55 protein-coding genes and 1 tRNA gene (2 of these 56 only partly in view) are annotated in these 56,916 nt (G+C 67.5%); 21 read left to right on the top strand and 35 right to left on the bottom strand.

The genetic code is table 11. From position 1 onward, the window contains the following. Together RQG82_RS14680 and RQG82_RS14675 are read left to right on the top strand one after the other, a co-directional pair. A protein-coding gene (locus RQG82_RS14680; protein WP_311259784.1) for an NAD(P)/FAD-dependent oxidoreductase crosses the window boundary here: on the top strand, positions 1-720 show its 3' portion. The gene continues 585 nt to the left of window position 1, outside the view; only the last 720 of its 1,305 coding nucleotides appear in the window; the start codon falls outside the window, past its left edge; the stop codon is at positions 718-720. A gap of 42 nt (positions 721-762) precedes the next feature. Then, positions 763-1,512 (top strand): alpha/beta hydrolase, encoded by a 750-nt coding sequence (locus tag RQG82_RS14675; RefSeq protein WP_311259783.1) that lies wholly within the window; start codon positions 763-765, stop codon positions 1,510-1,512. A 36-nt stretch (positions 1,513-1,548) separates the two neighbouring features. Here the strand turns inward: RQG82_RS14675 and RQG82_RS14670 are convergent, their stop codons facing one another. The 10 genes from RQG82_RS14670 to RQG82_RS14625 form a co-directional block, all read right to left on the bottom strand. Then, a complete protein-coding gene (locus RQG82_RS14670; protein ID WP_311259782.1) occupies positions 1,549-2,406 on the bottom strand; it encodes a carbohydrate kinase family protein in 858 nt (285 codons plus the stop codon). Between the two features lie 30 nt (positions 2,407-2,436). Next, on the bottom strand, positions 2,437-3,540 hold the full coding sequence (locus RQG82_RS14665; protein ID WP_311259781.1) for a polysaccharide deacetylase family protein: 1,104 nt from the start codon (positions 3,538-3,540) through the stop codon (positions 2,437-2,439). 3 nt (positions 3,541-3,543) lie between these two features. Beyond that, positions 3,544-4,659, bottom strand: coding sequence for an adenosine deaminase (locus tag RQG82_RS14660; protein ID WP_311259780.1), 1,116 nt, complete (start codon positions 4,657-4,659; stop codon positions 3,544-3,546). Positions 4,660-4,711: 52 nt separating this feature from the next. Then, a complete protein-coding gene (locus tag RQG82_RS14655; protein WP_311259779.1) occupies positions 4,712-6,004 on the bottom strand; it encodes a thymidine phosphorylase in 1,293 nt (430 codons plus the stop codon). Continuing rightward, positions 6,001-6,399, bottom strand: coding sequence for a cytidine deaminase (locus RQG82_RS14650; protein WP_042536471.1), 399 nt, complete (start codon positions 6,397-6,399; stop codon positions 6,001-6,003). The genes RQG82_RS14655 and RQG82_RS14650 overlap by 4 nt, the downstream gene beginning before the upstream one ends. Positions 6,400-6,406: 7 nt before the next feature. Further along, complete coding sequence (locus tag RQG82_RS14645) at positions 6,407-7,693, bottom strand: ABC transporter permease (protein WP_311259778.1); 1,287 nt, start codon at positions 7,691-7,693, stop codon at positions 6,407-6,409. After that, on the bottom strand, positions 7,690-9,009 hold the full coding sequence (locus RQG82_RS14640) for an ABC transporter permease (protein ID WP_311259777.1): 1,320 nt from the start codon (positions 9,007-9,009) through the stop codon (positions 7,690-7,692). Before RQG82_RS14640 ends, RQG82_RS14645 begins: the two co-directional genes overlap by 4 nt. Beyond that, positions 9,006-10,520: an ABC transporter ATP-binding protein gene (locus RQG82_RS14635; RefSeq protein WP_311259776.1), complete on the bottom strand. Its 1,515-nt coding sequence runs from the start codon at positions 10,518-10,520 to the stop codon at positions 9,006-9,008. Before RQG82_RS14635 ends, RQG82_RS14640 begins: the two co-directional genes overlap by 4 nt. A gap of 161 nt (positions 10,521-10,681) precedes the next feature. Then, the gene (locus RQG82_RS14630; protein WP_311259775.1) at positions 10,682-11,794 is read right to left on the bottom strand and encodes a BMP family ABC transporter substrate-binding protein; all 1,113 of its coding nucleotides are present in this window, start codon (positions 11,792-11,794) and stop codon (positions 10,682-10,684) included. A 147-nt stretch (positions 11,795-11,941) separates the two neighbouring features. Beyond that, positions 11,942-13,057 (bottom strand): mannose-1-phosphate guanylyltransferase, encoded by a 1,116-nt coding sequence (locus RQG82_RS14625; RefSeq protein WP_311259774.1) that lies wholly within the window; start codon positions 13,055-13,057, stop codon positions 11,942-11,944. 179 nt (positions 13,058-13,236) lie between these two features. Here RQG82_RS14625 and sdhC point away from each other — a divergent pair, with 179 nt between their 5' ends. The 6 genes from sdhC to RQG82_RS14595 all read left to right on the top strand — a co-directional run bounded on the left by sdhC (position 13,237) and on the right by RQG82_RS14595 (position 18,860). Continuing rightward, positions 13,237-13,671: a succinate dehydrogenase, cytochrome b556 subunit gene (gene sdhC, locus RQG82_RS14620; RefSeq protein WP_072591539.1), complete on the top strand. Its 435-nt coding sequence runs from the start codon at positions 13,237-13,239 to the stop codon at positions 13,669-13,671. Then, positions 13,671-14,114, top strand: a complete 444-nt coding sequence (locus RQG82_RS14615) for a succinate dehydrogenase hydrophobic membrane anchor subunit (RefSeq protein WP_290160414.1) — start codon at positions 13,671-13,673, stop codon at positions 14,112-14,114. Before sdhC ends, RQG82_RS14615 begins: the two co-directional genes overlap by 1 nt. Before the next feature lie 19 nt (positions 14,115-14,133). Then, positions 14,134-15,960 (top strand): succinate dehydrogenase flavoprotein subunit, encoded by a 1,827-nt coding sequence (gene sdhA / locus RQG82_RS14610; protein ID WP_311259773.1) that lies wholly within the window; start codon positions 14,134-14,136, stop codon positions 15,958-15,960. Between the two features lie 2 nt (positions 15,961-15,962). Further along, positions 15,963-16,730, top strand: a complete 768-nt coding sequence (locus tag RQG82_RS14605) for a succinate dehydrogenase iron-sulfur subunit (RefSeq protein WP_311259772.1) — start codon at positions 15,963-15,965, stop codon at positions 16,728-16,730. Between the two features lie 75 nt (positions 16,731-16,805). Next, positions 16,806-18,008 (top strand): YhjD/YihY/BrkB family envelope integrity protein, encoded by a 1,203-nt coding sequence (locus RQG82_RS14600; RefSeq protein WP_311259771.1) that lies wholly within the window; start codon positions 16,806-16,808, stop codon positions 18,006-18,008. A 9-nt stretch (positions 18,009-18,017) separates the two neighbouring features. After that, entirely contained in the window at positions 18,018-18,860 is an 843-nt protein-coding gene (locus RQG82_RS14595; RefSeq protein ID WP_311259770.1) for an exodeoxyribonuclease III, read from the top strand. A gap of 41 nt (positions 18,861-18,901) precedes the next feature. On the opposite strand, the gene RQG82_RS14590 is transcribed toward RQG82_RS14595, so the two are convergent. Then, positions 18,902-19,162: a hypothetical protein gene (locus tag RQG82_RS14590; protein WP_311259769.1), complete on the bottom strand. Its 261-nt coding sequence runs from the start codon at positions 19,160-19,162 to the stop codon at positions 18,902-18,904. A 121-nt stretch (positions 19,163-19,283) separates the two neighbouring features. Here RQG82_RS14590 and trpS point away from each other — a divergent pair, with 121 nt between their 5' ends. Continuing rightward, positions 19,284-20,288: a tryptophan--tRNA ligase gene (trpS, locus tag RQG82_RS14585; RefSeq protein ID WP_311259768.1), complete on the top strand. Its 1,005-nt coding sequence runs from the start codon at positions 19,284-19,286 to the stop codon at positions 20,286-20,288. A 24-nt stretch (positions 20,289-20,312) separates the two neighbouring features. Beyond that, positions 20,313-21,137 carry a hypothetical protein gene (locus RQG82_RS14580; protein ID WP_311259767.1) on the top strand — a complete coding sequence of 275 codons (825 nt, stop codon included), beginning with the start codon at positions 20,313-20,315 and terminating at the stop codon, positions 21,135-21,137. Positions 21,138-21,169: 32 nt separating this feature from the next. Here RQG82_RS14580 and pth read toward each other — a convergent pair whose 3' ends face one another. Both pth and RQG82_RS14570 read right to left on the bottom strand, forming a co-directional pair. Continuing rightward, positions 21,170-21,751: an aminoacyl-tRNA hydrolase gene (gene pth, locus RQG82_RS14575; protein ID WP_311259766.1), complete on the bottom strand. Its 582-nt coding sequence runs from the start codon at positions 21,749-21,751 to the stop codon at positions 21,170-21,172. Between the two features lie 119 nt (positions 21,752-21,870). Next, positions 21,871-22,479, bottom strand: coding sequence for a 50S ribosomal protein L25/general stress protein Ctc (locus tag RQG82_RS14570; protein WP_311259765.1), 609 nt, complete (start codon positions 22,477-22,479; stop codon positions 21,871-21,873). Between the two features lie 222 nt (positions 22,480-22,701). Here RQG82_RS14570 and RQG82_RS14565 point away from each other — a divergent pair, with 222 nt between their 5' ends. Next, positions 22,702-22,827: a hypothetical protein gene (locus tag RQG82_RS14565; protein ID WP_256381367.1), complete on the top strand. Its 126-nt coding sequence runs from the start codon at positions 22,702-22,704 to the stop codon at positions 22,825-22,827. 97 nt (positions 22,828-22,924) lie between these two features. Then, a complete protein-coding gene (gene gndA, locus RQG82_RS14560) occupies positions 22,925-24,373 on the top strand; it encodes an NADP-dependent phosphogluconate dehydrogenase (protein WP_311259764.1) in 1,449 nt (482 codons plus the stop codon). 58 nt (positions 24,374-24,431) lie between these two features. Here gndA and RQG82_RS14555 read toward each other — a convergent pair whose 3' ends face one another. Next, positions 24,432-25,157, bottom strand: a complete 726-nt coding sequence (locus RQG82_RS14555; RefSeq protein WP_311259763.1) for an ABC transporter ATP-binding protein — start codon at positions 25,155-25,157, stop codon at positions 24,432-24,434. Between the two features lie 35 nt (positions 25,158-25,192). Continuing rightward, positions 25,193-26,668 (bottom strand): ABC transporter permease, encoded by a 1,476-nt coding sequence (locus RQG82_RS14550; RefSeq protein WP_311259762.1) that lies wholly within the window; start codon positions 26,666-26,668, stop codon positions 25,193-25,195. Positions 26,669-26,832: 164 nt separating this feature from the next. Here RQG82_RS14550 and RQG82_RS14545 point away from each other — a divergent pair, with 164 nt between their 5' ends. Next, the gene (locus RQG82_RS14545) at positions 26,833-27,561 is read left to right on the top strand and encodes a response regulator transcription factor (RefSeq protein ID WP_042540306.1); all 729 of its coding nucleotides are present in this window, start codon (positions 26,833-26,835) and stop codon (positions 27,559-27,561) included. Positions 27,562-27,587: 26 nt separating this feature from the next. After that, positions 27,588-29,069, top strand: coding sequence for an ATP-binding protein (locus tag RQG82_RS14540; RefSeq protein ID WP_311259761.1), 1,482 nt, complete (start codon positions 27,588-27,590; stop codon positions 29,067-29,069). A 113-nt stretch (positions 29,070-29,182) separates the two neighbouring features. Here RQG82_RS14540 and RQG82_RS14535 read toward each other — a convergent pair whose 3' ends face one another. From RQG82_RS14535 to RQG82_RS14510, 6 genes are all read right to left on the bottom strand, one after another. Next, on the bottom strand, positions 29,183-30,757 hold the full coding sequence (locus RQG82_RS14535) for a flavodoxin reductase (RefSeq protein WP_311259760.1): 1,575 nt from the start codon (positions 30,755-30,757) through the stop codon (positions 29,183-29,185). Positions 30,758-30,784: 27 nt separating this feature from the next. Then, the gene (locus RQG82_RS14530; protein ID WP_311259759.1) at positions 30,785-31,642 is read right to left on the bottom strand and encodes an FAD:protein FMN transferase; all 858 of its coding nucleotides are present in this window, start codon (positions 31,640-31,642) and stop codon (positions 30,785-30,787) included. 16 nt (positions 31,643-31,658) lie between these two features. Then, a complete protein-coding gene (locus RQG82_RS14525; protein WP_311259758.1) occupies positions 31,659-32,129 on the bottom strand; it encodes a hypothetical protein in 471 nt (156 codons plus the stop codon). 85 nt (positions 32,130-32,214) lie between these two features. Next, a complete protein-coding gene (locus tag RQG82_RS14520) occupies positions 32,215-33,249 on the bottom strand; it encodes a ribose-phosphate diphosphokinase (RefSeq protein ID WP_311259757.1) in 1,035 nt (344 codons plus the stop codon). Between the two features lie 8 nt (positions 33,250-33,257). Then, positions 33,258-34,688 (bottom strand): bifunctional UDP-N-acetylglucosamine diphosphorylase/glucosamine-1-phosphate N-acetyltransferase GlmU, encoded by a 1,431-nt coding sequence (glmU, locus tag RQG82_RS14515; RefSeq protein WP_311259756.1) that lies wholly within the window; start codon positions 34,686-34,688, stop codon positions 33,258-33,260. A 1-nt stretch (position 34,689) separates the two neighbouring features. Continuing rightward, positions 34,690-34,761 (bottom strand) — tRNA-Gln (locus RQG82_RS14510). A gap of 81 nt (positions 34,762-34,842) precedes the next feature. Between RQG82_RS14510 and RQG82_RS14505 the strand changes: the two genes are divergently transcribed. The 3 genes from RQG82_RS14505 to RQG82_RS14495 are packed head-to-tail and all read left to right on the top strand — an operon-like array spanning position 34,843 to position 36,787. Then, complete coding sequence (locus tag RQG82_RS14505) at positions 34,843-35,343, top strand: GNAT family N-acetyltransferase (protein WP_311259755.1); 501 nt, start codon at positions 34,843-34,845, stop codon at positions 35,341-35,343. A gap of 7 nt (positions 35,344-35,350) precedes the next feature. Beyond that, positions 35,351-35,845, top strand: a complete 495-nt coding sequence (locus RQG82_RS14500) for a MarR family transcriptional regulator (RefSeq protein ID WP_311259754.1) — start codon at positions 35,351-35,353, stop codon at positions 35,843-35,845. A gap of 18 nt (positions 35,846-35,863) precedes the next feature. After that, positions 35,864-36,787 (top strand): pseudouridine synthase, encoded by a 924-nt coding sequence (locus RQG82_RS14495; RefSeq protein WP_311259792.1) that lies wholly within the window; start codon positions 35,864-35,866, stop codon positions 36,785-36,787. Here the strand turns inward: RQG82_RS14495 and RQG82_RS14490 are convergent. The 7 genes from RQG82_RS14490 to RQG82_RS14460 all read right to left on the bottom strand — a co-directional run bounded on the left by RQG82_RS14490 (position 36,774) and on the right by RQG82_RS14460 (position 44,904). Beyond that, the gene (locus RQG82_RS14490; RefSeq protein ID WP_311259753.1) at positions 36,774-37,433 is read right to left on the bottom strand and encodes a methionine ABC transporter permease; all 660 of its coding nucleotides are present in this window, start codon (positions 37,431-37,433) and stop codon (positions 36,774-36,776) included. The two genes, RQG82_RS14495 and RQG82_RS14490, sit on opposite strands and share 14 nt — an antisense overlap. Beyond that, positions 37,433-38,476: a methionine ABC transporter ATP-binding protein gene (locus RQG82_RS14485; RefSeq protein ID WP_311259752.1), complete on the bottom strand. Its 1,044-nt coding sequence runs from the start codon at positions 38,474-38,476 to the stop codon at positions 37,433-37,435. The genes RQG82_RS14490 and RQG82_RS14485 overlap by 1 nt, the downstream gene beginning before the upstream one ends. A gap of 100 nt (positions 38,477-38,576) precedes the next feature. Next, positions 38,577-39,491, bottom strand: a complete 915-nt coding sequence (locus RQG82_RS14480; protein WP_311259751.1) for a MetQ/NlpA family ABC transporter substrate-binding protein — start codon at positions 39,489-39,491, stop codon at positions 38,577-38,579. A gap of 91 nt (positions 39,492-39,582) precedes the next feature. Continuing rightward, positions 39,583-41,385 carry a Na+/H+ antiporter gene (locus tag RQG82_RS14475; RefSeq protein WP_311259750.1) on the bottom strand — a complete coding sequence of 601 codons (1,803 nt, stop codon included), beginning with the start codon at positions 41,383-41,385 and terminating at the stop codon, positions 39,583-39,585. A gap of 123 nt (positions 41,386-41,508) precedes the next feature. Then, the gene (locus RQG82_RS14470) at positions 41,509-43,320 is read right to left on the bottom strand and encodes an ABC-F family ATP-binding cassette domain-containing protein (RefSeq protein ID WP_311259749.1); all 1,812 of its coding nucleotides are present in this window, start codon (positions 43,318-43,320) and stop codon (positions 41,509-41,511) included. Positions 43,321-43,359: 39 nt separating this feature from the next. Continuing rightward, positions 43,360-44,157, bottom strand: coding sequence for a hypothetical protein (locus RQG82_RS14465; RefSeq protein ID WP_311259748.1), 798 nt, complete (start codon positions 44,155-44,157; stop codon positions 43,360-43,362). Between the two features lie 9 nt (positions 44,158-44,166). After that, positions 44,167-44,904: an alpha/beta fold hydrolase gene (locus RQG82_RS14460; protein ID WP_311259747.1), complete on the bottom strand. Its 738-nt coding sequence runs from the start codon at positions 44,902-44,904 to the stop codon at positions 44,167-44,169. A 103-nt stretch (positions 44,905-45,007) separates the two neighbouring features. Between RQG82_RS14460 and RQG82_RS14455 the strand changes: the two genes are divergently transcribed. From RQG82_RS14455 to RQG82_RS14440, 4 genes are all read left to right on the top strand, one after another. Then, a complete protein-coding gene (locus RQG82_RS14455; protein WP_311259746.1) occupies positions 45,008-46,345 on the top strand; it encodes a DUF222 domain-containing protein in 1,338 nt (445 codons plus the stop codon). Positions 46,346-46,488: 143 nt separating this feature from the next. Next, positions 46,489-47,016, top strand: a complete 528-nt coding sequence (locus RQG82_RS14450) for a hypothetical protein (protein WP_311259745.1) — start codon at positions 46,489-46,491, stop codon at positions 47,014-47,016. A 62-nt stretch (positions 47,017-47,078) separates the two neighbouring features. Further along, positions 47,079-47,855, top strand: a complete 777-nt coding sequence (locus RQG82_RS14445) for a hypothetical protein (RefSeq protein ID WP_311259744.1) — start codon at positions 47,079-47,081, stop codon at positions 47,853-47,855. Positions 47,856-48,110: 255 nt separating this feature from the next. After that, on the top strand, positions 48,111-49,037 hold the full coding sequence (locus RQG82_RS14440) for a hypothetical protein (RefSeq protein WP_311259743.1): 927 nt from the start codon (positions 48,111-48,113) through the stop codon (positions 49,035-49,037). Between the two features lie 146 nt (positions 49,038-49,183). Here RQG82_RS14440 and RQG82_RS14435 read toward each other — a convergent pair whose 3' ends face one another. The 7 genes from RQG82_RS14435 to rsmA all read right to left on the bottom strand — a co-directional run. Further along, on the bottom strand, positions 49,184-50,305 hold the full coding sequence (locus tag RQG82_RS14435) for a substrate-binding domain-containing protein (RefSeq protein ID WP_311259742.1): 1,122 nt from the start codon (positions 50,303-50,305) through the stop codon (positions 49,184-49,186). 60 nt (positions 50,306-50,365) lie between these two features. Further along, positions 50,366-51,721, bottom strand: coding sequence for a multiple monosaccharide ABC transporter permease (gene mmsB, locus RQG82_RS14430; RefSeq protein ID WP_311259741.1), 1,356 nt, complete (start codon positions 51,719-51,721; stop codon positions 50,366-50,368). After that, the gene (mmsA, locus tag RQG82_RS14425; RefSeq protein ID WP_311259791.1) at positions 51,718-53,238 is read right to left on the bottom strand and encodes a multiple monosaccharide ABC transporter ATP-binding protein; all 1,521 of its coding nucleotides are present in this window, start codon (positions 53,236-53,238) and stop codon (positions 51,718-51,720) included. The genes mmsB and mmsA overlap by 4 nt, the downstream gene beginning before the upstream one ends. 155 nt (positions 53,239-53,393) lie before the next feature. Then, entirely contained in the window at positions 53,394-54,407 is a 1,014-nt protein-coding gene (locus RQG82_RS14420) for a LacI family DNA-binding transcriptional regulator (RefSeq protein ID WP_311259740.1), read from the bottom strand. Between the two features lie 100 nt (positions 54,408-54,507). Beyond that, on the bottom strand, positions 54,508-55,440 hold the full coding sequence (locus RQG82_RS14415) for a 4-(cytidine 5'-diphospho)-2-C-methyl-D-erythritol kinase (RefSeq protein ID WP_311259739.1): 933 nt from the start codon (positions 55,438-55,440) through the stop codon (positions 54,508-54,510). A gap of 13 nt (positions 55,441-55,453) precedes the next feature. Beyond that, positions 55,454-56,521, bottom strand: coding sequence for an aldo/keto reductase (locus RQG82_RS14410; protein ID WP_311259738.1), 1,068 nt, complete (start codon positions 56,519-56,521; stop codon positions 55,454-55,456). A gap of 9 nt (positions 56,522-56,530) precedes the next feature. Continuing rightward, a protein-coding gene (rsmA, locus tag RQG82_RS14405; RefSeq protein ID WP_311259737.1) for a 16S rRNA (adenine(1518)-N(6)/adenine(1519)-N(6))-dimethyltransferase RsmA crosses the window boundary here: on the bottom strand, positions 56,531-56,916 show its 3' portion. The gene runs 484 nt beyond the window's last position; 386 of the gene's 870 nt are visible here — the last part of the coding sequence; its start codon lies beyond the right edge, outside the window — the gene reads right to left on this strand; its stop codon occupies positions 56,531-56,533.

The following is a 56,916-nucleotide window of genomic DNA, read 5'->3' as shown; positions in this document are numbered from 1 at the left end:
GACATGAGCGTGCGTCGCGGCTACTACTTCGTCCCGCGGTATCTCTTCGGTCGACCGAGCGACACCCTCAATCAGGGTCGTCCGCTGCCCGCGCGCATCAAGCAGGCCGTCGACAGTCGCGTGCTGCGGGCGTTCACCGGCGATCCGGTGCGCTTCGGCTTCCCGAAGCCCGACTACCGCATCTACGAGTCGCATCCGATCGTCAACACCATGATCCTCAACCATCTCGGCCAGGGTGACCTGCGCATCCGTCCGGACGTCGACCGGTTCGACGGGTCGACCGTGCGGTTCCGCGACGGCACGGCCGACGAGTACGACCTCGTACTGCTCGCGACCGGCTACACGCTCGACTATCCGTTCGTCGACCGTGCGCACCTGCACTGGCGCGGCGCGGCCCCTCGGCTGTTCCTGAACATCTTCCCCGCCTCGTTCAACGGCCTCTACGTGATGGGCATGATCGAGGCATCCGGCATCGGATGGCAGGGACGCTACGAGCAGGCCGACCTGCTGGCGACCTATCTCGACGCCGTCGAGCACGCTCCGGCCACCGCGGAGCGGTTCCGAGACCGGGTGACCTCGGAGCCGTGGCCCGATCTCACCGGTGGTTATCGCTACCTCGGGCTCGACCGCATGGCCTACTACGTCAACAAGGACGCCTACCGCGGCGCCGTCCGTCGCGAGAAGCACGGGCTGGAAGACCCGACAGGGCTGCGGTCCTGATCCTCGGGGCAGTTCACATGCACAGGCTCTAGCCTTGATCCCGTGCAGAAGAAGCGTGGCCGTCGGGTCCTGAAGGTGATCGTCTGGGGACTCGTCGCCGTCCTCGTGCTCGGAATCGGCGGAATCGTCGCCTGGAGCCAGATCGGGGTGATGCCCGCCGAGAAGGCACCGCTGGCGAGCGTCCGAGAGAACCCGGCGATCGACGTCGAAGACACCGATCAGGGAATCGTCCTCACGCCCGCAGACGGCGAGTCCGAGACGGGTCTCGTGTTCATCCCGGGCGCGAAGGTGGAACCGTGGGCGTACGCCGCGATCCTGCAGAGCCTCGCTGAGGAGGGCGTGACGGTGGTGATCACGCGGCCCTGGCTGAACCTGGCGTTCTTCGACCTGCGCGGCCTGGATTCCTTCACATCGGCGGCTCCCGACATCGACGAGTGGGCGGTCGGAGGCCACTCGCTGGGCGGCGTGCGCGCATGTCAGCTCGCCGCTGATGCCGAGGGGCTCGTGCTGTTCGGGTCGTACTGCTCGAACGATGTCTCCGGCACCGACCTCGCCGTGCTGAGCATCTCGGGCAGCGAAGACGGACTCTCGACGCCCGAGAAGATCGACGCGGCTCGAGACCAGCTCCCGGCCGACGCCGAGATGGTCGAGATCGAGGGCGCATCCCACGCATCGTTCGGCGACTACGGCCCACAGGCCGGCGACGGGACGCCGACGCTCACGGACGCCGAGATGCATGCCGAGGTCGCCGAGATCCTGAATCCGTTCATGGCTGAGCTCCCTCGGGGCTGATCCGCTTCCCGCTCTCAGTCTCAGCCGGACTCCGCCTCAGTCGATGACGGGATCGAGCAGCGGATGCAGGTGCCGGCTGCCGAGCACCCCGGCCGCCGTCCGTGCGCCCGCGCTGAGCGCCGCCGGAACGTCAACTCCGGAGAGTCGGGCGTCGAGCACACCGGCGAGGAAGGCATCGCCGGCGCCGTTCGTATCGACGACGTCGACCGGCACCGCCGCCACGCGGTGCTCCACGCCGTCGGCATCGATCGCCACAGCACCCTCGGCGCCGAGTGTGCACACCGCGAGCGACGCTCCCGCCGAGATGCGCGAACGCAGGAAGGCGATCGGATCGGCGAGGCGGTCGGCGTTGCAGAACACGGCGTCGGCGGCATCGAGGAACGGCCGGTGGAAGTCCGCCTCGCCGTCGTAGTCGTGCACGTCGACCCAGATGGGGCGCCCGGTGGCACTGGCCGCGGGCAGAAGCCGCAGAGGTTCCGCCGCGAGGTCGAGCACGATCGCATCGGCCTCACGCATCGCCGCGACCAGGGCATCGTCGTCGGCGCCGCCCGTCGCCGCGGGCGAGGCGAGGTAGAGCGACACGCGCCCGCCGCGACGGGTCATGAGATTCAGGTGACGCTCAGTGGCGTCGCCCTCGCCCCACAGAGTGCGCACCCCTGCCCTGTCGAGGGCACTTCGCACACGTTCCCCCGGCTCGTCCTCAGCGGTCAGCGCATACAGCAGCGTCTGTCGCCCGAGCGCCGTGAGGCTGAGCGCCTTGCCCGCGCTCGTGCCGCCGATCGTCTCCCAGGAGTCCTCGGCGAACTGCATGTGGGGCACGGGCTCCGGCAGGCGGTCGAGCACGACGATCGAGTTCCAGGAGGCGGGCCCCGCGATGAAGACGGATGCAGTCATGGCTCCATCTTGCCCGGTTGGACCGCCCGATCAGCCGATCCGCTTGATCAGCGAGTCCAGGCCCATTCCGTAGTCGATGCGCACGACAGGCAGCGCGAGCTTGTCCGTCCCGATCTCGACGAACCCCGGTTCGATGGTCCGTGCCATCTCGAAGCCGGCCTGTGCGACGCCCTGCTTGGCGGTGTCGTTGTAGTGTCCGAACGGATACGCGATCACCTCGCGCACTCCGAGCACGTCCCCTGAGGCGTTCAGGTCGGCCGCGATCTCGTCAGCCGTCCAGTTCGTCATCCGGCCCTTGCCGTTCTCTCCGGCCTGGTGCATGTCGTGGGTGTGCGAGCGGCGCAGGACGTAGATAGACGGCGGCGGGTCCTGCCGGTAGGCCGTGATCATGAACGACGTCGAGAGGAGCTTGTTCCTCTCGATCACCGGAACCGCCAGGTCGAACCAGGTCTGGTCGGCGTCATCGTCGGTGATGATCACCGAGCGAGCAGGCAGCGAGAGGCGTCCGTCGATGAACGCGCTGAGCTCGTCCCAGGTCGGAAGATAGAACCCGGTCGTCGCGATGTGCGTCATCTGCGCGTCGAAGTCGCCGATGTACGCGTAGTTGCCGCGCAGCCACCCCGACTCGCCGTCGGGGTTCGCCGTGAACTGGTGGTACATCAGGATCGGCACCTGCACATCGGCAGCGGCGTTCGCCTCAGGGGTCGTCCACCCGGCGAACAGCTCGGTCTGCTGATCGACGCAGGCGACGGGGTCGGCGCCGTTCACCCGCGCGGCGACGGTGTATGCGGCGGCATCCGCCTCGGTCGTGTACCACCCCGCGAACACCCGCCCATCCTGCGTCGGGATCGGAAGGGCCGCATAGAGCGCGTCCTGCCGCTGCAGCATGGGCTCGGGCGGGGCTCCCTCGCCGACGAAGCTCACCGCGCACGCCAGCGGGTCGTCGGCATCCGCGAGGAGCTGCTGAGCGGGTGTCAGCGGACGCTCGATGACGGCGGAGCCGGCGCGCGGGACGCTCTCCTCCGGCGCCCGCGTCGACCAGGCGTATGCCGCTGCCGCGCCTGCCCCGAGCACGACGACGGCGCTGATGATCAGTGCGACGCCGATGCGGCGTCGCTTCCCCCCGGAAGCCATGATCTAAATGTCGAATCCGTCGGCGATCATCTCCACGAGCTCCTCGCGCTCCTCGACGGGCAGGAAGGCTCCGGCCGCGGCGTTGAACTGGAAGGTCTCGAGATCGTCGAGGTCGTACTCGAACGTCTCGACGAGGAGCGACAGCTCACGGGTGAGAGAGGTCGCGCTCATCGTGCGGTTGTCGACGTTCACCGTGACGGCGAAGCCGAGCTGGTAGAGCAGGTCGAAGGGGTGATCGGCGAGGGTGTCGCCCCACGCCGCGATCGCGCCGGTCTGCAGATTCGACGAGGGCGAGAGCTCGAGGGGGATCTCCCGGTCGCGCACCCAGCGGGCGAGGTCGCCGAACTGCACCTGCACCTCGTCGCCCTCCTGGGTGATCACGTGCAGGTCCTCGGCGATGCGCACGCCGTGGCCGAGTCGCAGCGCTCGCCCGTCGATGAGCGCCGATCGGATCGATGCAGGGCCCGCAGCCTCTCCTGCGTGCACCGTGACGGGGAAGAAGTTGTCCGCCAGGTAGTCGAACGCGGCGCGATGGTTCGAGGCGGGGAATCCCTCCTCCGGGCCGGCGATGTCGAAGCCGACTGCCCCGCGCCCGCGGAACCCGACCGCGAGCTCTGCGATCTCGCGAGAGCGGTCGGTGTGACGCATCGCGGTGATCAGCTGGCCGACGCGGATGCTGTGGCCGTCGCGGTCAGCGGCGTCCTCGCCCTCCTCGATGCCCTGCTGCACGGCCTCGACGGCCTGCTCGAGCGAGAGACCGCGGGTGAGGTGCTGTTCGGGTGCCCAGCGGACCTCGCCGTAGATCACTCCGTCATGCGCGAGGTCCTGCACGAACTCGCGCGCGACGCGGGTCAGCCCCTCCGTCGTCTGCATGACGGCCGTCGTCAGATCGAAGGTCTTGAGGTACTCGACCAGAGAACCCGAGTCGCTCTTCTTCGCGATCCACTTGCCGAGAGCGGCCGGGTTCGACTCCGGCACATCGACGCCGATCGCATCCGCCAGCTCGATGATGGTCGACGGGCGCACCGCGCCGTCGAGGTGGTCGTGCAGCGACACCTTGGGCAGGCCTCGCAGAGACGCCCCCTGGATGGTGACATCGCCGTTCGCGTCGATCGACATGGGGATTCCTCTCGGTCGCGGATTCGCTGTGTTCAGGCTAGCGGTCTGCGGATCAGGCTGTGATGCGCTCGCGCACGATCGGACCGGCGGCCGGAGCCTCGTCGCCGATCGCCCATGCGCCCTCGAGCGCCTCGAGGGCACGGGGGAACCGGGCCTCATCGGCGGCGGAGAGAGTGAACAGGGGCTGGCCGGCCACGACGCGGTCGCCGGGCTTGGCGTGCAGATCGATGCCGGCTTCGAAGATCACCGGGTCCTCGGCGCGCGCGCGTCCTGCACCGAGACGCCACGCCGCGATGCCGAACGGCAGCGCGTCCATCTGAGACACCACGCCGTCGGCGGGAGCGGTGATCACGTGCGTCTCGCGTGCCGTCGGCAGCGGTGCGTCCGGGTCGCCGTCCTGCGCACGGATCATGGCCTTCCAGCCGTCCATCGCGCGTCCGTCGTCGAGAGCGGCCTCGACATCGGCATCGGGCTGCCCGGCGAGTGCGAGCATCTCGCGCGCCAGGGCGATCGTCAGTTCACGGACATCGGCGGGGCCCCCGCCTGCCAGCACCTCGACGGACTCGCGGACCTCGTTGGCGTTGCCGATCGCGCGGCCGAGGGGCACGTTCATGTCCGTGAGCAGTGCGGTCGTGGCGACGCCGGAGTCGGTGCCGAGGGCCACCATCGTGCGCGCGAGTTCGCGGGCCCGATCGATGTCCTGCATGAACGCACCCGAGCCGAACTTCACGTCGAGCACCAGCGCGTCCGTGCCTTCGGCGATCTTCTTCGACATGATGCTCGACGCGATCAGCGGGATCGCCTCGACAGTGCCGGTGACGTCACGCAGCGCGTAGAGCTTCTTGTCGGCAGGAGCGAGGCCGGAGCCTGCGGCGCAGATGACCGCGCCCACATCGCCCTGCATCTGCGCGAAGATCTCTTCATTGCTGAGCGCGGCGCGCCAGCCGGGGATCGACTCGAGCTTGTCGAGCGTGCCGCCGGTGTGGCCGAGTCCTCGGCCGGAGAGCTGCGGCACCGCGACGCCGAACGCGGCGACCAGCGGTGCGAGCGGCAGGGTGATCTTGTCGCCCACCCCTCCGGTGGAGTGCTTGTCGACGGTCTTCTTGCCGAGGGTCGCGAAGCTCATCCGCTCCCCCGACGCGATCATCGCGTCGGTGAGCACGCGGATCTCATCGCGCTCCATGCCGCGCTGGAAGACGGCCATCGCGAACGAGGCCATCTGCGCGTCCGACACGTAGCCGCGCGTGTAGGCGTCGACCATCCAGCGCAGCGCCTTCTCGGGCACGGCACCTCCGTCACGCTTGGCACGGATCACATCGACGGCGTCGAAGGGCTCAACGCTCATCGGGCGTCCTCCAGGTCTCGGGGGCCGAACGCATCCGGCAGTACTTCATCGATGGTCCGGATGCCGGAGACGGTCTCCAGCAGCATCCCGGGCATCGCATGTTCATAGAGCAGCTGGCGGCAGCGGCCGCACGGCATGATCGTCTGACCGTCGTTGTTCACGCACACGAAGGCGACGAGCTGGCCGCCACCCGACATGTGCAGGTCGCCCACCAGTGCGCACTCGGCGCACAGGGTCACCCCGTACGACGCGTTCTCGACGTTGCAGCCGGCGACGATGCGACCGTCGCCGACGAGGGCGGCGGCTCCGACCCGGTATCGCGAATACGGCGCGTAGGCCTTGGTCATGGCGTCGGTCGCGACCTGGCGAAGCTCGTCCCAGTCGATGTCAGTCATGTCTCTCCTAGGACTTTATGTACGGCTTGCCGCTGGCCGCCGGCCCGCGGATCTGACCGGCGAAACCGGCGACCGCGAGCAGCGTCACGACATACGGGAGCATCAGCATGAACTCGCCGGGAATCGGTGTCTTGAGGATCGACAGCAGGTTCTGCAGGTTCGTCGCGAAGCCGAAGAGCAGGGCGGCGAGCGTCGCGCGGATCGGATCCCATCGTCCGAAGATCACGGCGGCGAGGGCGATGAAGCCGAGACCCGCCGTCATGTCCTTGCCGAACTGCGGCACCGAGACCAGCGTGAAGTACGCGCCGCCGATGCCGGCGATCGCACCTGCGAGCAGCACGTTCCAGAAGCGCGTCGCGTTGACCTTGATGCCGACCGTGTCTGCGGCCTGCGGGTGCTCGCCGACGGCGCGGACCCGCAGCCCCCACTTCGTGCGGTACAGCCCCCAGGCGACGATGGCCACGGTGATGAACATGAGGTAGACGATGAACGTCTGGTTGAACAGCACCGGTCCGATGATCGGGATGTCGCTGAGCAGCGGGATCTCGATGCGGCTGAAGCGCACCGGAGTGTTGAGCTCGCCCTCGTTCGGTGCGAGCAGCGCGCCGTAGAGGAAGCCGGTGAGACCGCTGACGAGCACGTTGAGCACCACACCGACGATGACCTGCTCGACGAGGTACTTGATCGCGAACGCGGCCAGCACTGCGGCCACGAGCACACCGCCGAGCATGGCACCGAGCAGTCCGATGAAGGGGCTGCCCGTGATGCTCGAGAGCAGCGCGGCCGAGAACGCTCCGAGGAGCAGCTGTCCTTCGATGGCGACGTTGACCACGCCTGCCCGCTCGCCGATGACGCCTCCGAGGGCACCGAACACGAGGGGAACGGAGAGCGAGACGGCGCCGAACAGCAGGCTGCTGACGGGAACGAGGCCCCCGGCGCCCGCCCACACGAGGAACCCGAAGACGGCGATCACGCTGAAAGCGATCACCAGCCAGATCGAGGGCTTGCGATACGACCACGCCCGCAGGAACGCCAGCACCGACAGCAGCGCCAGGATCACGATGACGACCCAACTGGTCGGCCCCGTCGGCAGCGCCACATCCGGCAGAGCGATGGGGGACGTCGGGTCGTTGAGCCGGAAGCTGCTGGTGCCGGTGCGCGGCACGAGCAGGAACAGGAGCGCCAGCAGCACGGTGGCTGCGGCGAGGACGATCGGAGCCTTCAGGTGCCGCTCGCGCACTGTGGCGAGCTGCACGGTTCCGTCGGCGGCTTCGCTCTGGACGAGGGAGGTCATGCGGTCACCGCCTTCTTCGCGGCCTTGGCTCTCGCCTTGGCGGCCTTCTCGAGGTCGGACTTCGGCAGGAAGAACACCGTGCGCAGCAGCGGCGGTGCGGCGATGAAGAGCACGACGAGCGACTGCACGACGAGCACGATGTCGACGGGGATGTCCTGCGCCTGCATCGAGAACGATCCGGCCTTGAGCGCGCCGAACAGGATGCCAGCGGCGAAGGTGCCCCATGCGCGGCTGCGGCCGAGCAGGGCGACGGTGATCGCGTCGAAGCCGATGCCGGCGTCGATCGTCTCGGTGATGCCCGTGGTGACCGCACCCTGCACCTGGTTCATTCCCGCCAGACCGGCGAGAGCGCCGGCGAGGAGCATGGCGTAGACGTAGACGCGCTGCACGCTGATGCCGGCCGCGCGGGCGGCGTGCGGGTTCTCACCCACGGCGCGCATCCGCATTCCGAGCGACGAGCGCTCGATCAGCCACCAGACGAACAGGGTCGCGATGATGACGATCACGAACCCCAGGTCGAGCAGCGGGAACTGCGGCCCGAGGAGCTCGGGGAACTGCGCGCTCTCCGGGGTGGCGTAGCCGAGCGCCTGGTTCGTGCCCGGCTTCTGCAGCAGCCCGGGGGTGCGGATCATCCACAGCAGCAGGTAGTACGCCACGTAGTTGAGCATGATCGTGAGGATGACCTCGTGGGCGCCCGTGCGTGCCTTGAGCAGACCGGCGATCGCACCCCACAGTGCGCCGCCCGCGATGCCGGCGATCAGGGTGACCGGGATGTGCAGCCAGAACGGCAGCTCGAGCTGGAACGTGAGGAGCCCGGCGACGGCGACACCGATGAGCATCTGCCCGCGTGCACCGATGTTGAACAGGCCGACGCGGAAGGCGAGGGCGACGCCGAGACCGGCGGCGATCAGGGGCGCAGCGAACCCCAGCGTGTTGGTCAACGGGCGGATCTGCGCGGCGAAGTCCGCGCCGCGTGCGTTGAAGATCGCTCCGCGGAAGAGCGCCTCGTAGCCGTTGTAGACCGCGTTCCAGATCGCGGCGATGGTGTCGCTCGGACGCTGGAAGAAGTAGCCCGATGCCTCCAGCACGTCCTCGTTCGTGAAGGCGATCAGGATGCCGCCGACGACCAGGGCGAGGAAGATCGCGAGGATCGTCGTGACGGCGCTGCCGCGGAGCATCTCCTTCAGGATCACGTTGCCGCGCGGGGGCGGCGGAACGGCGCCTGAATCGCGCATCGTCGTGGTCGTGTTCACCGAAAGCTGGTCGGCGGATCCCTGCCCGGCCGAGCTGCTCCCCTGTGGCGTCGTACCGCTCATGCGGCCACCTCTCCCTCGGCGGCGCCCGCCATCATCAGTCCCAGCGTCTCGCGCGGGGTGTCGCCGGGAACGATCCCGACGATCGTGCCTCTGTACATGACCGCGATGCGGTCGGCGAGAGCCGCCACCTCGTCGAGCTCGGTCGAGACCACGACGACGGGGATGCCCGCGTCTCTCGTCTCGATGATCCGCTTGTGGATGAACTCGATCGAGCCGACGTCGACTCCACGGGTCGGCTGCGCGGCGACGAGCAGCTTGAGCTCGCGGCTCATCTCGCGGGCGATCACGACCTTCTGCTGGTTTCCTCCTGAGAGGGTTCCTGCCGGCGTGTGCGGTCCCTGTGTGCGGATGTCGTATTCGCTGATCCGTGCGCGGGCGAAGTCCTCGAGCGCGGATCGGCGGATGGTCCCGCCCCGGCTGAATTCGTCATCGCCCGTGCGGTCGAGGATCAGGTTCTCCGCGACGGAGAAGCCTGCGACGAGCCCGTCTTCGGTGCGGTCCTCCGGCACGAAGCCGACACCGGCGTCGAGGATCGCTCGCACGCTCTTGCCGACCAGTTCGGTGCCCCCGAGCGTGATCGATCCTTCGACCCTGGCCGCGAGGCCGACGATGGCCTCGACCAGCTCGGTCTGACCGTTGCCCTGCACCCCGGCCACGGCGAGGACTTCGCCGGGGCGCACGGAGAAGTCGATGCCGTCGACGACGATCGCTCCCGCGGAGGTGAGCACGCGCAGTCCCTTGACCTCGAGGCCGCCCTCACCGAGTCGCGGCGGATCCTTGTGCACTGTGAGCTCGACCGCGCGTCCGACCATCAGCGAGGCCAGCTCGGCGTTGGTCGCCGTGGGCGATGCCTCGCCGACGATGCGGCCGAGGCGGACGATCGTGATGGTGTCCGCGACCTCGCGCACCTCACGCAGCTTGTGAGTGATGAAGACGATCGCGGTGCCCTCGTCTCGGAGCTGACGCATGATGCCCATCAGCTCGTCGGTCTCCTGCGGAGTGAGCACGGCCGTGGGCTCATCGAAGACCAGGACCCTGGCATCGCGCGAGAGCGCCTTGATGATCTCGACCCGCTGCTGCACGCCGACGGGAAGGTCGCCGACGATGGCGTCGGGGTCGATGTCGAAGCCGAAGCGGGCGGCGACGGAGCGGACGTGCTCACGCGCCTTCGTGATGTCGAGGGTGCCCAGTCCCTTGGTCTGCTCGTGGCCGAGCATGACGTTCTCCGCCACCGTGAATACGGGGACGAGCATGAAGTGCTGATGCACCATTCCGATGCCGGCGTTCATCGCGTCGCCGGGGCCGCGGAACCGCTGGACGACGTCGTCCAGGAGGATCTCGCCCTCGTCGGCCTGATACAGCCCGTAGAGGACGTTCATCAGAGTGGACTTGCCTGCACCGTTCTCGCCGAGCAGCGCATGGATCTGCCCCGGCTCGACGACCAGGTCGATGTGGTCGTTGGCCACCAGGGTTCCGAACCGCTTGGTGATACCGCGAAGTTCGAGCTTCATATCTGCACCTTATCCAGAAGTGTCATCCAGAAGAGTCCGAAGAATCTTCGGCGCATCGCACGGGGATCGCCCGGATGCGCCGCGAACAGTCGTCATCGTCCGTCCACGGCGCGGGGCGAGTGGCCGCTTGCACCACTCGCCCCGCCATGGATGTGAACTGCTTACGGGGAGTTCTCCGACTCCACCGTGATGTCACCCGAGATGATCTGCTCCTGCAGAGCCGTGATCTCGTCGAGCAGCCCGTCGGGCAGGTCGCCCTCGAAGGCACCGAAGCCCGAGAGCTTGACGCCCTCGTTCTCGAGCGTGCCGATGTAGGGAGCCGGGTCGAAGTCGCCCTCGGATGCGGCGACGGTCGCGTCCTCGACGGCCACGTCGATGGCCTTCATGATCGAGAAGAGGGTGACGTCGGCCACGCTCTCGTCGGCCACAGCGAGGTCACTGTCGACGCCGACCAGCAGCGTGTCCTTGCCGCTGTCGGCGATGGCCGCCGCAGCGCTCTGGTAGATCGGTCCACCGACCGGGAGAATCACGTCGACGCCCTGGTCGAGCACGCCCTGGGCGGTCTGCTTCGCGGTGTCGTTCGCGTCGAAGCCGCCGGTGAAGGAGCCCTTCTGCGTGGCTGCGTCCCAGCCGAAGACCTCGACGGCGCCCGACTTGTCCTCGTTGTACTTCTCGACGCCGAGCTGGAAGCCGTCCATGAACACGGCGACCGACGGAATCTGCATTCCGCCGAAGGTGCCGACCTTGTTCACGCCCGATGCGGCAGACCAGCCTGCGGCGGCGTAGCCACCGAGGTAGGCGGCCTGAGCCGTGTCGAAGACGAGGGGCTTGATGTTGGGAGCATCGGTGGTGCCGTCGAAGTCGTTGTCGGCGTAGTCGTCGATGATCGCGTAGTCGATCTCGGGGTTGGCGAGAGCGGACTCGACGGTCGCGGCCGAGAGCTTGAAGCCGACTGCGACGATGAGCGAGCAGCCCTCCGAGACAGCGGTCTCGAGGTTCGGCGCGTAATCGTTGTCGTTGGCGGACTCGAACTCGATCGGCTTGACGCCGAGAGTCTCCGCTGCGCGGTCCATGCCCTCCTTGGCCGACTGGTTGAACGACTTGTCGTTCCAGCCGCCCGCGTCCGAGACGAGGCAGGGGATGAAGTCGGAGTCAGCCTCGCCGCCGCCGGTGCCGCCCGATTCGGTAGGAGCCTGGCCGCAGCCGGCGAGTGCGAAGACGACGCCAGCGGCGATGGTCGCGCCGAGCAGCTTCTTGGTGGTGGAGATGGTCAACTCATGCCTCCTGAACGGTGCCGCGGCCCTCGCGGATCGCTCAAAGTTACCCAGTGTTTCGACTTTTGTGCATGCGCGAGGGCGAGGCGCTGGCGAATGGTTACAAAGCTGAAACCAAGACAGCCGATGAGCGGCGGCGCGTGCTCATCAGAGCACGTCGCTCCGCCCGGTCAGCTTCAGGGACTCGACGACGCCCTTCACTCGCTGCGCATGCTCGACGGTGGTGACGAGCAGGGCGTCCGGGGTGTCGACCACCACGATGTCCTTCACGCCGATCAGGCTGATCACGCGGGAGGTCTGACTGACCAGGATGCCGCTGGCGGCATCCGACAGCACGCGTGCTTTCGGCCCGAGCACGGCGAGGTCGTTCTTCCGACCGTTGTTGATGAGCTTGGTGAGCGAGGCGAAGTCCCCCACGTCGTCCCAGTCGAAGTGACCGGGCACGACTGCGAGGCGTCCGCGTCGCGCAGCAGGCTCGGCCACCGCGTAGTCGATCGCGATCTTCTTGAGCCCCGGCCAGATCCGATCCACGGCCGGGCCGCGTCGCTCGCGGTCGTCCCACGCCTCGGCGAGCTCGAGCAGCCCGGCGTGCAGTGCCGGCTCGTTCGCGGCGAGCTCATCGAGCAGCACGCTCGCCTTGGCGATGAACATGCCCGCGTTCCAGAGATAGCCGCGGTCGGCGAAGTAGGCCTTGGCGGTCTCGAGGTCAGGCTTCTCGACGAAGCTCTCGACCAGGGCGGCCTCGCGCGCCCCCTCGACGACGAGCTCCGCTCCCCTCTTGATGTAGCCGAAGCCGATCGCGGGCTCGGTCGGAGAGATGCCGATCGTGCAGATGTATCCCTCCCGCGCGACCTCGACGGCGTCGCGGACGGCGAACTCGAACACACGCGTGCTGCGGATGACGTGGTCGGCGCTGAACGAGCCGATGATCACATCGGGGTCTCTGCGATGGAGGATCGCCGCCGCCAGCCCGATCGCCGCCGCGGACTCGCGCGGCTCCGACTCCAGGAACACATTCAGATCCGGTATTCCGGGCAGCTCCGCCTCCACCGCCGCGCGGTGCGCCCTGCCGGTGACCACGGCGATGCGATCGGCCCCGGCCAACGGCTCCAGCCTGTCCCACGTGTCGCGCAGCAGAGAGTGCCCTGAGCCGGTGAGATCGTGCAGGAACTTCGGCGCGTCCGCGCGGGAGAGAGGCCAGAGTCGGCTGCCGATTCCGCCAGCGGGGATCACGGCGTAGAAGTTCTCGATGGGTTGGCTCACCCTGCAAGGGTAACGCCACGGAAAGTCTCGACATCGAGACACTTAGGCTCCCCTTCGTCGCCCGCGGTCGCCTCACGGGAATAGGATGGTGTCCGATCGGCCGTGCCTGATGACAGCAGGCTCACGCTTGGAAGACGCACTGCACGCGACCGAGTCACTTCGATCCAGGGAGGACGACCGTGTCCACAAGCGCTCGCTTGACACCGTCGATTTCGGAAACCACTTCCAAGACGCCACGCGGCACCCTCTACCGGGGTCGCGAAGGCATGTGGTCGTGGGTGCTTCATCGCATCACCGGAGTCGCCATCTTCTTCTTCCTGTTGGTGCATGTGCTCGACACTGCACTCATCAGGGTCTCCCCCGAGGCGTACAACGCCGTCATCGGCACCTACAAGAACCCGATCATGGCGCTCGGCGAGGTCGTGCTGGTGGCGGGAATCGTGTTCCACGCGATGAACGGCCTCCGCATCATCGCCGTCGACTTCTGGTCGAAGGGCGCGAAGTACCAGCGTCAGCTGTTCTGGGGCGTGCTGCTGGTGTGGGGAATCATCATGGCGGGCTTCGTGCCCCGTCATCTGATGCTCGCGTTCGCCGGCTTCGGAGGAGGACACTGATGACCGCTCAGACCGTCGCAGCCCCTGTCCGCCGTCAGCGCGGATTCAACCTCGAGAAATGGGGCTGGCTCTTCATGCGCGCCTCGGGCGTCGTGCTCGTCGTGCTCATCTTCGGCCACCTGTTCATCAACCTGATGGTCGGCGAGGGCATCCACGCCCTGGACTTCGCGTTCATCGCCGGAAAGTTCGCCACGCCGTTCTGGCAGTGGTGGGACGTCATCATGCTCTGGCTCGCGCTGATCCACGGCGCCAACGGCATGCGCACGATCGTCAACGACTACGTGACGAACAACACCGCTCGCAAGGCGCTGATCTGGGCCCTCGGCCTGGCTGCAGCGCTGCTCATCATCCTCGGCACCCTGGTCGTCTTCACGTTCGACCCGTGCCTCGGCGTGACCGAGTCGAGCACACTGTGGGAACAGTGCCAGACGCTGGTCAAGTAGAAGAGAAGGCATACGAGAAGTGACTACCGAGACCCAGGATTCCGTCGTGCGCGACGGCGTGCACTACCACCAGTTCGACATCGTCATCGTGGGCGCCGGCGGCGCCGGCATGCGAGCGGCCATCGAGGCAGGCTCCGGCGCGAAGACCGCGGTCATCTCCAAGCTCTACCCGACGCGTTCGCACACCGGCGCGGCGCAGGGCGGCATGGCGGCTGCGCTCGCGAACGTCGAGGAAGACAGCTGGGAGTGGCACACCTTCGACACCGTCAAGGGCGGCGACTACCTGGTCGACCAGGATGCTGCGGAGATCCTCGCGAAGGAGGCGATCGACGCGGTCATCGACCTCGAGAACATGGGTCTCCCCTTCAACCGCACGCCCGAGGGCAAGATCGACCAGCGTCGATTCGGCGGCCACACCGCCGAGCACGGCAAGACCCCGGTGCGCCGCGCATGCTACGCCGCCGACCGCACGGGCCACATGATCCTGCAGACGCTCTTCCAGAACTGCGTCAAGCTCGGCATCAACTTCTTCAACGAGTTCTATGTGCTCGACCTGCTCACGGTGAAGGATGCCGACGGTAAGACCCAGGTCTCGGGCGTCGTCGCGTACGACCTCTCGACCGGTGAGCTGCACGTGTTCCAGGCCAAGGCCGTGATCTTCGCGACCGGCGGCTTCGGCAAGATCTTCAAGACGACCTCGAACGCGCACACCCTGACGGGTGACGGTGTCGGCATCGTCTGGCGCAAGGGCCTCCCCCTCGAGGATCTCGAGTTCTTCCAGTTCCACCCGACCGGCCTCGCCGGACTCGGCATCCTCCTCACCGAGGGCGCCCGCGGCGAGGGAGCCATCCTGCGCAACGCCTCGGGTGAGCGCTTCATGGAGCGCTACGCCCCGACCATCAAGGACCTCGCGCCTCGCGACATCGTCGCCCGCTGCATGGTGCAGGAGGTGGCCGAAGGCCGCGGCGCAGGTCCCCACAAGGACTACGTCCTGCTGGACTGCACGCACCTGGGTGCCGAGGTTCTCGAGACCAAGCTGCCCGACATCACCGAGTTCGCCCGCACGTACCTGGGCGTCGACCCGGTCGTCGAGCCCGTGCCTGTGATGCCGACGGCCCATTATGCGATGGGCGGCATCCCCACGAACAACGACGCAGAGGTTCTCGCCGACAACACCACCGTCGTGCCGGGTCTCTACGCCGCCGGTGAGTGCGCCTGCGTCTCGGTGCACGGAGCCAACCGTCTCGGCACCAACTCGTTGCTCGACATCAACGTGTTCGGCAAGCGCGCAGGGCGCAACGCGGTGGAGTACGTCAAGACCGCCGAGTTCGTGCCGCTGCCCGAGAACCCCGCCGCATTCGTCTCCGGCATGCTCGAGGGCCTGCGCAACAACCAGGGCACCGAGCGCATCGCCGTGCTCCGCAAGGCTCTGCAGGACGAGATGGACAAGGGCGCGCAGGTCTTCCGCACGCACGAGTCGCTGGAGCACGTGCTGGGTGTCATCAAGGAACTGCGCGACCGGTACATGAACGTGCACGTCGACGACAAGGGCAAGAGGTTCAACACCGACCTGCTCGAGGCCGTCGAGCTGGGCTTCCTGCTCGACATCGCCGAGGTCGTCGTCTACGCCGCGCAGAACCGCGAGGAGAGCCGTGGCGGCCACATGCGCGACGACTTCCCCACCCGCAACGACGAGAAGTACATGCAGCACACGATGGCCTACCTGACGGGCGATCCGCACTCCTCCACTCCGAGCGATCACATCAAGCTCGACTGGAAGCCGGTCGTGTTCACGAAGAACGAGCAGGGCGAGTTGAACTACCCGCCGATGGAGAGGAAGTACTGAGCATGTCGAACGCCATCGCTGAAGCTCCCGCAGACACGACGCAGGAGACGGGTATCCAGTCGTTCATCGTCACGTTCAACATCCGTCGATTCGACCCCGAGATCGACTCCGAGCCGCACTGGGTCGACTACGACGTGGAGCTGTACTCGACCGACCGCGTCCTCGACGCCCTGCACAAGATCAAGTGGGAGGTCGACGGGTCGCTCACGTTCCGCCGCTCGTGCGCCCACGGCATCTGCGGCTCTGATGCGATGCGCATCAACGGCCGCAACCGCCTGGCGTGCAAGACGCTGATCAAGGACCTCGACATCTCGAAGCCGATCTATGTCGAGGCGATCAAGGGCCTGCCGCTCGAGAAGGACCTCGTCGTCGACATGGAGCCGTTCTTCGCGTCGTACCGCGAGGTGCAGCCGTTCCTCGTCGCGAACTCCGTGCCGGAGAAGGGCAAGGAGCGCGTGCAGACGATCGCGGATCGCGAGATCTTCGACGACACCACCAAGTGCATCCTCTGCGCCGCGTGCACCTCGTCGTGCCCGGTCTTCTGGACCGACGGACAGTACTTCGGGCCGGCGGCGATCGTGAACGCGCACCGCTTCATCTTCGACTCCCGCGATGACAACGCTGCCGTCCGTCTCGACATCCTCAACGACAAGGAAGGCGTCTGGCGCTGCCGCACGACCTTCAACTGCTCCGAGGCATGCCCGCGTGGCATCGAGGTCACCAAGGCCATCGCCGAGGTCAAGCAGGCAGTGCTGCGCGGTCGTCCCTGACGACGACGCAGATCCGAGAACGGGCGGGCACCTCAGGGTGCCCGCCCGTTCTCGTCGCTTGGATAGGGTGAGGACGTGTCTGATCCCGATGCCGCCGCCGAGCCCCGCCGTCTCGATGCGGCGGTCGAGCGTGCGACCGCGCTGACCCAGCGCACGCTCAGTCTTTTCCCCGTGCGCGTGTGGCGTCATTTCCTGCAGCACAATGGGTTCCTCCTCGCCGCTGGCGTGAGCTATCAGGCGCTCTTCGCGATCTTCGCGGCGGTGTACCTCGCCTTCGCCATCACCGGACTCTGGCTCGGCGGCAGCACAGAGGCGGTCGAAGGCCTGATCGACATCATCAACAGCTACGTGCCGAATCTGATCCTCGATCAGGGCGGAGTCTTCACGCCCGCTCAGGTGCAGGAGATCGCCGCGAACACGGCAGGGGTGCTGAGCATCACCGGCCTGATCGCCCTGGGCACGGTGATCTGGACCGCGATCGGATGGGTGACCTTCTCGCGGCGCGCGACCAGGGACATCTTCGGTCTTCCGCCAGACACCCGCAGCTACGTGCTGCTCAAGGCTCGCGATCTGCTGGCCGCGCTCATCTTCGGCGCGGCGCTCGTCGTCGGCTCGCTCCTCAGCTCCGCGAGCGCCGCCGTATTGTCCTGGCTCCTCAGCCTCCTGGGGTGGGACTCGGGGTCAGACGGACTGAATCTCGGCATCCGCATCGGCACGGTCATCGTCTCCTTCGTCCTGATGTCTTCCGCCCTGGCGGCGATGGTGCGCTTCCTCACCGGCACGACGCTGCAGTGGCGCACGATCTGGCCCGGCGCGCTGCTCGGCGGGGCAGCGATGACCGTGCTGCAGTACGGCGCGGGATTCCTCCTCAGCTACACGCCCTCCAATCCCCTGCTCGCCACGTTCGCGATCTTCATCGGTCTGTTGCTCTGGTTCCGGGTGAACGGAGTGGTGATGCTGGTCGCCTCCTCGTGGATCGCCGTCGCTGCGAAGGACCGCGACCTGCCGCTGCTGGCTCAGTCGGAGGCGGAGCGGCGGGCGGCCGAGCACCAGACGCTGCTGGCGGCAGCCCGGATTCGCGTGCGCGAAGCGCGTGAGGCGCGCGAGACCGCCCCGTGGTATCGCGTCTGGGCCGCAACCAGAGCCGTGCAAGCGGCGGAGCGCGAGCTCGCCGAGCTGGAGGCCTCCGCTCCCCCGCCCGTCGATGCCAGCTCAGCCTTCGCTCAGCGGCTGCTGGCCGACCTGCAGCGGACGCGCGATGTCGGAGACGCTCGTTAGGCTGGGAACATGCCTCATCTGCGAATCGCCACGGTCAATGTCAACGGGATCCGAGCGGCGGCTCGCAACGGCATGAGCGCCTGGCTCGATGCGGCCGATGTGGACATCCTCACGCTGCAAGAGGTCCGCGGGCAGGACGAGCACCTCGAGGCCGCGCTCCCCGGGTGGACCTTCGTGCACGACGAGGCGACGGCCAAGGGTCGCGCCGGCGTCGCCATCGCCAGTCGCATCCCCGCCCTCGCCTCGCGCACCGACTTCGGCGCCGACGACTTCGACTCGAAGGGGCGTTGGATCGAAGCCGATTTCCTGATCGGCGACCGGCCGCTCACCGTCGTCAGCGCCTATGTGCACAGCGGCGAGGCCGAGACTCCGAAGCAGGACGAGAAATGGAAGTTCCTCGATGCGTTCGGAACTCGCCTGACCGAGCTCGGTGAAGGCGACGGAGCGCTCGCCCTCGTGACCGGCGATCTGAATGTCGGCCATCGCGAACTCGACATCAAGAACTGGCGCGGCAACCGCAAGAAGGCCGGTTTCCTCCCCCGCGAGCGCGCGTACTTCGACCGATTCCTCGGAGCGGCCGGCGAGACCATCGAGGGCGCAGACGGCTCGACCGGCACCGGTCTCGGCTGGATCGACGTCGGGCGCGTGTTCCACGGTGAGGTCGAGGGGCCGTACACCTGGTGGTCGATGCGCGGCCAGGCGTTCGACAACGATTCGGGGTGGCGCATCGACTATCACCTCGCGACTCCTGCTCTCGCCGAGCGGGTCACGGCCTATCACGTCGCCCGTGCGGCCGCATACGACCAGCGCTGGAGCGACCACGCTCCGGTCGTCGTCGACTACACGTACTGATCGCGCCCGCCGCACGCTGCGGCATCGGTGCGCGATGAAACTCAGGCGGTGACGAGGGCGACGATAAGCCCCGTGGCCACTGCGAGGTAGCCGAGCATGCTCCACAGGTACGCCGTCGGTCGGAGCACCCGCCGGAAGACGAGCGGAATCACGAGCGCGAGCAGGATCCCCGTGACGAGAGCGAGGAACGTTCCGAAGATCATGCCGTATCCGTGCGGGTCGCCCGCAGCCCACCCGAAGCGGCTGCTGAGCGCCGACCATGCGAGGAACACGAACGGCACGCCGAAGACCACGGTGAGCACGAACCCGATGATGCGCGACAGGCGGTCGCTGCCTGCCGTCGTGATTCCCCCCGCCAGTGGTCATACGGTGAGTCCGTCGCGCGGGAGCAGGTGGGACCAGCGCCCCCATAGGATTGATACCGTGACGAAACCTCGCCTCTACTCAGGAATGCAGCCCTCCGCCGACTCTTTGCAGATCGGCAACTACATCGGAGCGCTCCTGCAGTGGCGGGACCTCCAGAACTCGTACGACGCGTATTTCTCCGTGGTCGACCTGCACGCGCTGACGGTCGCGCAGGACCCCGCCGAGCTGCGTGAGAAGACCCGTCGCACCGCCGCCCAGTACATCGCCGCGGGCATCGAGCCCTCGCTGTCGACGCTGTACGTGCAGTCGCACGTTCGCGCGCACGCGGAGCTCGCCTGGATCCTGTCGACGATCACCGGTTTCGGCGAAGCCGGCCGCATGACCCAGTTCAAGGACAAGTCGGCGCGGTACGGCGCCGATGCCACGAGCGTGGGTCTGTTCACCTACCCGGTGCTGATGGCCGCCGACATCCTGCTCTACCAGACCGATGTCGTGCCGGTCGGCGACGACCAGAAGCAGCACGTCGAGCTGACGCGTGACCTCGCCGAGCGCTTCAACTCGCGGTTCGGAGAGACGTTCGTCGTGCCGCGTCCGGTGATCCAGAAGGACACGGCGCGTATCTACGACCTGCAGAACCCGACGTCGAAGATGTCGAAGTCGGCAGAGAGCGACGCGGGCGTGCTGTGGATGCTCGACGACCCGGCGAAGTCGGCGAAGAAGATCATGCGCGCGGTGACCGACAACGAAGGCTCGGTCCGCTTCGATCGCGAGAGCAAGCCCGGCGTCTCCAACCTGCTGACCATCTACGCAGCTCTCTCGGGACGACAGGTTCACGCGATCGAGGACGAGTACGCGGGCCGCGGCTACGGTGACTTCAAGAAGGGGCTCGCCGAAGTCGTCGTGAACGAGTTCGAACCCGTGCGTGCCCGTGCACTCGAGCTTCTCGACGACCCGGCCGAGCTCGATCGGATCCTCGCGCAGAACGCCGCGCGGGCCGATGCCGTCGCCGACGCCACTCTCGGAGCGGTCTACGACCGGGTCGGACTGCTTCGTCGCGTCTGACCTCGACAGCCATAGGATGGGGGCGTGACTGATCCGCAGCAGCCCCCGTCCGGTGCCGTCCCCCCTGTGCCTCCCGTGCCTCGGCCGGACGACGAGCCGCCGCAGCTCACCTCGCCCGCGTCGTCACCGCCCGCGCCGCCCGCTTACTCGACGCCCCCGGCACCGCCCGCGTACCAGGGCGCTCCTCCCGCATACCAGGGTGCACCTCCCACGTACCAGGGAGCGCCTCCCGCGGCTCCCGCCGGGCACAGCGAGCCGCCCTTCCCCCCTCCTGCCGCCCCGAGCCAGACGTTCTCGGCAGGTCAGCCCGCACCCGCGTACCCGGCGCCGACGGGAGCCCCTGTATACCCGCATCTCGCGGGTCAGCAGCCCGGTGCGCCCACCTACCAGGCGGCCCCTCCCGGCGCCTACCAGGTTCCGGTCGGCGGATACGCGGCACCCGCGGGCTCGTACCAGGCGCCGGTCACCGGAGAGAAGAAGTCCGGGCTGCTGGGCATCCTGGCGCTGATCCTGGCGATCGTGGCCGCTGTCGTCACGCCGATCGTCGCCGGTGTCGCAGGGTTCGAGATCGGCCGTCGTCTTCCGGGTGGTCTCGACACGACCGATCCCGACTTCCTGTCGATCCTCGCGCCCGCGAGGGATCAGGTGCTGTGGGCGGAGATCTCGTTCTGGACGGGGACCATCCTCGGCATCGCCGCCATCGTCATCGGCATCATCGCGATTCGCAAGAAGCAGGCGCGCGGCGCGGGAATCACGGCGCTCGTGGTCGCGGTGCTCGGCCCGATCATCTTCTGGGGCGTGCTGCTGGTGACCCTGTCGACCGGCACCGCGGCCGGCCTTGTGCCGTAACGGCGCCGCGCGACGGCGACACCTCGCCGAGGTCAGCGCGGAGCGTGGTGCTTCTGCTGTGCGGCGAGCAAGCCCTCCTCGACGAGCAGCTCGACCGCGTCCGCGCCGTCTGACACGAGGATCGGCAGGTTCGCGCGCTCGTCCTTGCCGAATGGCGAGAGCACCCAGTCGGCCGGGTCCTGTCGCCCCACCGGGCGGCCGATGCCGACGCGCACCCGCGGGAACTCCGGGGTGGTGAGGGCGCGGGCGATGTCGCGCACTCCGTTGTGTCCGCCGTGGCCTCCGCCGATCTTGAGCTTGACGGTGTCGAAGGGGATGTCGAGTTCGTCGTGGACCACGATGACCTGCTCCGGCGGCACCGAGTAGAAGCGAGCGAGTGCGGCCACCGGAGTGCCGGAGACGTTCATGAACGTGTTCGGCTTGGCGAGCACGATCTTGTCACCGCCTGGGCGCAACCAGGTCTCGACGACACGCGCCCCGCCCTTGTGCTCGCGAAAGCTCTCGCCGCGGCGCGAGGCGAGCTCGTCTACGACCATCTGGCCGATGTTGTGGCGCGTGGCCTCATATCGCGGGCCGGGGTTGCCGAGCCCCACCACGAGCCAGGTGGATGCCATGTGGTCGTCCTCTCGCATGCGGGCCCTTCGCGGTGCCCGGGTCAGAATACGACAGAGGGGGCGCGATCTGCTCGCGCCCCCTCTGTGATGCAGTCAGCTGTGCGCTGCGCCTGCGGAGATCACTCCGCGGCGGGAGCCTCCTCGGCGGAAGCCTCATCGGCTCCGGCCTCGTCCTCACCGAGCGACTCCTCAGCCGGGATCGCGATCGCGACGACGAGCACCTCGGGGTCGGTCAGCAGCGTCGAGCCCTTGGGGAGCTTGACGTCGGCGGCGGTGATGTGCGCGCCCTCTTCGAGACCCTCGACCGAGACCTCGACGTTCTGCGGCAGGTGCGTGGCTTCGGCCTCGATCGAGATCGTGTTCGCGTCCTGGTTGACGATCGTGCCGGGGGCCGGCTCGCCGGTGACGATGACGGGAACGTCGATCGTGACCTTCTCGCCCTTGCGGACGACGAGCAGGTCGATGTGCTCGATGATCTGGTGTACCGGGTCGCGCTGGACGTCCTTGACGAGGGCGAGCTGGTCCTTGCCGTCGATGTCGAGCTCGAGCAGCGCGTTCGCGCGGCGGATGATGAGCGAGACCTGGTGGCCGGGCAGTGCGACGTGCACGGGGTCGGTGCCGTGGCCGTAGATGACGGCGGGGATCTTGCCTGCGGCGCGCAGACGACGGGCGAAGCCCTTGCCGAAGCTCTCGCGGAGCTCGGCCTTGACCTTGGTGTCTTCAGACATGGGGTTCTCCTTCGGGGCACGCAGCGACAGCTACGCGGTGGTCTTGGAATTGTTCTCGAACGCAGACACGTGAGGAAAGCCACCGGCTTGCTTCGCCGCGTCGATAACGGATGCCAGCGCACGCGCAGAAGCATCCCTCGCCGAGGTACTCCTCTCATGGTACCGGATGAGCCGATAGGCTGAGAACACCGATCCCCTCTCTGCAGAACACGGAGTTCCCTCATGCTCGACGGCGTCTTCTTCTCCCACGCGATCGCCTGGCTCATCGGCGCGATGACCGTGTGCGCCGCAGGCTTCACCTTCGCGGCCCTGTTCTCTCTCGGGCGCTCCGGTTACCGCAAGGACTGACCCCCTCGCGTCCGACACCACCCGTCACACGGGAGCACCACCCCGGACGCCGCGATAATCTGGGAGCATCCCCTTCTTCTCGATCTAGGAGCCATCTGTGCCCGAAGCATCAGCGAACATCGGAGTCGTCGGACTCGCCGTCATGGGTTCGAACCTCGCCCGCAACCTCGCCAGCCGCGAGGGCAACACGGTGGCGATCTTCAACCGCAGCTACGAGAAGACCGAGACGCTCGTCTCCGAGCACCCTGAGGCAGGCTTCATCCCGGCCAAGACTTACCAGGAGTTCGCCGACTCGCTGCAGAAGCCACGCACCGCGATCATCATGGTCAAGGCCGGCGGCCCGACCGACGCCGTGATCGACTCGCTCGTCGAGGTCTTCGAGCCGGGCGACATCATCGTCGACGGCGGCAACGCGTACTTCCCCGACACGATCCGCCGCGAGAAGGCCGTCCGCGAAACGGGCATCAACTTCGTCGGCGCCGGCATCTCGGGCGGCGAAGAGGGCGCGCTCACGGGCCCGTCGATCATGCCCGGCGGCTCGGACGAGTCCTGGATCACCCTCGGCCCGATCCTCAAGTCCATCGCCGCGATCGCCGAGGGCGAGGCATGCGTGACGCACGTCGGCCACGACGGCGCAGGACACTTCGTCAAGATGGTGCACAACGGCATCGAGTACGCCGACATGCAGCTGATCGCCGAGGCCTACGACCTCATCCGTCGCGGCACGGGCAAGTCCCCCGCCGAGATCGCCGAGATCTTCTCCGAGTGGAACAAGGGCGAGCTCGAGTCGTACCTGATCGAGATCACCGCAGAGGTGCTGCGCCAGGTGGATGCCGAGACCGGCAAGCCGCTCGTCGACGTCATCCTCGACCAGGCCGGCGCCAAGGGCACCGGCGCCTGGACCGTGCAGACCGCCCTCTCGCTCGGCGTTCCGGTGTCGGGCATCGCCGAGGCCACCTTCGCCCGGTCGCTGTCGTCGCACCCCGAGCAGCGCGAGGTCGCCGGCGCTCTCCCCGGCCCCGATGACGAGTTCGTCGTCACCGACGAGGCCGCGTTCATCGAGGACGTCCGTCTCGCGCTCTACGCGTCGAAGATCGTCGCGTACTCGCAGGGCTTCGACGAGATCCGTGCCGGCGCAGCCGAATACGGCTGGAACATCGACCTCGGTGCGATCAGCAAGATCTGGCGCGGCGGCTGCATCATCCGTGCGCAGTTCCTCAACCGCATCGCCGACGCCTACTCCGAGACCCCCGACCTTCCCGTGCTGATGACGGCCCCGTACTTCGCCGAGGCGCTGACCCGTGGCCAGGCCTCGTGGCGCCGCGTCGTCGTGACGGCCGCGCAGGCCGGCATCCCCGCTCCGGCGTTCTCGTCGTCGCTGTCGTACTACGACGGCATCCGCGCCGATCGCCTCCCGGCCGCACTCGTGCAGGGACAGCGCGACTTCTTCGGTGCGCACACCTACAAGCGCATCGACAAGCCGGGCACGTTCCACACGCAGTGGTCGGGCGACCGCACCGAGATCGAAGCCGAAGACACGCACTGAGCGCTGTCTGAGACATGACGAAGGCCCCGGCGAGTGTCGCCGGGGCCTTCGTCATGTCTCACCTGGTGATGTCCTGCACCGTCCCCTTCGCGAGCCGTAGCCGCCTGGTCGCGCGGCGAGCGACCGCGGAGTCGTGGGTGACGACGACCATGGTGAGCCCCTCGGCGCACAGCCCCTCGAGCAGCGTGAGGATCTCGTCTCGCATGCTCTCGTCGAGGTTGCCTGTCGGCTCGTCGGCCAGCAGCACCCGAGGTCTCTTCACGATCGCCCTGGCGATCGCCACGCGCTGCTGCTGACCGCCCGAGAGCTCGGTCGGCAGATGATCACCGCGGTCGTCGAGGCCGACGTGAGCGAGTGCCTGAGCCACGCGGGTCGCCCGCTCGGCTCGACTGAGCGTGGTCGACTCGAGCGCCATGTTCACATTCTCTGCGGCCGTGAGGGTCGGGATGAGATTGAACCCCTGGAAGACGAAGCCGATCTCCTCGGCCCGGATGCGGGTGAGTTCACGAGCGGATGCCGAGGCGAGCTCGATGTCGCCGAGCTTCAGGGATCCCGACGACGGCTTGTCGAGCGCTCCCAGCAGCTGCAGCAGTGTCGACTTGCCTCCGCCGGTCGGGCCCTGGATCGTGACGAACTCGCCGGGGTCGATGGTGAGATCGACGCCGGCCAGCGCCTTCACCGTTCGCCCCTTCTGCTGATAGATGCGAGTGACGTTCTGTGCGCGGTAGATCGGTGCCGTGGCATCCGTCCCGTTCGCCGTGGGGGCGATGTCTGCGATGGTCATGATGGTCTCTCCCTGTCTGTGATGTCTGGTGAAGGTCAGGCGACGGAGCGCAGTGCCTCGGCGGGGCTGAGTCGCGCGGCTCGCCAGCCGCCGAACGCTCCGGCCACGAGCCCGCCGAGCACGGCCAGGCCGACCGCGGCGACGAGCACCCACGGCGTGAACGGCGCCTGCAGCACGATGTCGGCCGCCTGCTGGGTCTGGAACATGTCGCCGCCGCCGGCCGGACCTCCTGTCATGCCACCGGGGCCCGCTTCGGTTCCGCCCGCGGCCGCCGCGGCGACCGTCGGCTTCACGAGGTTGATGACGACGATGCCTGCGATGCCGAGCACGAGCCCGACTGCGCCGCCGATGAGTCCCTGCACCATCGACTCGCCGGCGACCTGACGAACGACGCGGCCGTTCGACCAGCCGATCGCCTTGAGGGTGCCGAACTCGCGGGTGCGTCGAGAGACGCCAGACAGCGTCAGCAGCACCGAGAGCAGCACGGCGACCGCGAGCACGATGATCGACAGCCAGGTGCCGAGGTTGGTGATCAGCGAGGTCGCGCTCGACAGAGACCCTGAGACGGTCGATGCGAGTTCGGACTGCGACGTGATCGTGGCGTCAGGAAGCTCGTCGGCGAGTACCGTCTGCACGGCGTCGATGGACGCTGCCGACTCGGCCTGCACGTAGACCGTGGAGATGACGTCGCCGGCGCCGGAGAGCTCCTGGGCTGTGTCGAGCGGCAGGTAGACGTTGGCCGCGGTGTCTGCGGAATCGGAGGTGGATGCGACGATGCCGACGACCTCGACGTCGGAGCCTGCGACGTCGATCGTGGCGCCGACGGCGATCTCGTTCGTCGTGGCGTAGGTCGCGTCGACGAGGGCGACGAGCGCGCCGGCGTCATCGCTGTCGAGGGCACGGCCGTCGCTGACCTCGACCGAGGCGAGCGGACCCACCGACGTGACGGCTGGATCGATGCCGAGCACCGTGAACGACTCGACTCCGAACGAGCCGCCGCCGGCACCGTCTGCTCCGCCCTGCGGCGGCGCCTGGCCCTCGGCGGGCGCGGTGCCTTCGGTCGTGGTTCCATCCTGCTCGCCGAAGCCGCCGCTGGGCAGTTCGCCCGAGAAGGTCGAGTTGGTGAGACTGAGCGCTGCGGCTGCTGCGGTCACGCCCTCGGTCGAGGTGACGGTGTCGAGCACCGAGGCCTCGAGTGTTCCGCGCATGAAGTCCGTCATCAGGGTCGACTGGCTCAGCGTGGTCGTGTCGCCTTCGGTGGCACCGTCCTCCGATCCGAAGTCGAAGCGCTGACCACCGCCCTCCCCCGGCTCAGCCGCGGCACCGGTGACCGTGAGATCGGTGCCGACGCCGTAGACCGACTCCAGAGCCTGGGCCTGCGCATCGCGCACTCCTGCGGTGAGGGCGTTGACGATGATGACCAGGGCGATCGCGATGGCGAGCCCGATCGCGACGATCATCGTCTGTTTCTTGCGGCCAGCCAACTCGCGCCGCAGATATGTCCCGTACATGTGTCTCCTTCCGCCGCGCCGTTCGCGGGCCGATGATGACGCTAGGGAGCGGAGTTTTGCGAGATCGAGGGAAGAGTGATGAGGAGGCTATGGGTGGCAGTTCTCACAGCACACGCATAGCGCGCTCCATAGAAACCCCATAGGTTCTTCCGCAGAATGTACTCATGAGCTCCGATCTCCCCGAACTGCGCCGCCCCGACGGCTCCCCCCTGCGCATCCTCGCCGTCGACGACGAGCAGATGCTCACCGATCTGCTCGCGATGGCTCTGCGGATGGAGGGCTGGGAGGTGCGCACCGCGTCGTCCGGCCTCGAGGCGCTGCAGGTCGCTCGCGAGTTCGAACCCGACGCCCTCGTGCTCGACATCATGATGCCCGACCTCGACGGCATGGCCGTGTTGCGGCGCCTTCGCGAGTCCGGCAGCCTCGTGCCCGTGCTCTTCCTCACCGCGAAGGATGCCGTGGGCGACCGGGTCGCCGGCCTCACCGCAGGCGGCGACGACTACGTCACGAAGCCGTTCAGCCTTGAAGAGGTCATCGCGCGACTGCGAGCGATCATCCGTCGCACCGGGCACGCGACCGCCGACGACGGCCAGTCGATCCTCCGCGTCGCCGACCTCACCCTCAACGAGGACAGCCACGAGGTCGTCCGTGACGGCACCGAGATCGAGCTGACCGCGACCGAGTTCGAGCTGCTCCGCTACCTGATGCGCAACGAGCGGCGAGTGCTGTCGAAGGCCCAGATCCTCGACCGGGTGTGGAGCTACGACTTCGGCGGCAAGTCGTCGGTCGTCGAGCTGTACATCTCGTACCTGCGCAAGAAGATCGACGCAGGGCGCACCCCGCTGCTGCACACGGTGCGAGGTGTCGGCTACATGATCAAGGCGCCCCAGTGAGCAGCACGAGGATGGCAAGACGGCCGATGAGCCTGCAGACGCGGCTGATGACAGCCGTGATCGGGTTCGTCTCGCTCATCCTCGTGATCGTCGCGGTGATCACCAGCGCTCTGCTCGGTGGGACGCTCGAGAAGCAACTCTCCGATCGCCTGCACAGCTATTCGATCCAGGTGACCCGGTGGGTCGGCCAGGTGCCGGCCCAGTACGCGAACATGGACAAGATCCTCGAAGTCAACAACGCCCGCGTGCCCGGACTCCTGCTTGCGGCGTCCAGCACGGAGGGTGGCACCAGCGGCGTCCTATTTCCCGACACCAAGGATGAGTGGGGCGGCGTTCCCCAGTCGCTGACCGAGGGCGATCTCGAACGGATCGATGCCGCACTCGGCGGGCAGCCCAGCGCCACTGTCACCCTGGAGGACTTCGGCTCGTACATGGTGGTCGCTCAGAAGGCGGCCAACGGTGTGAACGTCGTGACCGGACTCCCCCGCACCGAGATCCAGAATCAGCTGACGACGCTGCTCACCGTGATCGCCCTCGCGACGATCGGTGGCTTGATCCTGCTCGCGCTGACCACGGCCATCACCATCAGGGTCGGTCTACGGCCACTGCGTGCAGTCGCAGCGACCGCGACGCGGGTCGCGAACCAGCCGCTCGACCGCGGCGAGGTGCAGATCACCGAGCGCGTTCCTGCGTCTGAGGCCGATCCGCGAACCGAAACCGGCCTGGTCGGCTCGTCTCTGAACAAACTTCTCGACCACGTGAACGCCTCTCTCGCGTCGAGACAGAAGAATGAAGAGCGGATGCGACGGTTCGTCGCCGACGCGAGCCATGAGCTGCGCACTCCGCTGTCGTCGATCCGCGGCTACTCCGAGCTCTCGCTGCGCGCGCTGAAGCAGCAGGGCGGAGAGGCGGCCGTCGAGAGCACCACGACGTCGCTCGAGCGGATCCAGGCCCAGTCGCTGCGCATGACGCGCCTCGTCGAGGATCTGCTGCTGCTCGCCCGTCTCGACGAGGGACGAGAGCTGGTCTACGGCACCGTCGACCTCACGCAGCTCGCGCTGGAGGGACTCTCCGATGCGCGCCCGACCGCAGCCGACCACCACTGGAACATCGAGGCGCCGGACGAGCCGATCGTCATCGTCGGCGACGCAGGGCGGATGCATCAGGTCGTCGCGAACCTCCTCGCCAATGCCCGGACGCACACGCCCGCGGGCACCTCGATCACTCTGCGCGTGAGTCGCGAGGGCGATGAGGCCGTGCTGCGGGTGCACGACGACGGCCCTGGCATCGACCCCGGCGTGCGCGATGAGCTCTTCGCCCGGTTCGCGCGTGGCGACAGCTCACGCGCTCGCCAGACCGGCGGCACCGGCCTCGGATTGGCGATCGCGAAGGCGATCGTCGAGGGCCACGGCGGCCACCTGACCGTCGCCAGCCAACCCGGTGACACGACGTTCACGGTGCGACTCCCGCTGAGCCCTGCCACCGCATCCGCCGCATCCGCCGACTGACGTCCCGCCCGAAGGCTGCGGGGTCAAAAGAACACCGGGAACGGGCAATTCGGGTGCGTTCTTGGCCCCGCAGGACATGCCTCGGGGTAGACGCACGCCGAGCGGAGGCCGGCTCAGTACCCGGCGAAGGCGTCTGTCGTGAGAGAGCGGGCCTTCTGCAGCGCGGGTGCGAGGTCGGCGATGAGCCGCGGAGGACCGGAGATGTACGAGTGCCGCTCACCGATGTCGGGAACGTAACGCTCGAGGCCCGCCGCGTCGAGGCGCGCGCCCTGCGCCCAGGTCCAGTGCGCAGGAAGGTAGGCAGGCTCGTCACGCGTGAAGACGATGACGCGCGCGCCGGTCGCGGCCAGCTCGTCGCGGAATGCCAGCTCCGAGCTGTCGGATGCCACGTAGACGAGCACGACGTCACGCTGCTGCTCCGTCAGCTGGAGCTGCCGCAGCTGCGACACGAACGGTGTGACGCCGATCCCGGCGGCCACCATCAGGACAGGGCTCTCCGAACGCGGGAGGAGGAAGTCACCCCACGTTCCGGTCACGGCGAGCGCTGACCCCGGCTCGGCCACGGCGAGTGCGCGCTTGTAGCTCGACGGATGCTTCTGATCGCCGTCCTTGTAGGCGATGCGGAGTGTCGGAAGATCTGCCGGTGCCGAGACGATGCTGAACTCGCGGCGGGTTCCGCGGGCATCCGGGCGGGCGTGCGGCACGTCCAGCTCGAGGTACTGCCCCGGCAGGAACTTCAGCTTTCCCTTCGCACGGAACGTCAGCTCCTGAGCCGTCGGGGTGATGAACTCCCGCTTCTCGAGCACCAGGCGCACCGACCCTCGCAAGGCGAAGGCGAACGCGAGCAGGTTGCCGATGAGCAGCGCCCGCTCCTGTCCGAGGGTGAAGAGGCCACCGATGGCGATCGGCCAACCGGCGAGCGCTCCGACGAGGACGGCCACCGAGAACTGCTGCCACCGGCGCGGCGGCAGAGTCAGAGGCTCGGAGAGCATGAACGCTCCGAGGAACAGGAATGGGGACTGCAGGACAGCGAACGAGAGGGCTGCGCCGGGATCGAAGGCCATGTCGAACTCCTGCGCCTGCACGGCCTGTCGCAGCATCGAGACCGCGAACGCCACGATGAGGAAGACGACGACGATGCGCACCTTCTCGGTGCGCCAGAGGACGGCGAGTCCGAGGATCAGAACGGGCACGAAGAGCGACGGGGTGCCGACCCACCACGACGACGAGGTTCCGAGCCATTCGAAGGCCCCGAAAGATCCGAGGATCGACACGACGGCCGCGCCGAAGGCCGCAGGGTTGAGGATGTGCCGCCCCCGCCACGCGATCAGGTACTTCGACAGGCTCGCAACGGCTCCGGCGATGGCGAGCCCGAGCAGGGCGGTCGGCTCGATGCCGGGGCGGAGAACGAAGAGCAGGATCAGGGCGGTCACCAGCGACGACTCGATGCGCCAGGGCAGACGCAGGATGCGCTGGGCCGCGGCATCCACCAGTGAGATGACCACCGCCAGCACGACGAAGGACGCGAGGATCTCGAGCGGCGTCGGCGAGACGATCACGCCGAGAGCCGACAGCACCACGGCGATGAGCGCCAGCGTCAGCAGCGCGAACAGCACCAGGCGGTACATGGAGATGCCGCCGAGCAACGCGAGGACCCGCTGCCGCAGCGCGGTGATGGAGGTGATCACAGGTCTACTCTTCCCTACTTCGATGCCTCATCGGCGCGTGGTGAACAGCTGGGCGGGGCAGCCGGGCGAACGCTCCGCGCGTCCGTCGGTCGTCATGCGCACCCACTCGACGCCCCACGATGCGGCGAGCTCGGGGCCGCCGTCGAAGAACAGGGCGGTCGCGACGGCATCCGCTCGCATCGCGTCAGGGGCGATCGCCCACGTGGCGGCCCAGGTGCGGACCGGCACCCCGGTGCGGGCGTCGAGCACGTGGTGCAGCCCGTCACCCCACGCCCGGCGATTGACCGCCGACGCGCACAGCGCGGCATCCTGCAATTCGATCACGCCGATCGCCTTCGTCGGATCGTAGGGATGCTCGAGGCCGACCCGCACCACCTCTCCGCGGACCCTCATGTCGCCCCCGGCATCGACCACGAGGTCGCCGGGCACATCGGCCAGCACCCCGGCCACGAGGTCGACCAGACGCCCTTTGCCGAGAGCCCCGACGTCGAGCAGAGCGGGAGCGGATGCCGTGGCCTCCCCTGCTGTCCAGCGCACCCGATCGGTCCAGTCACCCGGGGCGGCGACCGGGGTGCTCGCGACGAGCGAGTACGACGCGTCGTAGCCGAGGGCATCCAGGCTCTCGGCGACGAGCGGGTTCACTGCACCCGACGTCGCCCTCGCCAGGTCGCGGTAGGCATCGAGCATCGCTCCCGCATCGGGAGACGAGATCGAGCCGCCGTCTCGGCCGACACGGATGACCGATGAGTCCTCACGGAACCGCGACCACTCCCGGTCGAAGCGCTCGATCTCGGCGCCGACGCGTTCGCGGTCGTCCGCGCCGAGCTCGTGCGACGTCTCGATCTCCCACCGTGTGCCGATCGCGTCGAAACGCCAGATCGTCATGCCGTGATCAGGCGCCTCAGGCGGCGGCCTGCTCCTTGATCGACTCGACGGCCTCGTTGAATCCGCCGCTGGTGAGCGACGAGCCCGCCACGCGACTGACCTCGATCTCGTCGAGCGACTTGCCCACGACCTCATCCGCGATGCCGCCGATGAACTCGCCCTGATACTGCTCGCTCTCGCGAGCCTGCGGGTCGCCGGTCACCTCGACATCCGTGACCAGGCCGTCGGCGACGGTGAGGGTCACACTGATCGTCTCGACCGTCTCGGGGGTCTGGTACGAACCGTCGGCAGTGTAGGTGCCGTCGGTGTAGTCACCGCTGGTGGCCGCGCCCGAATCGGTCGATTCGGTGCTCGTGTCGGTCCCGGTGTCGGTGGACTGGTCTTCGGCGTCAGCCGTGCCGGAGCATCCCGCGAGGACGAGGAGTCCTGCGACCCCGGCCAGGGCTGCGCCCTTGCGAACAGAAGTCGGTACAGTCGTGCGGATCATGATGGTCCTCCCGGCCTTGATCGGTGTGTTGATTCGACCGTAGGGACAGCATCTATGCGCGGGCTGTGTCCGATATTCGGGTCGCCTAAGCGTCGCCGCCGAACATGCTCGTGACCGAGCCGTCTTCGAAGACCTCGTGGATCGCACGTGCGAGCAGCGGAGCGATCGGGAGGATCGTGAGCTTGTCCCACTGGCGCGACTCGGTGAGCGGGATGGTGTCGGTGATGACGACCTCATCGATCGACTCGTCCTGCAGACGCTCGGATGCCGGGTCGCTGAAGATCGCGTGTGTCGCGGCGACGATCACGCGGTGCGCGCCGCTCGCCTTCAGCGCCTGCGCCGCCTTCACGATCGTGCCGCCGGTGTCGATCATGTCGTCGACGAGGAGGCAGGTGCGCCCCTCGACGGCGCCGACGATCTCGTGCACGGAGACCTGGTTGGCGACCTTCGGGTCGCGACGCTTGTGGATGATGGCGAGAGGCGCCCCGAGGCTGTCCGACCAGGTGTCTGCGACGCGGACGCGTCCCATGTCGGGCGAGACGACGGTGAGGATCTTGCGATCCTCGGCGCTCAACGTGCTCTTGAAGTAGTCCATCAGCACGGGCTTGGCGAAGAGGTGGTCGACGGGACCGTCGAAGAACCCCTGGATCTGGGCGGCGTGCAGGTCGACGCTCATGACGCGGTCGGCACCGGCCGTCTTCAGCAGGTCTGCGACGAGGCGGGCGCTGATCGGCTCGCGGCCGCGGCCCTTCTTGTCCTGACGCGAGTACGGATAGTACGGGGCGACGACGGTGATGCGCTTGGCCGAGGCGCGCTTCGCGGCATCGATCATGATGAGCGTCTCCATGAGCCACTCGTTGACCGGCTCGCCGAAGGTCTGGATCAGGAACAGGTCGCAGCCTCGGATCGACACCTCGAACCGGGCGTAGATCTCGCCCGATGCGAAGGTGCGGTGCTCGGTGGGCACGACCTCTGTGCCGAGGGATTCGGCCACCGCTGCGGTCAGCGCGGGGTGCGATCGACCACCGGCGACCACGAGTCGCTTCTTGGTCTTGGCTACGAGACCCGGAGCGATGCCGTTGTCCCTGTCCAGATCGACCGTCTTCTTCTTGCGCGCCATCGTTCTGCCTACTCCGCCACTCGGGTTCGGGCTGCGGCGTCTGCCGCGCCCGTGCCTGCCCTGTTCTTCTCGACCCAACCCTCGATGTTGCGCTGAGGGGCGACGCTCATGGCAAGGGAGCCGGCGGGCACATCCTTGCGGACGACAGCGCCAGCACCTGTCTTGGCGCCGGCTCCCAGCCTAACGGGCGCGACGAGAGTCGTGTGCGAGCCGGTGTGCACCTCGTCCTCGACGATCGTCCGATGCTTGTTCACGTCGTCGTAGTTCGCCGTGATCGTGCTGGCGCCGAGGTTGACGCCTCGACCGATGGTCGCGTCTCCGACGTACGACAGGTGCGGAACCTTGCTGCCTTCGCCGATCTCGGCGTTCTTCGTCTCGACGTAGGCGCCGATCTTGCCCCGGGCTCCGAGGACGGTGCCGGGGCGCAGGAACGAGAAGGGGCCGACCGTCGCCTCGGCACCGATCACCGCGAGAGTCGCGTCGGTTCGGCGGACGATCGCATCCTCACCCACCTCGCAGTCGACGAGCGTCGTGTCGGGTCCGATGATCGCCCCTTCGGCGATCGACGTGGCCCGCAGGATGTGCGTGTTCGGGAGGATCGTCACGTCGGGTGCCAGCGTGGCATCGTCGTCGATCCAGGTCGTCGCCGGGTCGATCACGGTGACGCCCTCGAGCTGCCAACGCCGCACGATCCGGCGGTTGAGCAGACGACCGACTTCGGCGAGCTGCGCGCGGTCGTTGACGCCGTAGGTGACGGTGACGTCGGAGACGACGGATGCCGCCACACGGCTGCCGTCGCGGCGGAGGAGCCCAGGGACGTCAGTCAGGTACATCTCGCCCTGTGCGTTGTCGACGCCGACGGACGGCAGGTACTTGCGCAGAGTGCCGACGCGGAAGACGTACATGCCCGCGTTGATCTCGCTGACGGAGGCTTCGTCTGCCGTGGCGTCCTTCTGCTCGACCACGCGGTCGACACCGCCGTCTGCATCGCGGATGACGCGGCCGTAGCCGGTCGGATCCTCGACCACGGCGGTCATCAGGGTCGCCTCCGCCTCGGCGGCGCGGTGCGCGTCGAGGAACGAGCGCAGCGTGTCTGCGTCCGCGAGCGGGCAGTCGCCAGAGAGCACGAGCACGTCTCCGTCGAAGTCCGCGGGCAGCGCGTCGACCGCGACCTGCACCGCGCGACCGGTGCCGGGAACCTCGTCCTGGTCGATGAACACGGCATCCGGGTAGTCCTCGGCGAGGGCCGCGACCACCTGTTCGCGCTCGTGCCGCACGACGACCTCGACGTGGTCGGCCTCGAGGCGGCCGGCCGTCGTCAGGACGTGCCCGACCAACGGGCGCCCGCCGATCGCATGCAGCACCTTCGGCAGGCGCGAGCGCATGCGGGTTCCTTGACCTGCGGCGAGGATGATGATCGCGAGATTGTTCCCAGTCATGCTCCGCCGCCAGGACTCGAACCTAGACCTAACAGCTCCAAAGGCTGTCGTGCTGCCATTACACCACGGCGGACCGCGGGCTCCGTGAGGAAGCCGCCCGCTCATTCTGCCACGCCGACATCGGCGCGAAACACGACTCTGGGATCCTGCGGTGATGAGCATCATGATCGACAGGGTGATGGCGGCCACACCCGACCTCGCCGAGTTCCTCCTGGCCCACCACGCCGATATGGCGGGCACCGCGCCGGTCGAGAGCCAGCACGCTCTGCCCCTCACCGGGCTCCTCGTTCCCGGAGTGCGCCTGTTCGCTGCGCGCGACGGCGACGTCCTCGTGGCCACCGGGGCGCTGGCCGCGATGACGGACGACGATGACCATGAGGAGCTGAAATCGATGCGCACCGACCCCACGCGCCGTGGCCGGGGGCTGGGATCGCTCATGGTGGAGGCCCTGCTGGCCGATGCGCGTGATCGCGGGGTGCGCCGGGTGTCGCTCGAGACCGGGAGTGCCGCCTTCTTCCGACCGGCGCACGCACTCTATGCTCGCGCGGGATTCCGGGAGTGCGCGCCGTTCGGCGCCTATACGGCCGACCCGCACAGCACGTTCATGACGATCGAGCTCGAGGAGGTCGGGCCTCCGGCGCCTCGCACGCGATAATGGACGGATGACTGAGGCGGATGAAGTCGACCGGATCGTCGGCGCCTGGAACACCCAGCGGCCCGACCTCGACTTCTCACCCCTCGAGGTGCTGTCGCGGATGGACCGCTTGACGCGGCTGCTCGACCGAGCCCGCAAAGATGTGTTCCGCCGGAGCGATCTGGAGGCCTGGGAGTGGGACGTGCTGTCGGCGCTGCGCCGCGCCGGGGCGCCCTTCCAGCTCTCCCCCAAGCAGCTGCTGCAGCAGACCCTGGTCTCGAGCGGCACCATGACCAATCGCATCGATCGCCTCGTCGGGCGCCGCTTCGTCCGGCGCGAGGACGACCCGGCCGACGGCCGCAGCGTGCTCGTGACGCTGACCGACGACGGCCGCATCAGGGTGGATGCCGCGATCACACGTCTGGTCGACGTCGAGGACGACCTGCTCCGGGCGTTGTCGCGTGGCGACCGCGATCGCCTGGCTGCGCTGCTGCGCAAACTGAGCCTCAGCTTCGACGCGTGAGGATCTGACTCGATGGCCATGCTCTCCCCTCTTCCGGTGCGCGACGGCGTGGGCGCGACGCGACTGCATGTGCCGCTGCGCGGCGAATGGCCGACCGTCGGCGCCTACATGATCGAGCGCTTCTTCCACCTCGACCCCGAGGGGCTGCTCTCGCGCTTCGACCGGGGCGAGATCGTCGCCCATGACGGAAGCCCGCTGGGCCGCGACACTCCCCTGGGCGCCCACGAGTTCATCTGGTACTACCGCGATCCTCCCGTCGAGACGCGCCTGCCCGTCGAGATCGAGATCCTGCATCAGGACGACGACCTGGTGGTCATCGACAAGCCGCACTTCCTGCCGACCATCCCCGGCGGCAAGTTCCTGCAGAACTCCGCCCTGATCCGGCTGCGCAATCTGCTCGGCAACGACGAGCTCGCGCCGATTCACCGCCTCGACAGGGCGACAGCCGGGGTGCTGATGTTCTCGGCGCGACCGGGCACCAGAGGGCCGTATCAGCTGCTCTTCGAGAACCGCGAGGTGCAGAAGGTCTACGAGGCGGTGTCGGCGCGACCGGCCGACTGGGATGCGTCGCGATTCCCTCTCGTATACCGCAACCACATCGTGAAGCTCCGCAACGAGCTGAAGGTCCAGGTCGACGACGAGCGGGAGCCGAACGCCGAGACGCAGATCGAGATGATCGACTCCGACGAGCGCGTCGTGCACACGCTGCTGCGCCCGCACAGCGGCAAGATGCATCAGCTGCGCGTGCACCTCGCGGCGCTGGGGCTCGGCATCCTGAACGACCCGTTCTACCCCGAGCTCCGCGGCGAGAGGCCCGACGACTTCGACCGGCCGATGCAGCTGCTCGCCCGCGAGCTGCACTTCGTGGATCCGCTGAGCGGCGCGCCGCGGGTCTTCACCACGACGCGCACACTGCAGGAGGCTCCGGTCAGCGGCGCATGATCTTGCGCGCGAGCCGCGTGCCGAGCATCTGCACGAGGTGCACGAACACCACGATCAGCACGATCGCCGCCCACATGACGAGCGGTTCGAACTGGCGGAAACCGTAGATCTGCGCGAAAGCGCCGAGGCCGCCGCCGCCGATGAGTCCGGCCATCGCCGTCATGTCGATGAGGGCCACGACGATGAACGTGTAGCCGAGGATGAGCGGGCCGAGAGACTCGGGGATCGCCACCGTGAAGAGGATGCGCCATGGTCCGGCGCCCATCGCGCGCGCCGCCTCGATCACGCCGGGCGAGACCGACACCAGGTGCTGCTCGACGATGCGGCCGATCGCGAAGGCCGCGGCCAGACCGATGATGAACGCGCCCGCAGTGGTTCCGATTCCGGTGCCGACGACTGCGCGTGCGAACGGCTGGGCGACGGCCATGAAGATCACGAACGGGATCGGCCGGAAGAAGTTCACCGCGAGGTTGGCGACGACAGCCACCGCGCGGTTCTGAGCGAGCCCGCCGGGGCGGGTGACATAAAGGATGACGCCGATCGCGAGACCGAGGATGCCACCGAGCACGAGTGCGAACGACGTCATGTACAGGGTCTCGAGCGCGGCCTCCCAGAATTCGGGCCACAGTTCGTTCAGACGATCCATCAGCGTGCCTCCTGTCCGGCGATCTCGGTCACTTCGACGCGTTGTGCGATGTCGGCGAGCGTGCGGTCGATCACCGCGTCGTCACCGCGGATCGCGAGCGTCAGATGGCCGAAGGCGCGCCCGCGGATGGCGTTGATGCCGCCGTACACGAGCTCGAAGTCGAGTCCGGCTCCGGCGAGGTCGAGAAACACCTGCGCCTGCGACGAGTCGCCGTCGCGGAACGAGAACGTGACGAGGCGCCCCTGGTGCCGGTCGCGCAGCACGGCGCGCTCCGACGGAGAGGGCACGCCCTTCACGACCGTGCCGACGAATCGCTGCGATGCCGGGTTCTGCGGAGCGGAGAAGACGTCGAACACGTCGCCCTGCTCGATGACGCGCCCCTTCTCCATGACCGCGACCTTGGTCGCGATGGTCTGGATGACGTCCATCTCGTGCGTGATCACGACGATCGTGACGCCCTGCTCCTGGTTGACCCGCTTGAGCAGATCGAGCACCTCGTGCGTGGTCTGCGGGTCGAGGGCGCTGGTCGCCTCGTCGGCGAGGAGGATCGCGGGGCCGGTGGCGAGAGCACGGGCGATGCCGACGCGCTGCTTCTGACCCCCGGAGAGCTGCTCGGGATACGCCTTCGCCTTGTCTGCGAGGCCGACGAAGCTCAGCAGCTCGGTGACCCGCTTCTCGATGTCGGGCTTCGACCAGCCCGCGAGCTTGAGGGGGTAGGCGATGTTCGCCTTGACACTGCGCGAGGCGAACAGGTTGAACTGCTGGAAGATCATGCCGATGCCGCCGCGAACCTTGCGCAGCTCGCTCTCCTTGAGCGCCGTGATGTCGACGTCGTCGACCGTGATGGTGCCGCTCGTCGCAGGCTCGAGAGCGTTGATCAATCGCACGAGCGTCGACTTGCCGGCGCCGGAGTATCCGATGATGCCGAAGACATCGCCCTTCTCGATCGAGAGGGTCACGTCGTCGACGGCCACGACCTCGGACTCGTCACGGGCGCGGGATGGATAGGTCTTCGAGACATTCGTCAGGGTGACGATCGGCATGTGGTGCTCCGGTCTGCTTCGGGAACGAAGAATCGGGTGACGCACGAAGCGCCACCCGATTCTCCCTCATCGGACGGGGGTGTCGTTCACCCCGGTCGTCTTACTTGTTGGCCTCGGTGTCTTCCTGGACCTTCTCGAGCGAGGCGACCAGGTCTTCGACCGGGGTCTGGAGCGGCACGGCGGTGTCACCCGACGACTCGAGCAGACCCGCCTGCACGTCCTCGTTCGTCTGGAAGATCTCGACGAGCTTGAGGTACGTCTCGTTGTCGGCATCCTCGGCGCGAGCCGCGAAGATGTTCACGTACGGCAGCGCGTTCGGGTCCTCGGGGTCGTCCTGCGCGATGGCGTCGTCGAAGGTGAGTCCGGCGTCTTCCACGAAGTCGTTGTTGATGATCGCCGCGGCCACGTCGGGCAGCGAGGTGGGGATCAGCGCGGCCTCGAGCGCGGTGACCTCGACCTTGGACTTCTCGGTGTCGACGTCGGCGAGATCCGAGAAGATCGTGCCGCCGCTCTTGAGCTCGATGAGTCCGGCCGACTGCAGCACGAGCAGCGCACGAGCCTGGTTCGACGCGTCATCCGGAACGGCGACGGTCTCACCCTTGGGGATGTCGTCGACATCGTCGTACTTCTGCGAGTACAGGCCCAGCGGGTAGATCGCGGTCGAGCCGACCGGGGTCAGGTCTGAGCCCGAGGCGCTGTTGTACTCGGCGAGGTACACGATGTGCTGGAACTGGTTGAGGTCGATCTCACCCTCGGTGAGTGCGGGGTTCGGCTGCTCGTACGAGCCGAAGTCGACGAGCTCGACCGTGATGCCCTCTTCAGCGGCTGCCTCGACGAAAGGAGCCCACTGGGCGTCTCCCTTGCCGACGACGCCGACCTTGACGGTCTCGTTCCCGCCGTCGCCGGAGCCGGCGTCGGAAGATGCCGTCGCGCAGCCTGCGAGCGCGACGAAGAGCGGGACCGCGGCGAGCGCGGCGATGACGGATGTGGTCCGACGGGATGCTGTGATGGACATGAGTGTTCGGGTTCCTCTCTTGGGGGACTCGAATACGTTAGGCAGGGCGACGCGGTGCGCGACAATCGAGCGTCACAGAGCGTCACAGCTGTCAGTCGTAGTCCTCGATGCCCTGCAGCCGCACCTGTTCGAGGTCGAGTCGTGCCGAGATGCGACGCACGACGAGGTCGTCGACCGTGCCGTCTCTGCGCAGCCCGAGCAGCACCTCGCGCTTGCGGTCGAGGAGGGCGAGCTTGAGACGCGTGTGCTCCTCGTGGCGCAGCAGCGGCGAGCGCTGCATGACGTCGACGTCGACCGACGTCGCGAGCATCTGCAGGGTCCTGACCTCGCCGTCTGAGCCGTCTTCGTCATCGACGATGCGCGACGCATCCGGCATCCGCACCGCCGTCTGTGCAGCATCCGCTCCGTCGCCTTCCGCTTCCTCGGACATCGAGCCGCCGCCGAGCGGATCGGGCTCACCGAGCATCACGTCGAGCGCCTGCGCCTCGGCGTCGACGATGGCCTGCTCTCGGGCCAGGGCGCGCGCGTTCGAGAACTCGAGCATCTGATAGCCCTCGGCACGCACCTTGTCGCGGATCTCCTGCCCGACGCCGTGCTCGAGCGCCAGGTCGTCGAGGGCGGCGAGTGCCGCACCCGAGATCGTGCGCTCGGCGAGCTCGTACTCCTCGTCTTCCGCATGGTCGACGGGGAAGCGGGCCCAGCGGACGATCGCCGGCAGGAGCGGCCCCTGCACGAGCAGGCTCAGCAGGATCACCCCGGCTGTGACGAAGACGATCTCGTCACGCCCCGCGATCTCGCCTTCGGTCGCACTGGCGGCCGGCACCGACAGCGCGATCGCGAGCGAGACCGCACCTCGCATGCCTGCGACGGTCGACACCGCCATCGAACGCGCCCGCGCACCGCGCGACGGGCGCGCGGGGTTGCGTCGCTGGAACAGGGCGTTCATCACCTGGAAGAGATAGCGCACGATCAGCAGCGTCATCCACACGGCCAGCGTGATCAGCACCAGGCGGCCGATCGCCGCCGCCGAGATCTCGTGCGCGACGAACTGCACCTCGAGACCGATGAGGACGAAGAGCGCACCGTTGAGCAGGAAGGCCCCAAAGGGCCAGGCCGCCGCGACCTGACGTCGCGACGAGGCGGTCGTCACCCGAGGCGACACGTAGGCGACGATCAGACCGGCGACCACGACGGCGAGGACGCCCGAGGCGTGCACGATCTCGGCCAGCAGGAACGCCGAGAACGGGATCAGCAGAAGCGTGACGTTGATGACGATCGTCGACGAGGTGCGGCGCAGCAGCAGGTACGCGAGCGCTGCGACCACGACACCGGCGGCGATGCCTCCGACATACGAGGTGAGCACCGACATGGTCACCGACAGCGGCGTCACGTTGCCGCCGAGAGCCAGCGAGATGGCGATCGCGTAGAGCACCAGGGCGGTGCCGTCGTTGGTCAGGCTCTCCGCCTTGAGCTTCATGAACATGCGCGTCGGCAGCAGGCGTCCGAGGGCGGCGACCGCTGTGGCGTCCGGTGGGGCGACGGCCGCGCCGAGGATGAGGGCGGTCTCCCACGGCATCCCGAACAGCAGTCCGATGCCGGCGACGGCGAAGGCGGATGCCACGACGAGCAGCGTGCTCATCGGCAGGATGTAGCGGAAGTCGCGGCGGATCGACCGCAGCGAGGTGGTCAGGCTCTCCCAGAACAGCATCACCGGGAGGAACAGCAGCAGCACGGTCTCGGGCGGCAGCTGGATCTCGCGCAGCTGCGGCACGAAGCCGAGCAGCAGACCCAGGATGACGAGCACGAGCGGCAGCGCGAGCCGCACACGCGGCGCCAGCAACGTGCCCACGAGGATCGTGAGTCCGATCAGGACGGTGACCTCGAGTCCTTCCATCTGAACCTCCCGGGTACCGCAGGATCAAGCTGTGCGATCCCGGATGGCATCGAACCCCGCCCAGAGCACAGCGCATCGCACTGCCACCGTATTCCCGCTAGGGCCGAATGGCGAGACCCCGAGTCAGTCGAGCTCTTCCGTCAGCTCGAACCACCGGAGTTCGAGCTGCTCGATCTCGGCCTGCTGATCGCTGATCGCCTTCATCTTGTCGCCGAGGCCCGCGAAGTCCGCCTGGTCGTGCTCGGCCAGAGCGGTCTTCGCCTTGTCGACCTGCTGGGTGAGCTTCTGGATGCGGCGCTCGAGCGACGAGACCTCCTTCTGCGCCGAGCGCAAGGCGGCGCCGTCGAGACTGGAGGCCTTCTTCTCGGTGTTGACGGCCGTCTGCGACTTGCCCGGCGCCGAGGTCTGCAGCTGGCGCAGCCGCAGGTATTCGTCGACGCCTCCGGGCAGGTGTCGCAGGTGGCCGTCGAGGATCGCGAACTGCTGGTCTGTCACGCGCTCGAGGAAGTACCGGTCGTGGCTGACCACGAGCAGGGTTCCCGACCACGAGTCGAGGAGGTCCTCGATGGCCGCGAGCATATCGGTGTCGAGATCGTTCGTCGGCTCGTCGAGGATCAGCACGTTGGGCTGGTCGAGGAGCACGAGCAGAAGCTGCAGCCGGCGCTGCTGGCCGCCAGACAGATCCTTCACGGGGGTGGAGAGCTGGGCGGAGTCGAAGCCGAGCCGTTCGAGCAGCTGCCCAGGCGTGAGCTCCTGGGCCTTCGAGCCTGAGCCCATCGTGTACGAGGTGCGCAGCCGCGAGATCACGACACGCACCGGCTCGCGCCGTACATCCTCGAGTTCGTCGAGGCGCTGGGTGAGCGTCTTGACCTTCACGGTCGAGCCGCGCTTCACGCGGCCCACCGTCGGCTCGACGGTGCCGGCGATGAGACCGAGCAGCGTCGATTTGCCGGCGCCGTTGACGCCGAGGATGCCGGTGCGCTCCCCCGGTGCGATGCGCCATTCGACGTCACGCAGCACCTCTCGTGTGCCGCCGTCGGCGGTCGGATAGGTGACGCCCACATCGAGGAGGTCGACGACGTCCTTGCCCAGGCGCGATACGGCGAGCGACTGCAGCGAGATCTTGTCGCGGATCTCCGGCACGTCGGCGATGAGCTCGTTGGCCGCGTCGATGCGGAACTTCGGCTTCGCCGTGCGAGCAGGAGCGCCTCGGCGAAGCCAGGCGAGCTCCTTCTTGGCGAGGTTCTGGCGCTTGGCCTCGGTGGCGGCCGACATCCGGTCGCGTTCGACGCGCTGCAGGATGTAGGCCGCATAGCCGCCCTCGAAGGGCTCGACGATGCGGTCGTGCACCTCCCAGGTCTCGGTGCAGACCTCGTCGAGGAACCATCGGTCGTGGGTCACGACCATGAGCGCTCCGGAGTTCGGGCTCCACCGCTTCTTGAGATGCCCAGCCAGCCAGGTGATGGCTTCGACGTCGAGATGGTTGGTGGGCTCATCGAGCGCGATGACATCCCAGTCGCCCGTGAGCAGCTTGGCGAGCGAGACGCGACGGCGCTGACCACCGCTGAGAGAGCCGATCTCGGCATCCCACGGCAGATCCTTCAGCAGTCCCTCGATCACGTCGCGGATGCGAGAGTCGCCGGCCCACTCGTACTCGGGGGTGTCGCCGACGACCGCGGCGCTGATGGTCAGGTCATCGCTGAGGGTGTCGGCCTGATCGAGAACGCCGATCGTCGTGCCGCCACGCACTGTCACGCGACCAGAGCTCGGCTCCTTGAGGCCGGCCAGCATGCCCAGAAGACTGGACTTGCCGTCGCCGTTGCGGCCGACGATGCCGATGCGGTCACCTTCTTCGATGCCGAGGGTCACGGAGTCGAAGACGACCCTCGTCGGATATTCGAGATGAAGGGCTTCTGCCCCGAGAAGATGTGCCATATCACTCCCCAGGGTAGTCGGGCACGCTGGGTGGCTCGGTCAGCTGAGCGCCGCGGCGACAGCGGCAGCGTGGCGCGACTCCATCTCGGCATCCCACACACCCAAGAGCTCGAAGGTCGCGATGCGGAACACGAGGGCGCGGATGATGTGCTGGCGGCCGTCTGCTCTCTCACCTGCGAGCCTCAGCATCTCCGCCGGTGCGAGGCCATGCCAGCACGCGGCGTCGGCCAGCACGATGGCGTCCGCGAACCCGACCGGACGCCAGTACGGCGCCCAGTCGATGATCGCCGGCGGCTGACACGGTTCGAACATCACGTTGCCGAGAAGATCGCCGTGGATGACCTGAGCCGGAGCGGTGACGGGGCGGAAAGCACCCGCGAGGCGCTGAAGCGTGGTGCCCGGCAGGAGTTCCTCTTCTTCCCAGGCGATCCTGTCCGACCGCGCCCAGGGGTCGTGTGCGAGGTCGAGGAAGTCCGGACGGTCGAGGTCGGCGACAGCTCGATGGAATGCGGCGCCGGCGGTGAGCACATCAGTCACGCGGGTCTCATCCGCGTGACCGGGCAGCCATTGCCAGGCCTCCCACCCGTCGATCGTCCACGCTCCGGATGCCGACGGGATCGGGCGCGGCGTGCGGAATGCCCAGGTGTGCGGCAGATGCGCGAGGACGTCCGCCTTCCACAGCGTCTCGCCGTCTCCGGCCGAGGGGCGCAGGACTGTATCGGCCGCACGCCAGGTCAGACCGCGTCCACCGGGGAGGGTGTGGAGCTGCTCGTGGTGCTCGGCGGAGACTCCGAACTCCACGAGGACCGCGCTCGAGGGTGGGGTCGCGGTCGTCATGGTCCGAGGCTACGACAGCGTGCGCGGCGCCGGTGGACCGAAGAGTTCGGGGAGGGATGCGGTGAACTCGTCGAAATGGCTGAACCAGACGGTGTGCGCGGCCCCGGGGATGCTGCGGACATCGGCGCCGTTCGCCGCGAATCTGCGGGCGTCGTCGTCGCTGACCCACGCGCTCGGGTCTGCACGCACGACGATCGAATCGGCTCCGGGGAGCCAGGAGTGATCCGTATCGCACGAGATGGATGCGGTCGTCGCCGGATCGAAGAGCGCGGCGGCACGAGCCTCCACCTCGGCATCCTGCGCGGAGTAGAAGGGGCGGGATGCGAGTAGATCTTGCGGAGACAAGCGCGCTCCGCGGTCGCGCTCGTACTGCGCCCTGAGTGCCGCGCGGTCGTGACCCCCGGTCAGAGAGAGCGTCGCATCGACATAGACAGCCAGGTCGGGCTGCAGCATCTCGGCGGCCGCGGCGAGGACCGTCGCGCCGTAGGAATGGCCGATGGCTGCGAGCGGGCGCCCCGCGTCGAGATGCTGGACCGTCTCGACCACTGAGCCCGCCGCCTGCTCGATCGTCAGGTGCGGGTCACGTTGCGACAGGCCGTGACCGGGCAGATCGAGAGCGATCACGCGGTGGCCATTGGCTGCGAGCGGTGGTATCACGCGCCACCAGCTGTCGGATGACCCCATCATCCCGTGGAGCAGAAGCACAGTGCCGGGGCCTGTTCCGGTGTCGATCGCGTGGAGGAGCATCCCGCCAGTGTGGCACCGTTCGTTATCTTTTCGTAATCATGTCCCAGACGGAATGTCTCGTATTTATCTTCGAATGTCGGTGGCTCCTGATCTACTTGAGGACATGACAGCACTGCTCGACGCGACGGATGCGCAGATGGCGACACTCGCCGATCTCGTCGACGCGCTGCAGGTCGCGGAGGCGACGCTGAGCAGCATGAGCGCCGCGCGCGACGGGTTGCTGGCCATCGCCGGACGGCTGGCGGTCGACATCGCCAAGCAGGGCGATCACCCTGATCGAGGTGACCACTCTCTTCGCACCGTGGCTGCCGAAATCGGTGCCGTGCAGCGCGTCAGCGATCGCACGATCGAGCGGCGGATGGCGGCCGCAGAGCTGCTGGTCGACCAGTTTCCGGCCGTGTGGGCGGCGCAGGGGGCTGGGCGGATCAGCCCGGCTCATTCTCGGGTGATCGTCGACGCGGGGTCGGGTATCGAGTCGCCCAGCGATCGTGAGAAGTACTCCGCGGTCATCCTTCCGATCGCCGAGGCGGAGTCGCCCAACCGTCTGCGCGCACTGGCGCGGCGCGTGGCCGAGCGATTCGCTCCGACGACCGTGTCGGAGAGGCACCGGCGAGCGAGGTCTCAGCGACGCGTATGGGTGACGGATGGCGAAGACGGGATGGCGGCGCTGCACACGCACGCGCCTGCCGCGCTCGTCCACGGCATGTTCGACCGTCTGTCGCAGATGGCGCATGCGCTCCGCAACGAGAACCTTCGCGCGAAGCGACAGGCGGCTCGCGATGGCAGCGAGTTCGAGCCGGATGATCGGACGGTCGATGAGATCCGTGCCGATCTGCTCGCCGATCTCGTGCTCAGCGGGCAGCCGACGGGTCACGACAGCGAAGACGGACTGCTCGGAGCCATCAGTGCCCGGATCGAGATCACCGTGCCGGTGACGACGCTGATGGATGCCGACGCTGGTGCGGCGCCTGATGCCGATTCGGCACCGTCCGCCGAGCTCGATGGTCGGACCCCGATCGATGTCAACACCGCACGCACCGTGGCGGGCCAGACGAAGGGGTGGGACAGGGTGCTGACGCATCCGATCAGCGGTCGAGTGCTCGCCGTCGATCGATATCGACCGAGCCGTCACCTGCGCCGGCACCTGCGGGCGCGCGATCAACGATGTCGCTTCCCCACCTGCGGGATCGTGGCGCGCAAATGCGATCTCGACCACAATCACGCGGCGTCGACAGGTGGCGCGACCTGCGACACGAACCTCGCGTCCTTCTGCCGCCGACATCACGTTCTGAAACACCACTCCCCCTGGCACGTCGAGCAGAAACCCGGCGGGGTCGTGGAGTGGACGAGTCCCACCGGCCGAACCTACGTCGACACTCCCCCTGCACCGAACACGGTGACCTTTACCGTGGCAGAGGATGCTGCACGCGCGCCGTTCTGACGAAGGCTCTGAGGGTGTGGATAACTCCCCCGCGACACCCGCTGGCTTCATTACGGTGGCGCGGTGACCCCTTCTCGCTCGCGACCCTCGTCAACGCTCCCGGCCCGACCGACATCGACAGCTGCTCCCGGGATGAGACAGTGATGACGGCGCGCAGAACTGGTGCGGCGGTCGTGATCGTCGCGATCACACTCGGCCAGCTGCTCGGGTGCGCACCGGAGCCCTCTCCGGTTCCCACGCCGACGCCTGCCTTTGCCAGCGAAGCGGAGGCCTTCGCCGCAGCGGAAGAGGTGTACCGGGCGTACAACGATGCGCTGAACGAAGAACGGATCGTCGGCGGCTCAGCAGATCCCGGGCAGTACCTCTCTGGCCTTGCACTCGAAAGCCATCTGGAGGCGGGCCGTTACTTCGAAGAGCAACAGTTGCGATTCAACGGCGAGGGAATCGTTGATAGCTTCAACGGCGACTCTGCAAACCTTGACGCTGCCGTAGCCACGGTCACCGCGTTCGTCTGCCTTGATGTGAGCCAGACGCGCGTGATCGATGGCGAAGGAGCCGACGTGACTCCTTCGGATCGCCCGACTCGGTTACCTCTTGAGGTTGTGTTCGTCGGCCCCCGCCGCGAGTTGTTGATTTCCAACTCGAATCTGGTCGACGGAGAAGAATGCTAGCTCGCAAGCTCGCGACGAGTCTTCTAGCTATCTCGATGCTCATCGTGCCTCACAACCTTCCGATGGCTACCTCCGATTGCAACGGGCAGTGGGCTGCGGGCGGGCTCTGCGGCTCAACAGACGGCTCGTCTCTTATGATCTCCGGCACGCAACAGCAGCCGAGCACCGACCCCGGCACCAGCTCGCGTCAGAGCAACGGAGGCCCTGGCGGCCCCTCCGGACCCAGCACGCCGTCGGGTCCGAGCGATGAGGCGATCGACCTCGCGGCATGCATGAACGACTCAGGCACCACACGGTGCGCGCGCCGCGCGAACCAGCCCGCATCCCCGGCGGCTGCTCCGTCGGCACCGGGCACTCCGACGATCACCATCTCCGACCTCGCGCGATTTGCCCCGGCATCCGTTCTCGCCGCCGCCGAACCCGGAAACGTAGGGATCGCCGGGATTCCGACCAACTTCACCGCTGCGGCGACACCGCAGATCGAAGACGGAGAGCTGTTCGGCGTGCCACTGCGCGTGCGGTTCGTCCCGGCCGGATACGACTACACCTACGGCGACGGCGACTCGGCGACGCTGACCGCACCAGGGCAGACGTGGGAGTCACTCGGCCAGGCGCAGTTCACCCCGACAGCCACCAGTCACGTGTACCGCAAGCCGGGCGTCTATCTGGCGGACCTCGACATCCGCTACACGGCCGAGATCGATCTGGGTGGCGGCTGGATTCCCGTGGCAGGGCAGATCACGACCGACGGCCCACCCGAGGATATCCGCATCCTCGAGGCGCACACCGCCCTTGTCGCACACACCTGTCTCGAAGAACCCACCGCCCCCGGCTGCTGAAGATCGCACCACAGCAGCACGCCGACAAGAAAGAGCTCCGGCCCCGAAGGAGCGAGCGGCCCTGATCTGTCAGATCGCTGGTCGCTCACTCGTACAACTGGACGATCTCGAGAAGGCTCGGCACATTGGCGAACGCCTCCCTGGGTAGTCGGGTGAAGCTAGGCGTTCCTCGCCGTTCGAGAGCGAATACGCCCATGGCGCTCTGCTCCTCGAGAGGCAGCCGCCGACCGATCCCCTCCGGCCTAAACTAGACAGGTGCCATGGAGTCGCCGGGTGTTCTCGCTCTCACTAGCCAACCGCAAGGCAAAGCTGGTGCAGTCGAGAAGGCGACCCGGTCGCTTCGAGCTCAGCGTGGATGGAATTGCGCAGTCCGTCGTCTCGATCACCGAACCCACCGCCCTCGAGTACAGCTACACCCAACACATCGCCCGCGCAATGGATGCCGCCGCCGAGCCGGATGCGCCGCTGTTCACCGTGCATCTGGGTGCCGGAGCACTCACGCTGGCACGCTACGTCCAGGCGACGCGCGCCGGATCACCTCAGCTGGTGGTGGAGTTCGAACCCGCGCTCTACGCCGCCGTCATCGACGCGCTGCCATTGCCCCCCGGGTCTGACATACGAGTCATCTTCGGTGACGCTCGGACGGTCGCGGACGCCGCTTTTCCGAATGAGAAGACGTCGCCGGTGCAGTCATCTCCGTCCCCCGGACTCGACGACGCAGCGAGTTATCGCACCGCAATCGACACCGATTGGGTCGAGGCGTGCTTCACCGTCGTCGATCTCTGGGATGCCGCCGTCATCCGGCATCGTGTGGCCAGCCAGGAGTTCTATCGCCGGGTCGCCGCGCGCTCCGCGGCAGCGGGCGTGGTCGCCGTGAACCTGCTCGACGGGCATCCGTTCGAATACTCACGACGACAGGCCGCGACCCTGAGCACCGTCTTCGATCACGTCGCTGTCGTGCTTGACGCAGAGCCGGAAGATGCGGAAGGGCCACTCGGCAACGTCGTCATTTTCGCGAGTGATGAACCGCTGGACAAGGTGACCGCCTCCGCTTCGCTCGACACACCGCGACCTCATCTCCTCCGCGATGGCCCCCTGACGTCGTGGATCGCTGAAGCGCGCATCATGACAGATGCCGACGGCACAGACTCTCCCGATCCCGACGACCCCCTCTGGGGCTAGCGCACCGTGTGCGGACGTCCTCCGACAGGACGTCCGCTTCCCGCCAGCGGCTCGTCCGCGCGAGGTGTGAAAAGTCGACCCGACATGGCAAAGAGCCGCCCGGACCCGAAGGTCCGGACGGCTCGTCGTTGTTCGAGCGGAATCGCTTACTGGTACGACTTCACGATCTCGAGGAGGCTCGGCACGTTGGCGTACGCCTCAGCGGCGTTCTCCTTCGTGACGATGATCGGGTCGAGCAGGTATGCCGGAACGATCTTCGCGCCGTTGTCGTACGACTCTTCGTCGTTGACATCGACGGTCTCGCCCGCCTGCAGCTGGCCGACCATCTTGATCGACTGCTCGACGAGCAGTGCGGTGTCCTTGTTGATCGTGGAGTACTGGATGCCCTCCATGATCGACTTCACCGACTCGACCTCGGAGTCCTGACCCGTGACGACCGGAACCGGCTTGCCGGCCTGCTGCACCGAGGTGATGATGGCGCGAGCAAGGGTGTCGTTCGGCGACAGCACGCCGTCGACCACGGTGTCACCGCTGTACGACGAGGTCAGCAGCGTGTCCATGCGGTTCTGCGCGTTCTCCGGCAGCCAGCCCTCGGTCGCCGTCTGGGCGATCTCGGTCTGACCCGACACGACGACGAGGTTGCCGTTGTCGATCTCCGGCTGGAGCACGTCCATCGCGCCGTCGAAGAACACCTTCGAGTTGGCGTCGTCAGGCGAACCCGAGAAGAGCTCGATGTTGTACGGAGCCTCGTGACCCGCACGCTCGGCGAGGCCGTCGAGCAGAGCCTGGCCCTGCAGCTGGCCGACCTTGAAGTTGTCGAACGCGACGTAGTAGTCGACAGCCTCGGTGTTCTCGATGAGACGGTCGTACGCGATCACGTAGGCGCCGGCATCCTTCGCCGCCTGCACCTGCGTGGCCAGCTGCTTGCCGTCCTTCGCGCCGATGATGATGACCTTGGCACCGTTGGTGACCATGGCCTGGATCTGGTTCTGCTGCTCGGCGACCGTGTTGCTCGCCGGGGCGTACTGCACGTCGGCCTTGAAGCCGGCCTCTTCGAGGCCGTCCGTGAAGAGCTGGCCCGCGAGGACCCAGTTCTCACTGGTCTTGTCGGGAAGCGCGACACCGATCGGAGAATCGGCGGCGAAGCCTGCTTCGGCCTCTTCGCCGGATCCCGTGTCGGTTCCGCCGCCGCGCTCACCGGAGCAGCCCGTGAGTGCGAAGGCAGCCGTCGCGACGAGCGCTGTCGCTGTGACGATGATCTTCTTCATGTGATCTCTTTCTGTGTGATGTGACGGATTCTGCGTGCGAGCACTGCGCGGAGATTCCGCTTACTCGGCCCTTGTCTTGTCGACGGGAGGGGCTTGGTAAGTCCTGTTGGGTTCGAACGTCTCGGTCGCCGGATCTACCTGACGGCTCGAGCGACGCATCATGAAACCGATGAGCGACGGGCGGCCCTGCTGCTTGTTCCAGACGTCGATGCCGACGGCGAGCAGGAGCACGAGGCCCTTGATCATCGAGACGACGTCGGCACCCTGGCCGAGCAGAGCGAGACCGTTGTTGAGGAAGGCCATGACCAGGCCACCGATGATCGACCCGATCACGGTGCCGATGCCACCGGCGACGGCGGCGCCACCGATGAACACGGATGCGATGGCGTCGAGCTCCCAGCCGGTACCGTCGTTCGGTCCGGACGCCTGCGAACGGGCGACGAAGATCATTCCGGCGAGAGCGGCCATCATCGACATGTTCATCATGACGAAGAAGTCGACCCAGCGGTCCTTCACACCCGAGAGACGTGCAGCCTGACGGTTGCCACCCACGGCGTAGATGTGACGGCCGAACACGGTGTTCCGCGTGATGAACGAGTAGATGATGACGAGGGCGAGCAGGATCAGACCGGGAACCGGGAAGCTCGTGCCGGGGCGACCGGTCGCGAACATCCACGCCGCGGCGAGCACGACGACCGAGAGCAGCACGACCTTGACCACACTGACCCACAGAGGCGCGCTGTCGGAGCCCATCTTGTGCTGCTGGCGACGGGTGCGGATCTCCCAGAAGACCAGCCACGCCACGGCGACCAGGGCGAGGAGCATCGTCGGCACGTTGAAGTCGAGCGGAAGCCCGACCTCGGGCAGATAGCCGGTGCCGATCACCTGGAAGCCCTTGGGCACCGGAATCGTCTGAGCGTCACCGATCCACTGCTGCGCACCGCGGAAGAAGAGCATGCCGGCGAGCGTCACGATGAACGCGGGCACCCCGACGTACGCCACCCAGAATCCCTGCCAGGCACCCACGAGGGCACCCACACCGAGGCCGAGGAGGATCGCCGCCGGCCAAGGGAGGTTCCAGTCGGCCATCGACTTCGCGACGATGATGCCGGTGAAGGCCGCCACCGAGCCGACCGACAGGTCGATGTGCCCCATGATGATGACCATCACCATGCCGATCGCGAGGATCAGGATGAACGAGTACTGGTTGATGACGTTGATCAGGTTGCCCGACGTCAGCGTCGCGCCGTTCGGTCCGTTGCGCAGCAGCGTCAGCGCCTCGAAGAGGAGGATGATGACGATGAGGCTGCCCAGGATGCCGAACTGGCGCAGCGACGAGGTGCCGTTGCTTCCGAACATCTTGCGGATGTCGCCGAAGTGGAAGCCGCGCTTCGTTGTCGTGAGGTCGGTGGTCATGCTGATGCTTTCTGAGTCGCGGAGGTCATGCTGCGCATGAGGGCCTCGGGTGTCGCCTGGTCGGCCGGGATGCAGTCGGTGACCCGACCTTCGAAGACTGTGTAGATGCGGTCGGAGATGCCGAGCAGCTCGGGAAGCTCGCTCGAGATGACGATGACGCCCTTGCCCTGCGAGGCGAGCTCGTTGATGATCGCGTAGATCTCGTACTTCGCCCCCACGTCGATGCCGCGTGTGGGCTCGTCGAGGATCAGCAGGTCGGGGTCGGTGAACATCCACCGCGCCAGCACGACCTTCTGCTGGTTTCCTCCCGAGAGCTTGCCGACGCCCTCTTCGACGCTCGGCGTCTTGATGCGCAGCGCCTTGCGGTAGCGCTCGGCGACCGAGTACTCCTCGCGCTCGTCGACGACGCCGCGCTTCGAGATCTTCGACAGCTTGGCCGCCACGACCGACCGCTTGATGGTGTCGAGCAGGTTGAGGCCGAGCACCTTGCGGTCCTCGCTCACGTAGGCGAGTCCGTGCTTGATGGCGGACGAGACATCGGGAATCGAGATCTCCCGGCCGTCCTTGATGATCTGTCCGCCCTGGAAGTTGCCGTAGGAGCGGCCGAAGATGCTCATCATGAACTCGGTGCGGCCCGCGCCCATCAGCCCGGCGATGCCGACGACCTCGCCGCGGCGGACGTTGAGGTTCGATCCCTTGACGACCATGCGCTCGGAGACGGTCGGGTGCTGAACCCACCAGTCCTTGACCTCGAAGAAGACCTCGCCGATCTCGGGTGTGCGGTCGGGGTAGCGGCTCTCGAGCGAGCGTCCGACCATCCCGCGGATGATCCGGTCTTCGTTGATCTCGCCGCGCGAGATGTCGAGCGTCTCGACCGTGCGGCCGTCGCGGATGATCGTGATCTCATCGGCGATCTGCTCGATCTCGTTGAGCTTGTGGCTGATCATGATCGATGCGATGCCCTTGGCCTTGAGGCCCAGGATCAGGTCGAGCAGGTGCTGCGAGTCGTTCTCGTTCAGGGCGGCGGTGGGCTCATCGAGGATGAGGAGCTTGACGTCCTTGTTGAGGGCCTTGGCGATCTCGATCAGCTGCTGCTTGCCGACACCGAGCGTCTTGATCGCCACATCGGGGTCTTCGCGCAGACCGACGCGAGCCAGCAGCTCGACCGTGCGCTGGCGCTGTGCGCGCCAGTCGATCTTGCCGAAGCGGCGGATCTCGTTGCCGAGGAAGATGTTCTCGGTGATCGAGAGCTCAGGGATCAGCGCGAGTTCCTGGTGGATGATCGCGATTCCGGCCTGCTCGCTCGCCGCGATGTCGCGGTAGCGCTGCTCCTCGCCGTAGAGCAGGATGTCCCCCTCGTACGTGCCGTAGGGGTACACGCCGGAGAGGACCTTCATCAGGGTCGACTTCCCGGCACCGTTCTCCCCGCAGATCGCATGGATCTCGCCTGCGCGGACGGTGATGGACACGTCGGACAGCGCCTTGACACCCGGGAACTCCTTGGTGATGCTGCGCATCTCCAGGATGGGGCCTGACACGACCGGCAACGTTGCTGTGGTGCTCACAAGATCTTCCTCGCGACGGGCGGTCACCTTCGATGTGACCGTTCACATTGGATTACATAGTCTACGCTCGCCGAGACGCTGTCAAGACCACGAGCCAAATTGTGGCTCTATCGAGGTGCGGACGATTCCCTCGTGCGCAGGGTGGTCTGCAGCGGCCCGAACTCGGGCACCTGCTCACCACGGATCTGCGCGAGCAGGATCCGCACCGCCCGGCGCCCGAGCTCGGGGAAGTCCTGGTGCACGGTGCTCAGAGTCGGCGCGACGTGGGCGGCGACGGGGATGTCGTCGAAGCCGACGACGCTGACATCTTCGGGCACGCGGACGCCGGCATCCCGGAAGCCGTGCATCAGCCCGATCGCCATCTGGTCGTTCGCGACGAAGACAGCCGTGAAATCACGGCGGCGCGACAGCTCCTGCCCCGCGAAGTAGCCGAAGTCCGCGGTCCAGTCGCCGCGGATCGGCGGGAAGGTGGGAAGGTCGGCTTCGCGCAGCGCGTCCAGGTATCCGCGCATGCGCGACTCGGCCTCGATCCAGTCCTGTGGCCCTGCGATGTGGATGATGTCGCTGTGGCCGAGCCCGATCAGGTGCTCGGTGGCGGTGCGGGCACCGGCGACCTGGTCGGCCGACAGGGTCACCCCGTCGGAGCCCGATGCGGTCTGCAGCGAGACGAACGGCATCTCGACCGCCATGCCCTTGAGCACATGGAACGCCCGCACCTGCGGGGCCAGGACCACGATGCCGTCGACCTGCTCTCGCGCCAGCTGGCGCAGGGCATTGCCGATCGCCTCTGGCGTCGTGGCCGAGAGGTTGAGTGTCGAGACCGAGTACCCCTCCTCGCGCGCGGCATCCTCGATGCCGACGATCGAGGACGTGGGCCCGAACTCCCCGACGGTCGCCGCGAGGATGCCCAGCATGTTGGACTTGCTGGTCACCAGCGCCCGCGCTGCGAGATTGGGGCGGTAGTCGAGCACCGCGATGGCGTCGAGCACCTTGGCCTTGGTCTCGGGGCGGATGCTCGCGTGATCGTTCAGCACCCTCGAGACGGTCTGGTGCGACACCCCCGCGAGTCGAGCGACGTCGCGGATGCTCGGCATCCGGGCACGCTCGGAGGCAGTCGACATCACAGACCTCCTTGTATGTGCACGGTCACATCGTCACTTCATTATGTATGCCAGGCGCGCAGAGCGCACGTCACCGACGCGAGGATGCGGGCGGAGCGCGTCAGGCGAGGATGCGGGCGCCCGGCACCGGGCCGTGCACGTGCAGCGACTCGAGCCCGTGCTCGCGCAGCAGCGACTGGACTTCCTGCGCCCCTTCAGGGCTCGCGCAGAGGAGTGCGATGGTGGGCCCTGAACCTGACACGATCCCCTGCAGCGCACCGGCATGGATGCCGCGCAGGATCGTGGTCTCGAGCTCCGGCCGCTCATGCAGAGCAGCCTCCTGAAGGTCGTTGTAGATGCTCTCGGAGAGCAGGTCCGGATCCCCCGAGCGCAGCGCCTGCAGCACGGGTGCCGGAACCTCGAGCGACAGGGGTGGATCGTCGGCGAGCGCACCCTCGGCGTCACGCAGGGCATCGAGCCGCGCATATACGACCGGCGTCGACAGCCCCTCGTCGCTCGGGACGAGCACCCAGTCGAAGCGTCCTCTCGCCAATGCCGGGTTCAACTGATCGCCTCGCCCGGTGCCGACGGCTGTTCCACCGTGCAGCGCGAACGGCACATCGGCGCCGAGCCGTGCCGCGAGCTCGTGCAGGCGCGCCGTCGAGAATCCGGTTCCCCACAGCGCATCGCAGGCCACGAGTGCGGCAGCGGCATCCGCCGATCCGCCTCCCATGCCCCCGGCGACCGGCACGCTCTTGCGGATCTCGAGCGCCACCCCGCCGTCGTACTCGGCTGCGGTCGCGAGCAGCTTGGCCGCCCGCATCGCGAGGTTGCGATCGTCGAGCGGCACCGTGTCTGGATCGTCGACGCCCGACACCGTGATCGAGAAGTCGTCGGCGTGCCGGGCGATCACGTCCTCATAGAGCGACACCGCCTGGAACACGGTCGCCAGCGCGTGATACCCGTCGTCGTGACGGCCGCCCACGCCGAGGTAGACATTGATCTTTCCTGGCGCGCGCACATGCACGGAGTCGACGGGGGCGGCGAAGCTCATCTCGGTGGTCCCGTCACAGCTCCGTGGACGACGCCCACAGGTCGACGTCGATGGCCCCGGCCGCCTCGTCGATGCGGCTGAGCTCGTCGACCGTGAAAGCCGGGCCGTTGACGGCGGCGATGTTCTCGTCGAGCTGCTCGGGGCGCGACGCCCCGACCAGTGCGGAGGCGACCACCGGGTTGCGCAGCGTCCACTGGATCGCCATCTGAGCCAGCGACTGCCCCCGCCCCTCGGCGATGGCGTTGAGCGATCGGAGCGTCTGCAGCGCGGCATCCGACAGCGGAGCATCGGGCAGCGACCCGCGCTTCTGGGCCCGGGCTGCGGTGCCGTCACCGAGGTACTTGTCGGTGAGCAGCCCCTGCGCCAGCGGCGTGAAGGCGATCGCGCCGACGCCGGACTGCTCGAGCTTCTCGGTGAGCCCGTCTTCGACCCAGCGGTTGAGGATCGAATAGGCGGGCTGGTGGATGACGAGCGGGGTGCCGAGCTCGGTGGCGACGGCGACGGCCTCGGCCGTGCGCTCGGCGCTGTACGACGAGATGCCCACGTAGAGCGCCTTGCCGTGACGCACGAGCGTGTCGAGAGCGCCGATGGTCTCGGCGACCGGGGTCACCGGGTCTGCGCGGTGCGAGTAGAAGATGTCGACGTGGTCGAGGCCCATCCGCGTCAGCGACTGCTCCGCACTCGCGAGGATGTACTTGCGGCTGCCGAGGTCGCCGTACGGCCCCGGCCACATGTCCCAGCCCGCCTTCGACGAGATGATCAGCTCGTCGCGATAGGGGCGGAAGTCCTCGCCGAAGATGCGACCGAAGTTCTTCTCGGCGGAGCCGTAGGGGGGTCCGTAGTTGTTCGCGAGGTCGAAGTGGGTGATGCCCCGGTCGAACGCGTGACGCAGCAGTGCGCGCTGGTTGTCGAGCGGGATGTTGTCGCCGAAGTTCCACCACAGACCCAGCGAGATCGGCGGCAGGTAGAGCCCCGAGGAGCCGACCTGGCGATACTCGAACTGCTGATAGCGGCTCTCGTCGGCAGCGTACGGCCGGTGGAGCTCAGGGACGTTGGGACGAAAGCGGGGAGACTCGGTCACCGTGCCAGGTTAGCCGGTGATGGCGGTGTCTTCGATCTGGGCGACGTGCCGCGCAATACGGTGATAGTCGTCGACCGTGAGATCCTCGCCGCGAGCGGTCGGCGCGACTCCTGCTGCGATCAGGATCTCGGATGCCGCGGCCGAGCTGCCGAAGAGCTCGGACAACGCCTGACGCAGCATCTTGCGGCGCTGGTTGAAGGCGGCATCCACGATCTTGAAGGTGAGTCGGCGTTCGTCCTCCGTGCCGCGCTCGCCCTCCGACCGGTCGAAGCCGACGAGGAGGCTGTCGACGTTGGGCACCGGCCAGAAGACCTGACGGGACACGGTGCCCGAGAGCTTCCATTCGCCGTACCAGGCCGCCTTGACGCTCGGGGTGCCGTAGATCTTCGACCCCG

Source organism: Microbacterium sp. WCS2018Hpa-9, from assembly GCF_031843745.1.
Lineage (GTDB): Bacteria > Actinomycetota > Actinomycetes > Actinomycetales > Microbacteriaceae > Microbacterium.
This window is presented reverse-complemented; position numbering and strand designations above follow the sequence as displayed.

Bases quoted from the DNA above. Each gene is read 5' to 3' on its own strand.
- RQG82_RS14670 (WP_311259782.1), bottom strand. From the start codon at position 2,406: ATGACTGCATCCGTCTTCATCGCGGGGCCCGCCTCCTGGAACTCGATC.
- RQG82_RS14665 (WP_311259781.1), bottom strand. From the start codon at position 3,540: ATGGCTTCCGGGGGGAAGCGACGCCGCATCGGCGTCGCACTGATCATC.
- RQG82_RS14660 (WP_311259780.1), bottom strand. From the start codon at position 4,659: ATGTCGATCGACGCGAACGGCGATGTCACCATCCAGGGGGCGTCTCTG.
- RQG82_RS14655 (WP_311259779.1), bottom strand. From the start codon at position 6,004: ATGAGCGTTGAGCCCTTCGACGCCGTCGATGTGATCCGTGCCAAGCGT.
- RQG82_RS14650 (WP_042536471.1), bottom strand. From the start codon at position 6,399: ATGACTGACATCGACTGGGACGAGCTTCGCCAGGTCGCGACCGACGCC.
- RQG82_RS14645 (WP_311259778.1), bottom strand. From the start codon at position 7,693: ATGACCTCCCTCGTCCAGAGCGAAGCCGCCGACGGAACCGTGCAGCTC.
- RQG82_RS14640 (WP_311259777.1), bottom strand. From the start codon at position 9,009: ATGAGCGGTACGACGCCACAGGGGAGCAGCTCGGCCGGGCAGGGATCC.
- RQG82_RS14635 (WP_311259776.1), bottom strand. From the start codon at position 10,520: ATGAAGCTCGAACTTCGCGGTATCACCAAGCGGTTCGGAACCCTGGTG.
- RQG82_RS14615 (WP_290160414.1), top strand. From the start codon at position 13,671: ATGACCGCTCAGACCGTCGCAGCCCCTGTCCGCCGTCAGCGCGGATTC.
- RQG82_RS14605 (WP_311259772.1), top strand. From the start codon at position 15,963: ATGTCGAACGCCATCGCTGAAGCTCCCGCAGACACGACGCAGGAGACG.
- RQG82_RS14595 (WP_311259770.1), top strand. From the start codon at position 18,018: ATGCCTCATCTGCGAATCGCCACGGTCAATGTCAACGGGATCCGAGCG.
- pth (WP_311259766.1), bottom strand. From the start codon at position 21,751: ATGGCATCCACCTGGCTCGTGGTGGGGCTCGGCAACCCCGGCCCGCGA.
- RQG82_RS14570 (WP_311259765.1), bottom strand. From the start codon at position 22,479: ATGTCTGAAGACACCAAGGTCAAGGCCGAGCTCCGCGAGAGCTTCGGC.
- RQG82_RS14565 (WP_256381367.1), top strand. From the start codon at position 22,702: ATGCTCGACGGCGTCTTCTTCTCCCACGCGATCGCCTGGCTCATCGGC.
- RQG82_RS14555 (WP_311259763.1), bottom strand. From the start codon at position 25,157: ATGACCATCGCAGACATCGCCCCCACGGCGAACGGGACGGATGCCACG.
- RQG82_RS14550 (WP_311259762.1), bottom strand. From the start codon at position 26,668: ATGTACGGGACATATCTGCGGCGCGAGTTGGCTGGCCGCAAGAAACAG.
- RQG82_RS14545 (WP_042540306.1), top strand. From the start codon at position 26,833: ATGAGCTCCGATCTCCCCGAACTGCGCCGCCCCGACGGCTCCCCCCTG.
- RQG82_RS14540 (WP_311259761.1), top strand. From the start codon at position 27,588: ATGAGCCTGCAGACGCGGCTGATGACAGCCGTGATCGGGTTCGTCTCG.
- RQG82_RS14530 (WP_311259759.1), bottom strand. From the start codon at position 31,642: ATGACGATCTGGCGTTTCGACGCGATCGGCACACGGTGGGAGATCGAG.
- RQG82_RS14525 (WP_311259758.1), bottom strand. From the start codon at position 32,129: ATGATCCGCACGACTGTACCGACTTCTGTTCGCAAGGGCGCAGCCCTG.
- RQG82_RS14520 (WP_311259757.1), bottom strand. From the start codon at position 33,249: ATGGCGCGCAAGAAGAAGACGGTCGATCTGGACAGGGACAACGGCATC.
- glmU (WP_311259756.1), bottom strand. From the start codon at position 34,688: ATGACTGGGAACAATCTCGCGATCATCATCCTCGCCGCAGGTCAAGGA.
- RQG82_RS14505 (WP_311259755.1), top strand. From the start codon at position 34,843: ATGAGCATCATGATCGACAGGGTGATGGCGGCCACACCCGACCTCGCC.
- RQG82_RS14500 (WP_311259754.1), top strand. From the start codon at position 35,351: ATGACTGAGGCGGATGAAGTCGACCGGATCGTCGGCGCCTGGAACACC.
- RQG82_RS14495 (WP_311259792.1), top strand. From the start codon at position 35,864: ATGCTCTCCCCTCTTCCGGTGCGCGACGGCGTGGGCGCGACGCGACTG.
- RQG82_RS14490 (WP_311259753.1), bottom strand. From the start codon at position 37,433: ATGGATCGTCTGAACGAACTGTGGCCCGAATTCTGGGAGGCCGCGCTC.
- RQG82_RS14485 (WP_311259752.1), bottom strand. From the start codon at position 38,476: ATGCCGATCGTCACCCTGACGAATGTCTCGAAGACCTATCCATCCCGC.
- RQG82_RS14480 (WP_311259751.1), bottom strand. From the start codon at position 39,491: ATGTCCATCACAGCATCCCGTCGGACCACATCCGTCATCGCCGCGCTC.
- RQG82_RS14475 (WP_311259750.1), bottom strand. From the start codon at position 41,385: ATGGAAGGACTCGAGGTCACCGTCCTGATCGGACTCACGATCCTCGTG.
- RQG82_RS14470 (WP_311259749.1), bottom strand. From the start codon at position 43,320: ATGGCACATCTTCTCGGGGCAGAAGCCCTTCATCTCGAATATCCGACG.
- RQG82_RS14465 (WP_311259748.1), bottom strand. From the start codon at position 44,157: ATGACGACCGCGACCCCACCCTCGAGCGCGGTCCTCGTGGAGTTCGGA.
- RQG82_RS14460 (WP_311259747.1), bottom strand. From the start codon at position 44,904: ATGCTCCTCCACGCGATCGACACCGGAACAGGCCCCGGCACTGTGCTT.
- RQG82_RS14455 (WP_311259746.1), top strand. From the start codon at position 45,008: ATGACAGCACTGCTCGACGCGACGGATGCGCAGATGGCGACACTCGCC.
- RQG82_RS14450 (WP_311259745.1), top strand. From the start codon at position 46,489: ATGACGGCGCGCAGAACTGGTGCGGCGGTCGTGATCGTCGCGATCACA.
- RQG82_RS14445 (WP_311259744.1), top strand. From the start codon at position 47,079: ATGGCTACCTCCGATTGCAACGGGCAGTGGGCTGCGGGCGGGCTCTGC.
- RQG82_RS14435 (WP_311259742.1), bottom strand. From the start codon at position 50,305: ATGAAGAAGATCATCGTCACAGCGACAGCGCTCGTCGCGACGGCTGCC.
- mmsB (WP_311259741.1), bottom strand. From the start codon at position 51,721: ATGACCACCGACCTCACGACAACGAAGCGCGGCTTCCACTTCGGCGAC.
- mmsA (WP_311259791.1), bottom strand. From the start codon at position 53,238: ATGCGCAGCATCACCAAGGAGTTCCCGGGTGTCAAGGCGCTGTCCGAC.
- RQG82_RS14420 (WP_311259740.1), bottom strand. From the start codon at position 54,407: ATGTCGACTGCCTCCGAGCGTGCCCGGATGCCGAGCATCCGCGACGTC.
- RQG82_RS14415 (WP_311259739.1), bottom strand. From the start codon at position 55,440: ATGAGCTTCGCCGCCCCCGTCGACTCCGTGCATGTGCGCGCGCCAGGA.